We start from the raw sequence: 55294 nt of genomic DNA, 5'->3' as shown, positions 1-55294 counted from the left end.
CGGCAAAGGGCGCTTCGATCCGGACGGATTGCGCGGCCGGCGCATAGATGTCGTCGCCTCGTTCAAGCTCGATCCGCTCACGGTCAATCTGCAATACGCCAATTACGCGTCGCAGGCGGTCATCGGCTTCGACCAGCGCCGGCAGGGCATGTCGGTGAACGGCCGCTACGATATCACCAAGAATTATTTTCTCACCGGCTCCGCCACTTTCGACATGAGCCGCTATCTCTACAATTCCTTGACCGTCTCGCCGGCGACGAATATCACGCTGACGGGCAGCACCATCACGGGATCGGCTCCGCTGTTCTCGGTCGCCGCGCTAGGCCTGGGGGGCGGCTACAAGGACGAGTGCACCACCTTCTCCATCAATTATTCGTCGGTTTTCCAAGGGAACACCTCGAGCGGACTCTCGCGGAACCAGACGATCATGGTGTCGCTGCAATTGCGCACGCTGGGCGACGCCAAGTTCAACTACGGGCTCGGCTCGCTCCAGCTCAATGACGGCGTGCGCACTCAGCCCTGACGAGCGAACGTCGTGACGACGTTCCGAACCCTTCGAGGAGATTTCCCATGCCGCTGCGGCTCGCCAAAATCTTCGACCAGAGCGCTCTGGCCCGCGCCGCGGCCGCCGCGGTCATCGGCCTCGCCGCCATCGCCGCGCCGCTGCGCGCCGAGACCGCCGTTCCGCAAAAGGCCGAGATCGAGAAGATCGTCCACGACTATCTCCTCGCCAATCCGGAGGTGATTCGGGACGCCATAGACGAGCTCGACCGCCGCCAGAAGGTCGCGGAAGCCGATTCGCGGCAGAAGGCGGTGGCTCAAGGCGCGGACAAATTGTTCAACTCCGCCAGCCAGGCGGTGATCGGCAATCCGTCCGGCGACGTCACCCTGGTCGAATTCTTCGACTATAACTGCGGCTATTGCAAACGCGCGCTGGACGATGTCGCCAAGCTCATCGAGGGCGACCCCAAGCTGCGCGTCGTGCTGAAGGATTTCCCGGTGCTCGGCGCCGGCTCGGTCGAGGCGGCGGAGATCGCGACCGCGGCGCGCCTGCAGCTCAAGCCGGAGAAATTCTACGAATTCCACCGCAAGCTGCTCAATACGCGCGGCGCCGTCGGCAAGGCGCAGGCGATCGCCGTCGCCAAGGAGCTGGGCGTCGACACCGCCAAGCTCGAGAAAGATTCCAAGAGCCCCGAGGTCAAGGCCTCGATCAAAGAGGTGATGGAGCTGGCCGACAGCCTCAATCTGACCGGCACGCCCTCCTGGGTTCTGGGCAAGGAAGTGATCATTGGCGCGGTCGGCTTCCAGCCGCTCAAAGCCAAGATCGAAAATACTCGCAAATGCGGCAAGACCGTCTGCTGACGGAGGCGGGGCTTCCTTCGCGGCGGCAATGACGCTAGAAGGGGCGCGCCGGCGCGGCGCGCGCCCTTCGTCAGGACCCTTTATGCCCGCCGTCCACGTTCTAAACGGTCCAAATCTCAATCTGCTCGGGACGCGCGAGCCCGACGTCTACGGCCGCGCGACGCTCGACGATATAAAAACGCGGCTGGCCGAGATTTGCGCCGCCCGCGGGATCGAGCTTTTGTTCCGGCAGTCCAACCATGAGGGCGACCTCGTGGATTGGATACAAGAGGCGGGCAAGGCCGGCGCGCCGGTCATTCTGAACGCCGGAGCCTTCACCCATACGTCGATCGCGCTCCACGACGCCATAAAGGGCTCGGGAGCGACCGTCGTCGAGGTGCATCTCTCCAATGTGCATGCACGGGAGAGCTTTCGGCGGCACTCCTACATCGCGCCTGTGGCTCGCGGCGTCATCGCCGGTTTCGGAGCCGATTCCTATGTGTTGGCGTTGAACGCATTGTTCGATCGAGAAGAAAGAAAGACCTGAGCAATCATGGCGCGCAAAGTTCAAACTCGTCGCCCCTCCACCCCTGCCGCAAAACCCAAAGCCGCCGCCGGAGCCGCCGGCGTCGACACCGAGCTGCTGCGTGAGATCGCGCGCCTGCTCGCCGAGAGCGATCTGACCGAGATCGAGGTCGAGAAGGGCGATCTGCGCATTCGCGCCGCGCGCACGCCGGCCGCGCCCGCCCATGCGACCATCGCTCTGCCGGCCGCAGCCTATGCGCCGGCGCCGATCGCCGCTCCGGCGCCCGCAGCCCGGCCCGCTGCGCCCGCGCCGGCCGAGCACGCCGATGCGCTGAAATCGCCCATGGTCGGCACCGCCTATCTGCGGCCGAGCCCGGACGCCAAGCCTTTCATCGAGGTGGGCGCCCGCGTCACCGCCGGCGACAAGCTGCTGCTCATCGAGGCGATGAAGACCTTCAACGACATTGTCGCGCCCAAGGGCGGCGTGGTGACGGCCATATTGGTCGAAGACGGACAGCCGGTCGAATATGGCGAACCGCTCCTCGTGATCGAGTAGGGCGCCCATGTTCGACAAAATCCTCATCGCCAATCGCGGCGAGATCGCGCTTCGCATTCTGCGCGCCGCCAAGGAGCTCGGCATCGCCACAGTGGCCGTGCATTCGACGGCGGACGCCGACGCCATGCATGTGAAGCTCGCCGACGAATCGGTCTGCATCGGGCCGCCGGCGGCGCGCGAATCCTATCTCAACATTCCGGCGCTGCTCTCCGCCTGCGAGATCACCGGCGCCGACGCGGTGCATCCGGGCTATGGCTTTCTCTCGGAGAACGCCCGTTTCGCCGAGATCGTTTCCGAGCACGGCCTCACCTTCATCGGTCCCAAGGCCGAGCATATTCGCCTGATGGGCGACAAGATCGAGGCCAAGGCGACCGCGAGGCGTCTCGGCATTCCCTGCGTGCCTGGCTCCGACGGCCCCATCACCGATGGGAAAGAGGGCGCCAAGGTCGCCGCGAAGATCGGCTATCCGGTGCTGGTGAAGGCGGCCTCCGGCGGCGGCGGCCGCGGCATGAAGGTCGCCCGCAGCGAGGCCGAGCTGCATTCCGCCATCGCCACCGCGCGCGCCGAGGCCAAGGCCGCCTTCGGCGACGACACCGTCTATCTCGAGAAATATCTCGACAAGCCGCGCCATATCGAGATTCAGATTTTCGGCGACGGCAAGGGGCAGGCGATCCATCTCGGCGAGCGCGATTGCTCGCTGCAGCGCCGGCACCAAAAGGTGTGGGAGGAGAGCCCTTCGCCCGCCCTCAATGACGAGCAGCGCGGCGAGATCGGCGAGATCTGCGCCAAGGCGATGCGCGAGATGCAATACGCCGGCGCCGGCACGGTCGAGTTCCTCTACGAGAATGGCTCCTTCTATTTCATCGAGATGAACACGCGGATCCAGGTCGAGCATCCGGTGACGGAGGCCGTGACCGGCGTCGATCTCGTCAGCGAGCAGATCCGCGTCGCCGCCGGCTCGCCCTTGTCGCTGCGGCAGGAGGATATCTGGTTCTGGGGCCATGCGATCGAATGCCGCGTGAACGCCGAGCATCCGTCGAGCTTTCGGCCCTCGCCCGGGCGCATCGCCTATTACCATCCGCCGGGCGGCGTCGGCGTGCGCGTCGATTCCTCCGCCTATCAGGGCTATACGATCCCGCCCAATTATGATTCGCTGATCGGCAAGCTCATCGTCCACGGCCGCAACCGCACCGAGGCGCTGATGCGGCTGCGGCGCTCGCTGGACGAGTTCATCATCGACGGCGTGGATACGACGCTGCCGCTGTTCCGCACGCTGGTGCGCAACGCCGATGTGCAGAATGGCGTCTATGACATCCACTGGCTCGAGCATTTTCTGGCGACGGGCGGCATAGACCCGAGCTTCTGATCAGCGCGCCTTGCGGCGGCCGGGCAGAGCGCAAACGGCGGCGAGCGCGGTCTCCAGCTCCGCGCTGCCGGCGGCTTTCGCCGCCTCGCGCAGCAGGCGCCATTGGCCGGCGTCCGACCAGCGCAGAAACTGCCGGTAGACCGTGCTCCAATTGCCATAGTGCGGCGGCAGATCGCGCCAGGCGCTTCCCGTCCGCGCGATCCACAGCACGCCGTCCATGACGCGGCGGTGGTCGCGCGGCGGCCGCCCGCGCTTAGTCCCCGTCTCGATAACGAAGCCCGCGCAGAGCGCCCATTCGCCATCGTCCAGTCGGCCGTCGATCACAAGGGTCTCCGCACGCCGTCTCGTGCGCTGAAGCGCGTCGCGCGCGCTTTCTGCGAGAATGCTGCATTCTCTCCTATAGCGGTCGCGCTTTCGGCGTATCCCCCGAATGGAGGAGAAGCGATCAGGGCAGCGTCGCGCCCGACAGCAGGCGCACCAGCTCCACCTGACGCGACACGCCGGTCTTGGCGAAGATGGCGCGCAACTGCGAGCGAATGGTCTCGCCCGAGACGCCGTGCTCCCGCGCGATCTCGGATGCGGCGCGGCCTGCCGCAATGGCGCGGGCGACGCGCGCCTCCGCGGGGGTGAGGTCGAACAGCCCTTGCAGCAGGCCGGCGCTGGGCGGGGCGCAGATGGTCAGCTCGGTGACGATCAGCAGCAGCTCGCCGGCCGCGAACACATCCTGAGCGGCGCCACGGATCGGCGCGAGATGCAGGACCAGCGGCGGCCCGCCCTCGCGAGCAGGCATAGGCAGGGATTGCACCCCGGCAGGCGCGCCGACGACGCGCAGCCGGGCGAGCGCCTGCGCGAACAGCGCATCGGCGCGCGGATCGGCGATCACGGCGCGCTCGCGCCGATCCTGCACCAGCGACGGCACGAAGCGCGCGAAGAGATCATTAGCGAGCAGCAGCCGATGCGCGCGCGACAGCACGGCCGCCGGCAGGCCGAGCGCGCGCATCGTCTCCGCAGCGGCGCGCGCGCGCTCGAGGCCGAGCCGGGCGGCGATCAGCGCGGCGCGGGCGAGATGGCCGCCGATCGTGTCCAGCGCATCGAGCATGGCGCGATCGAAGGGGCCGTCGACGAAGCGCTTTTCCCAGCTGAAGATCAGCATGTCGCCCGAGGGCGGGGCGGCGATCCGGCCGGCGCACCAGCCGAGCCCGAGGCTCCGCAGATAGGCGTAGGTCGGATCGGCGTCCATTTCCTCGGGCGAGAACATCTCAGGGTCGCTGAGGAAGCCCGCGGCGCCGAAGGAGAGCCCGCGCGCCGGTCGCGGATTGCGCGCCGCCCATCCCTGCTCGATGAATTCCGCGAACATGGGCGCAATGCGCGGCGAGGCGGTCCAGCCGGAGAATTGCGAATTGGCCGCGAACAGAATACCGCCGAAAGCGCCGCTGAGAGTCGAGATGGCGTCCAGCACCTCCGGCCACAGCTCTGGAACGACAGCGGCCTCGTAAATGCGATCGGCCAGGCGTTCGAATTGCGGCGGCGCTGATCTGTGCATGGGTAAAATCCGCGGCGGAAACGACCGATGGATGCAATATATCCGCCGCGCAGCTTTGAATATGAGACGGTCTCGCGCGCATTCTCATAACGCCGGCGCGCGCGCCGAAAATCGTCGCTACTCGCCCGGCCTCGCCGTCAGAACGCGGCTCAGGCCTCGCCCAGCAGCTCGTCGAAATAAGCAATGGTGCGCAGCAGCCCCTCGCGCAATTGAATTGTCGGTCCCCAGCCGAGCAGGCGCTCCGCCGCAGAAATATCCGGCCGGCGCTGCTTGGGATCGTCCGCCGGCAGCGGCTCGAAGACGAGCTTGGAGGAGGAGCCGGTGAGGTCGATCACCTGCTCGGCGAGCTGCCGAATGGTGAATTCATTCGGATTGCCGATGTTGATGGGGCCGACGATATCGTCGGGCGAATCCATGAGCGCGGTGAAGCCGCCGATGAGATCGTCGACATAGCAGAAGGAGCGCGTCTGCTGGCCTTCGCCATAGATGGTGATGGGCTCGCCCTTGAGCGCCTGCACGATGAAATTGGAGACGACGCGCCCGTCGCGGGCGTGCATGCGCGGCCCATAGGTATTGAAGATGCGCACGACCTTGATCTTCAGCCTATGCTGCCGATGATAGTCGAAGAACAAGGTCTCGGCGCAGCGCTTTCCTTCGTCATAGCAAGCGCGCGGTCCCAGCGGATTGACATTGCCCCAATAGGATTCCGGCTGCGGATGCACGGAAGGGTCGCCGTAGACCTCCGATGTGGACGCCTGAAACACCTTGACCTTCAGCCGTTTGGCGAGGCCCAGCATGTTGATCGCGCCGATCACGCTGGTCTTGGTCGTCTGCACCGGATCGAATTGGTAATGGATCGGCGAGGCGGGGCAGGCGAGATTATAGATCTCGTCGACCTCGACGAAGAGCGGAAAGGTTATATCGTGGCGCAGCAGCTCGAAATTGTTGTGATCGAGCAGGTGATGAACGTTTCTGCGCTGGCCGGTGAAGAAATTATCGACGCAGAGGACCTCGTGTCCCGCGGCGAGCAGCCGCTCACAAAGATGCGACCCGAGAAAACCAGCGCCACCGGTGACGAGAATTCTGCGGCTTTCCATGCGAGCGCCCTGCATAGCCCCGAAAAACAGCGTGTTCTCGAATTGCGATTCGTGGCGGCGCTGCGGTTTCAGATAGCACCTCGACCCGCGCCGCGCAACGCCGCCGCTTCCCCCTCGCGACGGCCGTGAGACGCCGCCGGCGCCCGGAGTGAATTTGAGCGCTCGAGCATTTCACTCGAAACGGAAAGCCCGCCTGAGCCAGCGGCTGCGCTCTTTTCCGAAACGACACGGCAGCGTATAGAGAGGCCCGACGCCGCAACGCAAACCGTTCGGTCGAGGGGCCGGTTTAGCTCAGCTGGTAGAGCAACTGATTTGTAATCAGTAGGTCGCGGGTTCGAATCCTGCAACCGGCACCAATAAAATCAATAACTTGTGTGGCTTTGGAAGCGTCGAATAGCCAACGAGATTTATTTTTAGAAGCCGTTTAGAAGCCGGCGAGGATCGGGCCTTCCGGGGTGGTGGATGATCTGCCGAGCGGGCCTCCATCAGGCGTCTCTCCTTTTTCCAGGCGAAGCACCATGGCGTGGGCAAACGGTCGACGGAATGCAGGAGCAATCCGTCTCAAGTCGGCGCTCCTCATGCTCGAAGGCGAGGCGCTCTCCCGTTCCGTCAGCGCCAGAATCTCACTCGTGCACGATGGCTCCCGCGCTACGCGCTCCCGGTTCCTCCAACACGAGCGCGCTAGCCTTCGATGTGCAAGGACGAGCCCGCGTGCGATTGGGCGAGCGCGGCGCGGGCGGCGGCCACTGCGCGGTCCACATCGCTTTCGCTCGTGCGCCAGTTCACGACGCTGATGCGCATGGCTCGGCGACCGCGCCATGTCGTACCGGAAAAGAAGGCTTCGCCAGTGGCGTTGATTTTCTCGATGATTTCGTCCGTGAAGGCGTCGTTCTCTTCGGGCGTGTCGCCAATGCGGTTGAAACGCACGAGGCCTTGGTTCAAGCTCGCCGGAGACAGCACCTCCACACCGGCGAGGGCGCCGAGACCGTCCACGAGCGCCTCGCAATGCGCGCAGCAGCGATCGACCAGGGCTTCGACTCCCTCGCGTCCCAATTCCTTCAGCGCCGCATAGACGGGGACGCCGCGTGCGCGCCGTGACCATTCGGGATTCCAGTCGATCTGATCGCGCGCGTCCGATTGCGCCGCGATATAGGCGGCGCTGGTCGTCATCGCGGCGCGATGGGCCGCGCGATCTCTGACGATTGCGATCCCGCAGTCGAAAGGGACGTTGAGCCATTTGTGGCCGTCGGTCGCCCAGCTATCGGCCAGCTCCACGCCCGATAAGCGATGACGATGCGCGCGGCTCGCGCGTGCAAATAGCCCGAAGGCTCCGTCGATATGGACCCAGAGCCCCGCCGAATGCGCCATCGGAATGAGCTCGGCGAATTGATCGCAGGCGCCGATGTTGAGGTCGGCGGCATTCAGGACGAGGATCGCCGGACCGGCCGAGCGCGATATCGCCTGTTCCAACGCCGTCGGCGCGATCCTTCCCGCATCATCGGTCGCGAGTGGCTGGATCGCCCGGCGGCCCAAGCCGAGAAAGCGCGCTGCGCGATCGATCGAGCCATGTCTTTCCTCACTCGCCAGAATGGTCAACCGAGGCGCGCCGAAGAGTCCGTCCTGCTCCACGTCGCATTCGGCGCGCTTCAGCAGCGCATGGCGGGCGGCGGCGAGGCAGGTCGTATGCGCGAGCTGACAGCCTGTCGTGAAGGCGAAGGACGATTCGCGCGGCAGATCCAGCAATTCCTTTATCCATGCGCCGGCTACGTCCTCGATGACCGAAGCGGCCGGGCTGCAGGCATAGAGCGCCGCATTCTGATCCCATGTCGAGACCATCCAATCTGCGGCCAGCGCGGACTCTACGCCGCCCCCGATGACCCAGGCGAAAAAGCGGCCACCGGCGCTGCCGAGCAGCCCGTCGCCGGCATGGCGCGTCAACCATTCGACGACTTCTTCCGATCTGGTTCCGAGTTCCGGCAGCGGTCCGCCGAAGATCGTGGTGAGGTCGTCGCGCGTCGCGCGCGCCGCCACCGGCCGCTCGTCGAGGCCATCGATCCATGCGGTCGCGGCGCGGTAGGCGTGGTCCAGAGCTTTGCTCATTGGTTTCGGTCTCTCGTGAGCGTGTCGGTTCGCTCGCGAGCCTAGGCGCCCGACCGGAATGCGCACTCCGGAACTTGTGGTCAAATCGCGGTCGTCGTCTCGTTTAGGCGGCCGGACGGATTTGGCGGCAGGAAGCGGAGCAGCGATCCTCATCCTTCGAGGTATGTTCGCGGCGAAGACAGTTCGGACAAAAATGAAAATGGATCGACCAGCTCTCCATGCTGAAGAGATGCTTCGGGCCGTGGCGACGCGCGACAGGGCCTATGAGGGCCGGTTCCTCTATGGCGTCGAAACCACGCGAATATTCTGCCGCCCATCATGCCCATCGCGCGCCGCGAAACCGGAAAACCTCCGTTTCTTCGCGGATGTTCCAGAAGCGCAGGCGGCGGGCTATCGCGCGTGCAAACGTTGCAGGCCCGAGGAACGACCTTTCGATGTCGAGAAGGCGCAGGAAATCGCCCGCCTCATCGAAAAGCGCGCGACGGAACCCTTGCCGCTCTCCCGACTCGCAGCCGCCGTCGGTCTATCCCCGACCCATATGCAGAAGCTCTTCAAAGCGGTGTTCGGCGTCTCGCCCAAAACCTATCAGGACGGACTGAGAGCGAGACGTCTCAAGGAGCTTCTACGAGACGGCGACGGCGTAACGGGCGCCATTTACGAGGCCGGCTATGGCTCGCCGAGCCGGGTCTACGGCGAAAGGCGGCGCAATATCGGCATGGCGCCATCGGCTTATCGAGCAGGCGGCGCCGGCGAGACGATCAGCTATGCGTGCCGGCATTGCGCGCTCGGCCAGCTCATGATGGGCGCCACCGATCGCGGCGTCTGCTTCGTCATGTTCGGCGAAAGCGAAGCGGCGCTTTTGGACGCCTTGGCCGCCGAGTTCCCAAAAGCGCGGCTGCAAAAGTCGATCGAGGCCGATGGCGAACCATTGAGCCGGTGGATCGACGCGCTCGACGCGCATCTTTCGAGGCATGGACCGCGCCCCGAGCTGCCGCTCGATCTTCGGGGAACGGCCTTCCAGCTGCTGGTCTGGCGATTTCTGATCGGCATTCCGGAAGGGAATGTCGTCAGCTACGCCGATGTGGCGGCAGGAATAGGCAAGCCGAAAGCGCATCGCGCCGCGGCGTCGGCCTGCGCGGCCAATCGTCTGGCGGTGCTGGCGCCGTGCCACCGTGTGCTTCGTGGCGATGGCGGCGTCGGCGGCTATCGGTGGGGCGTCGACCGAAAGCGAGCGCTCCTCGATATGGAGCGCGCCGGCCTTCCCGAGGCGAGAAAAAGATAGGTGGATACCGGCTAGGCTGTCGTGAAAGAGATCCTTACATGTAGGCATGCTTTTGCCATTCTTGCTGTCGCAGGCATAAACTGGCCCAGCTTTATGAGCTTTTGTGAGCCCGCTGACGAGGTATCCCGATGTTCTCGCGACTGAGCTGTCGCCTAGACGGGAGCGAGCTCGTGCGGCCTGGACAGAACTCGACCGAGCGCACTCAGCACCTAAGCCAGCTAAGGGAAAGGCTTCGGCTGGACTACCTGCCGCTGATTGATATCCAGCTTTCACCATCGGTCGCGCTGACATCTCGGCGCCTAACCTCCATCGACTCCTGGTACGCACGTGAAGCATATAGTTATCAGCATCCAGCCAAAATGGGCTGGCTTGATCCGCACCGGTAGCAAGACCATCGAGCTGCGTCGGCGCTTTCCACGCCTGCCCGCAGGGGCCGTGGCCTATCTTTACGAATCGTCGCCCGTCTGCAGCCTGACGGCGCTACTGCGCATCGGTGCCGTACACGAGCTGCCTGTCGCGGAGCTCTGGAAACTCCACGGAAACGCCTCATGCGTCGACGAACTCCACTTCACAGAATATTTCGCCGATCGTGACTTCGGCTATGGCGTCCACCTTACTCAGTGTATGCCATTGGCGAGGGTCCTACCGCTGACCGAACTGCGCTCTAAATTTGCGTTCACCGCGCCCCAGTCCTGGGCTTATGCCTCCTCGAAGCTCGTAGCCAGCGTGGGGATGCCAGAATGAAGGTGTTTGTGGCCGGCTTGTCTCGAGCCGGCAAATCCAGTCGCTCTCAACACGCAGCTACCAACCTGCCTGACGTTGACTATGTCAGCGTCAGCCAACTGCTACAGGCCGCAGGAGGGGTATTTCCCGTCCGGACATTTAACGATGGCTTAGCCAACCAGCGCCGCGCCGCCGATGCCTTACGGGCGGCCCAAGTCACTCGCCCACACCGGCTCATCGACGGCCATGCTCTCATTGAGACAGGGGAAGGCCCCCTGATCGTCCCCGACTGGTTCTTCGACGAACTTGCACCAGACCTTATCGTCTACATCTATGATCGGCCAGAGGAAATCCTGTCTCGACGTCCTTCGACGACAAGCCGCAATTGTGCCGCGGAAATCGCCGGGCTCGTCACGATGGAGCGAGCTGCATGCGAACGCACAGCAGCACGCTTGGGGATCCCCCTGATCACCATGATGGCGCCGTCACTGGAAGGATTTACAGACGAGCTACGCTATCACCTGAAACAGGCTCAGTGAGCCATCCCACCAAAGCCGCCATTGAATACATACTCGAGGCGGTTTGGCCGATACAGCTCTCCATACCTGACCGGCTTGGAAAACGACCAAGAGCGTAATAGCCCGCCGAATTCGGCATAGCGTTCTTCAGGCACAGTGAACAGGGGCTTGGCGGTGCCGAGCCAGTCAAAGGCCTCGCCCGCCAGTTCGGCGGCAACGCCACGGCCGCGCACATGTGGCGACACCCAGAAGGTGCATAACTTTCTTTCGGTTTCTGTTCGCTTACAAATGGCGACGCCAGCCAGCACGCTGTCGATGACGGACGTCATGACGCACCGCTCGCCGCTGCGCATTCCGGGAACCACCTTGCCGAAGAACCAGTCCTCGAAGTCCGGGTACAGCCGAGTCACACCTGCCCGTTCCAGAGCAGTGTGTACCGCGACTGGATCGACTGGCACCAAGGCACCGTAGGCCTGGGAGAGAGCGTGCCCGCAGTCAAACTCCTCCGTCATCGTTGAGTCCCCGGTTGATTCGTCGCGCCTAACATAAATCCGACGGGCAAAAAATTCGATACTCTTCATGTTTTCCGCAACCGAAAACACACGAGCACTGCCAAGCCCAAAGCGAGCAGTACCAGCAACAGGACATTCGCGCGTAGCGATCCGTAGCTCGGCCAATTTTCTCCTATGGCCGTAGCCCAGACGCTTTGGACAGCACTGCCCATCGCTCCGAGCGCCACGATCACCGCTCCGTAGGCCAACAGGCTGCCGGTGTAGTCCGCCCGGAAGGTCGCCAACGCCGAAAAGCTCTCGACCGCCGCTGTTGCCGAGGGTGCGAACGAAGCCCAATGGTATATGATCATCTTGTCTGGATTAAAGCCTGAGCAATCCGTCAGGTAACGCTCCCATAGGCGGGGTTCAAGCCGACGCATCTTCCGGAAGGCCGTGTGCGACCGGGTCATTTCGACCCCCATATCGCGGATGAGGAAATAGTGCACGGCGGAGATGTCGATTAGGCCGCAATTCTTGGCCTGCAGCCGGTTCCGGATGGCATTTGAGAAATTCCGCCGCTCGTTAAGGCGAAACTCGACGATCTCACTGGTCGATATGGTGCTTAGGAAGGCCGAGTCTTTCGGATCATTGGACGACACAAAGCCGTTTTCCATGTCGATCGGGACCTCGATTCTCAATCTGAAATAATGGTCGCCCACGCGCGGTCGAACTTGTTCGAAAAACTGATCGCTAATGGTAATAACGGTGCTACGGTCCCGTCCCTCGCCAATGGTTGAGAACTGCAGCTCTTTGTCCGGGCAGCGCCACACGAAGAACTGAACTCCCTTACTCTCGGTGTGAGACGCTGCGAAGCAGTTCCCGCGGTCTAGCATGCTCCCTGGAGTCAGCGTGTCGTTGAAGATGGCCGACAGCGTCGAAGTGTCATGCATCACCTCGAACAGATCGCTGACGTGCTCAGGCTTAATGACGAATGGGAAGCTGATCGACAGCGAGCGCAGCGCTCGTAACTCCTCGAAGCGAAAGCCGATATCGAGGAGATCAAAATGCTTGCGCTTCTTGCGCTGGTTGTTGCGCCAGATGTTGACGTGTACCTCGACTCGAGGCGCATAGCCGTCCGCATCAATCGGAAACGTGTCGTGCCAGATGGCGATGCTGCCGCGCATGAAATTGACTGGGCTCCATCACAATGCCATGGACTGATTATTCGAGTATCGAAGAATCATCCCTAGAAAATCCTTTAGTCATGCCGGCATATCCAACCTGATGAGGGTCGCCGCTGGTGATGAAGCCCGCTCGTCCTCCCGATGGACCAATAGTTTAGGCCCGCACAGCGTCGCAATGGCCGTCGGAGGCCACTTATCCGATTCCGCCTCGACGTGGCAAGGGTTGCGCCAGCGTCCCGCACTGGATCCGGATGTTCGTCGTATGCGGCTCACATGCCGTCGCGGGGGCGGTCATGCCACCCCCGTACTTCGTCCACCACTTCTAGAGGGTGACATTCCGAGATCCCGCGCTTGCGGCACGCATCGCCTCACCGTTCGCCCCTTAGCAAGCCGATCGCCGCGCCCAAAAGGCAGAGCGCCGTCATGTAATAGAAGGGCGCCGTGGGAAGGGCGCGCTCGCCGACCAAAAGGGCCATCAAAGGCGGCGTCGTTCCGCCGATGATGGCATAGGCCGTGTTGTAGGACAAAGCGAATCCCGTGAAGCGCAGTTCGGGCGGGAAGCTGCGGATGATCAGATAGGGGGTGAGCGTGATCGTTCCGATCGCGAAACCGCCGATCGCATAGAGATGCAGACTCCATGCGCCGCCATTACCGAGGGAGAAGCCGAGCGCGGCGATGACCGCCGCCATCGCAGCACCGCCGATCGCATAGGCTTTCTCGCCACCGATGATATCCGTCATGCGGCCCACGAAGACGCTGCCGAGGATCAGTAGCGAAATGGACCAACAGTTGGCGGTGAAGACATCCGCCGCTCGATAGTCGAATTGCGACTGAAGATAAGTGGGCAGATAGAGGAAATAGGTCACGAAGACGCCGGCGAATACCCAGGTCGCGGCCATGGAGACGAGAACCTCGCTCTTGCAGCGCATGAAGACGAGCGAGATCGGCAGTCCGGCGTCAGCGACACGCCGCTCGCGAAGCGCCTCGAAGACCGGCGTCTCCCGCAAATGCTTCCTTAGATAGACCGAGATCAGGCCGAAGACGCCGCCGAGGATGAAAGGAATGCGCCAGCCCCAGGCGGTGAGATCATCGGCGGCGAGGCTTGCCGTCAGTATTTTGGCGGTGAGCGCGCCCATCAATATTCCGCAGCAAAGCCCGCCCATCAGCAGCCCGCAGGCGAAGCCCACCCGGGATTTATGGACATGCTCGGCGCAGAAGATCCATGCGCCGGGTACTTCGCCACCCACGGACAGCCCTTGCAGAAGCCGGCAGAACAGGAAGAGGAGCGGAGCGGCGAAGCCGATCGTCTGGTAATCGGGCGTCAGGCCGACCAGCAGCGTGGGAAAGGCCATCAGGAAGAGGCCGAGCGCGAACATTCTCTTGCGGCCGACGCGGTCGCCGAAATGCGCGAAGACGACGCCGCCGATCGGGCGCACGAGATAGCCGGCGGCGAAAATGCCGAAGACCTGGAGCTGCGAGAGCCATTGCGGGCTGTCATGCGGGAAGAAGACCGCGGCGAGGGTCTTGGCGAAGAAAACGCCGACGATGAAATCATAATATTCGAGCGCGCCGCCGAGAGAGGCGAGCGCCAGCGTCTTCGCCTGTTCACGAGAGAGACCGCGCAACGCAGCGATTTCGGCGGACGCCAGAGGACGGGTTTGGACTGTCATGGGTCTGTTCCGATCAATCGATGCCGCGCGCCGCGCTCGAAGGCTTCGTGGCCGTCACCAGCATATCGACCCCCTCGCGATAATTCGATCGCACATCGGCGAAGCCGAGAGCGCGCATCGTCGACAAAGTTGCCGAAGAATACATGAGGCGATCGGCGGATTCGTCGCTGAAGAGATGCACGATCCAATCCTCGAGGAGATCGTAGCGCTTCGCCTCGCCGAAGACCTTGAACATGTTGCGGACGTCCGCCTGCGTGGATGCGAGCTGAAGATCGTGATCATCCAGCGCGAAACGATCGCCATTGATGAACAGGCCGCCCGGCTCGAGAACCCGTAGGATCTCCGCGAAGAGCTCGCGCCTGTAACGATGATCGAAATTGTGGATGGCGTAATTGGAGGCGACGATGTCGACGCTCGCGGCGGGCCGCTCTTTCAGATAGAGGAGCGCATCGCTCTCGATGAATTCGACGCGGTCGGCGCGGGCATAGGAGGCGAGATTTTCGCGCGCCTGCTTCAACATCGCCGGCGAGGCGTCGACCGCGCGAAGGCTCAGATCATCACGCTGCGAGAGCAGCGAGCGCGTGCTGGTTCCCGTGCCGCAGCCGATCTCCAGTCCCCGCAAGGCGGCGCCGGGCCGCCAGGCTGCGACCGCCGCGCCGAGATTCGTCGTCACCGTCACGATGTTGGGGCAGATGAACGGAAGGAAATCATATTCCTCGCCGATAGGGCCGGTGAATAGGTTGTCGTCGCTTGCCGAAGCCATGATCTTCGCTCCCTTCGCTCGTCTGCTTTTGCCGTAGACTCCTCCCGGAGCCTCTTCCGACGCGATCTTGTCGAGCCGGAACGCTCTTTCCCGAGCCTCTCGATATCGACTCCCCGAGCGAGGCGTCGACATTCTATTCATCGGCTGATAGGATCATCCTATGTTTGCTCACGGCCGTCAAGCTCGCGGCTACTGGCGAGCGGCGTCTTCTGATATGAGGTCGAATATGTCGCCCCCGACCACGATCCCGCAGGCGCCTCGGCGCTCGCTCGTCGAGTCCACGATCGATCTGATCCGCGCTCAGGTCGAAAGCGGCGCGTGGAAAGTCGGCGCGAAAATCCCCAACGAGCAGGAGCTCGCCGACATGCTCGATGTGGGCCGGAACACGGTGCGGGAGGCGATCCGCGTTCTCTCCCACGCGCAGGTTCTCGAAGTCCGCCAGGGCGACGGCACTTATGTGCGAACGAATGTGGATGCGGCCGAGACCATGCGCCGGATCGGCCGCTCCAGCCTGCGAGAGCATTATGAGCTGCGGGCGATGCTGGAAGCCGAGGCGGCTCGTCTCGCCGCGATGCACCGCTCGGAGGCCGACGTCGCATTCTTGAGAGAGCTGCTGAGCCGGCGTGGCGAACGCAGGGACCATGCGGCGCGCGCGGATTTCGTCGACGCCGACATAGCGTTCCACGGGGCCATCGCGCGCATGTCGGGCAATGCGGCGCTCGCCGAGCTCTATCGCTATTTCGCGGGCTCCGTGCGCGTCTATATGTCGGAGGCGCTGGACGAAGGCGACCTCCCCAATCCGGGACTGGACCTCCATGCCGTCATCATCGATGCGATCGCGCGTCGCGATGGCGACGCGGCGGCCGCAGCGGCGCGCGCGGTGGCGACGCCCGTGATCGCCGCGCTTTCGAGCGGGCGGGCGGAGCCCTCGAAAGTGTGAGGGTGCTTCAGGGCGGGCAGAGATTGACGTTTCGCTGGCCTCTATACGCTATCTAGCGGCCGATGGCTGTCGAAGGGCAGGACGCGGCCCGTCAAATCTTCCGTGATCATGATGTCGATGGTGGCGGTCAGACTGTTGCGGCGCTTGCCGGCGGGAAAGATCGCCGCGCCCGTGCGCGGTTCGGCCTCGCTCACCGCGCTGAAAAACAGCTGGTCGAGTCCTGCACGGCGAACCAGTCCAAGACCGCGTGCGCGGGCTTAGTCCGGATCAGCTCAGAGACGACGTTGCTGTCGAGCAGGATGACGGCCTCGTTCATGAGAACGATGGAGGTCCACGCATCGGGCCGCGCGCGGGAAGCTCCAACTCCACGCCGCCGATGGCGGCGAAGCGGGAGTGCATAGCTTTGCCGAGATTCTTCGGCGCGATGACGCCTCTGATCGCGCGGCGGAGGATTTCCCGCGCTTCTTCTTCCATGGAGCGGCCATGTTCAGCCGCGCACATGCGTAAGCGACGCTTCAAATCGTCGTCTAGATTGCGGATTGTGATACTTGCCACGACAGCCTCCAGAATGGCGTCGTCAACAAAATGGGCAATGATTGCAGTGCAATCAAGTTTGGCGTTGCCGGATGGAACGCGCGACGTGAATTTCGCCGGACGCGCCACGTGGGCTTTTTCCGGCCTCGGCAGCAAGGGGAACGAAGCAAAAGCTCCTTCCGCCCAACGATCCTTGATAGGGAGCGTTGCGGCTGTGGCGGAATAAACGAAATTGCACGGAGGTGTTCGGCACCGCCAGCGTCAAAGACGTCTCGTCGGCGGCGATGATGTCGACTTCGAGCGCCTCTCCAGGGCGGTCTATGTCAGTGAGAGTTATTCGTCTTTCCACAACAGATGCTCCCAAAATGAATCTTTGAAATGTGATCGACGTCAATCGTGCTGCTGGTCAGGAAACGTCAGCTCCTGATGGCGCAAGTGCAATGCGCCGCCGTAGCCGGCGTACCGAAAACGCGATCGACTAATTATCCGTGCGGCGCATTCTCACGTTTTCCAACGCCTCTCGTATCATTTCGTCGACCGCGAAGCGGACATTGCTCTCGAGCGCGTCGAGCCCGTCTCTGCCGATCAGATAGAGAGCGTCGTCGACGTGCGATTCGAGGAAATAGCGGGAGATGATCGGCTGGTCGAAACCCGCACCTCTCGTTCTCGCTCTGATGCTCGCCATCGCAGCGTCACGCAGCGCGCGAGCGAACTGCTCGCGCGTGCTCAACAAAATCGTCGCCAAAGAGACGGCGTGACCCAGATGCTTCTCACGCATATTCGGACTCTCGATTGGTTACGGACTCGCCCCCTCTGCCGCGCCGGCGCTTTCCCTCCTCGAACCGAACGCTACCATTTGTAGAGTATACTCCGTAGATAAATACTCTTCAAGCTGGCTGGTTCTCGTCATGGAAATGCGAGAGACGCTGGCGCGCAATCTGAGGAAATATCGACGGGCTCAACGCCTGTCGCAGGAGGAGCTCGGCCACCGAGCCGAGCTCGACCGGACCTATATCAGCTCGATCGAACGCTGCGTCTATTCGGCGACAGTCGACGTCGTCGGCCGCCTCGCCGACGCTCTCGGCGTCCCAGCGCTCGAACTTTTGAGGCCTGCGAGCGAAAGCGCGGAGGCGAAATCGTCATCCGCGGCATCAGCTGAAGTCGCCGGTACGAAGGGGCAGCCCAAGAAAGGCGCAAAGCCGTCTCGGAAAAGTGAGGAGCCCGCGCAAAGGCGGGCAATTCGAAAGAAGCCGGGTCCATAGCCGAGCGGCCATGGACCCGAGCACGAGGATCACATCGGCGAGACTGCCGCTTCCGGGGACGCCAGTCGGGCGATATCCGCCAGCGCCGAGCGCAGTTCCGGCCAAGGAAATTCCGCATCTGTCGGGCTCGGCTCGCCGAGCTGAATGAGGATGGCGAGCTTGGCCGCGACGCCCGGCAGGCTGGAGGCTTTCGTCTTCGGGACCGAAGCCACAAAGTCGCGCTCCTTGCTGAGAGCGGCGCGGAGTTCACCGTCCACGGAGTCGAAGCCGAGCGCCGCCGCCGCCTCGTCCCATCGCTTTTGCTGCTCGTCGAACGCAGCGATCAGCGCTTCTCTCTCGATGGCCGGCTCGTTCGCGATCAGCTCCTCGATCTCGTCGACCGATTGCGCGATTCTCGGCTCCTCCTCGCCCGAAATGCGGATCGCAACCTCGGGGATGCCGACCGAGTGAATGAGCTTCTTCTCGATGCGCTGCCACTGGCGCGTCAGTGCGACGACCTGAGTGTGATTGGCTTGCCAGTTCCGCCAGAGCTGCAGCGCAGGGTCGGACGGCTCCCCTCCCGTCCTCTTCCCGGACGGCAAGGCGCCGGTTCCTCGCAAAATCGCGCGCCAGCTAACGGCGGGCGGAGTCGTGCTATCTTCAGAATCAGCCATGATCCAGGCTCCTACCAAGCGTGGGTTGTGGTCAGGCCGGGCGGGTTGTTACCAGCATCCCGTTCGGCCGCTGCTCGTGAAATTGCAGCCGGAGGAAGGTAAGCCGGCTAGAACGTTTTAGCAACGTATATTGGAAACGCAGGAGCGGTCGGACTGCGCGAGACGGCGCATCGATTACGGAGAAATCGGGTCCGTTCGCCGAAAAACCCATAGCGTGCAAAGCGATAGCCGTCCATTCGACGGCCTTGAAAAGGCCATTTATTTTCAATGAAGTAGGAAGCATTAGAACGGCCGCTGGCGGTCCCGTCGTCGGCATGTCCGATTCTGGAAATCAGCTTGTGAAACCGGGCTTTTCAGGTGAATTCGGAGCTTCGAGATCTGAAATGGGCCCTTGTCGCCTCGCGGCATCGAAGCCTTCGGCAAGCGGCGGAGACGCTGAACACGCGTCAATCCACCCTCAGCCGTCGATTGCATGATCTCGAATGTGAGCTCGGCGTGGACTTGTTCGAACGCACGACCGGCGGAACGAAGCTCACGACGGTCGGTCGTGAATTTCTGGATGCGGCGCGGCCCATTGTCGACGAAGCGGACCGTCTCTTCCTCACGTTCAAGACGCGCCGCAATGGCGGAAGCAGGCCATTGCGAATAGGGATTTGCTCGTCGCTTTCGGCCGGCAATCTGCGGGAGACGCTCGCGGAGTTGTGCCGCCAGATCGCGGATGCGGATATTCTCCTGGTCGACGGCGCCAAGGTGGGATTGCTCGGCGAACTCGCCGCCGGCGCGATCGACGTCGCCATATTGACCTCCGGCGGCGGAAGGTGGAACGACCGCGTTCTGCCGCTCTGGGGCGAACGGGTCGTCGTCGCCGTTCAGGAAAATCACCCGCTCAATAATCGGCCAGCGATCCAATGGCGGGAGCTTTGCGACAATCGGATATTGCTGACGCGGAGCGGCGTCGATTCCGAACTCGAGCAATTGCTGAGCGTGAAGGCCGGCGGCTCGGATGCTTTGCGTATCAGCTATCAGGATGTCAGCCTCGACAGGCTGCTGAGCCTCGTCGGCGCCGGCTATGGCGTCGCGCCACTGCTCGAAGGCGCCGTCGGCTTCGTCTGCCCCGGAGTGGCCCATCGCGAGCTGCATGGCGACTGTGGGCAAATGCGGCTTCAGTTCGCGGCCTATTGGAAAGAGACAAACAGCAATCCGATGCTGCAACCATTTCTCGATCTTTTACGCGCCCGCTATCCCGACCTTTCGGTTTCCGCGACATCGGATTGAGGTTTCGGACGCGTCCGAGTCTTCGCGAAGGCTCTGTCTGTCGCGATGAAGCGCTGAAGCATCGGAACGATCAGCTTGAGCGGATCGGCGATATTTTGCCCATTGGCTCGGCCGAGCGCGTCGGCATAGGCGGTGAGATCGCGATGCAGAGAGGCGGGAATCTCGACGGTGATTTTGACGGGCTTGTCGTCGGCGAGCGGACCGAGCTTCAGTTTCGTCACGGCGCCGTCCCTTCCTTGTATGGAGTCAAGACGAGGTCTCTCGTCACCAGCACACGGACGGGGAAGCCCGGTCGGATGGTGAGAGTGGGCTGGACATTTAGCTGGCGTTGAACGAGCAACTGCCCGGTCTGATTCGCGCTGTTGGAGCCGCCGCGGCGGATCGCCTGAATGAGGCTGCTCTCACTGCCTGTCGTTCCGGCTTCGGCGCCGACGCTGAGCAGCGTCGAGATCGCAGCGCCTTTGATCAGCATGTCCCAATGATTGTCGACCTCGTCCTCGAGGCCGGCATAGCCCGCCGCATCGGCGCCGGGTTGCCGCTCCAGCACGATCGAGGCTCCATTGGGCATGATGAGCCGGGTCCAGGCGAGGAGCACACGCCTTTGGCCGTAAGCGACGGAGCTGTCGTATTGGCCGATGAGCTTCGCGCCCTGAGGGATGAGCAGAAACTTCCCTGTCGGACTGTCGTAGATCGCTTCGGTCACCTGGGCGGTGATCTGTCCCGGCAGATCGGAGCGGAGGCCGGTGATGAGCGCAGCGGGGATGACGGTTCCCGCCTGAACGACGTAGGACGACGCAGGCTTGGCGAGCCGATCGGGACTGACGGTTCGCCGATCGGTTGAGGCGGTCAGAAAAGCGGTTTTGCGATCCTGCATATTCTGTGCAGAGCCGGCGTCGACAGACGGCGTCGCGACGGCGCCAGCGTCGCCCGCGGCGATTATGGTCGGAGCGATCGGGGTGACCGGCCTCTCGTGCTCACTCGTCTGAGTAAAGAGGCGGCTCACGCGCGCGGCCTCACCTTCCTGCGCGCGGCGCTGCGCTTCTGGATCGGACGCCGAGGCGCCGACGATCGTCGTATTGCCTGCCGCGCCAGCGTTCAAAATCGGCCGCCCGAGATCGCCCGGCAGAGGCGGCCCGAGCGGCGGCGCCGGGCGGGGCATTCCCGTGTAATCCTTGGGAAGGTTCGCGAGGCCGTCGGCGGCGGGACGGTTCTGCGTGTTGTAGAGTTCCTGGGCCGCGCCGTTCCTGTCGCGGGGTTGCAGAGCGTAGCCGAGCGCGCCGGCGATCGCGAGGGCCACGACGCTCGCCAAGCCGATTAGCACCTTGCGCGACAGCCGCGTCACGCGCGGGCGTTCGCCTCGGAGGCGAAGGTCCGGCGTGATCGGCGCTGACGAGCTAAATCTCTCGTCATTCCCGTCCGGCGTCATGAGCGCGGCCTTCCATCGGTGCGAACGATGCGCACGCGCCGCTCGCTATCCGCGTCGCCGAGGCGCAGTTCCGCGGCGGCGAAGAGACGGTCGACGATGTAATAATTTCGGCTGACTCGATAATTGACGAGCTCCGAGCCGCCGGCTGGACCGATGACGAACAGCGGCGGCGTCTCGCCCTGGCGAATGCCGGTGGGGAATTCGATATAGACCTTCGATCCATCATCGAAGGCGCGTAGCGGCCGCCAGGCCGGACTGTCGCCCTGGATGGCGTAGCGGAAATTCAGCGCGGAAACGTCGACGCCCGTCGCGATCGGCGCGGCAGATTCGGCGATCGCGTTCTGACGGCGCAAGGCGATGAGCTGGTCTTCTGGATACTGCCAGGAAACCGAGGCCATATAGGTCTTCTCGGTCGATCGCAGCTCGAGCAGATAGGTGCGCCGATCGGTGTTGACGACGAGATTGGTGACGAGGTCCGGCCGCGTCGGCTTGACGAGGATGTGGATCTTTTTGGTCGCGCCGGCGCCACTCTCGGTGTCGCCGATGATCCAGCGCACGGTGTCGCCGGCAGCGACCGGTCCCGAGCCGACGAGTTGCTCGCCCTCCTGCAGGGCCACGTCGGTGATCTGTCCCGGCGCGGCATAGACCTGATAGAGGGCGCCACCCGAGAAGGGATAGACGTGCACGGCGTTGATGAATCCGTCGCGCACCGGCTGCACGCGGGCGGCGGCGTTGGCCTGATTGACGCGCACGGCTGGATCGGCGGGCTCGGGCGGCGCCTTGCCGGCGTGCAGCGGCTTCAACTGGCCCGGCAAGGGAAGCGGCTTGACGAGGGTGACGATTTTCACCGGCGCCGGCGGATCGGCGGAGAGCCGCGCCGGCGCGGCGTCATCGTAATCGATGTCAGGCGGAATGAATTTCGCGCATCCGGCCAGCGAGGGCACGGAAATGAGCAGAATCGCAAAGCCGGCTTTACGGAAAGACGCGTTTCCTCTTTTGCGGAACCGCATGTTGACGGCGATGTGCGAAGCCGGATCGCCGGCTTTCAGGAAATTCGGCCGGGTCATTGTCCGAGCTCCTTGGACCAGTTGATGGCGTTGACGTAGACGCCGAGAGGATTCTTGCGGAGGCGATCGGCGTCGGTCGGTGGTTGGATGGCGATGGTGAGGATTGCGGTCCATCGCGTCGTGTCGGCGAGCGCGCCGTCCTGATAGCGGCGCTCGATCCAGGCGACGCGGAACGAGTCGGCCGAGGCGCGGATGACGCTGGAGACGTCGACGGCGATCTGCTGCTTGCCGAGCTTGGCGAAGGGATCGTTGGCGCGGGCGTAGTCGTTGAGCGCGGCGGCGCCCGCCGTCGTCGTGAAATCGTAGGCCTGCAGCCAGCTCTGTCGGACCACGACCGGATCGGCCGGTGCGGCGCGCACGTCCTTGATGAAGCGGGCGAGATACCAGGCGATTTGCGGATCGGACGGCGTGTAATCGGCGGTCGCCGGCGCGATGGCGCGCGCCTCGCCGAGCTGGTCGATTTGAACGACCCACGGGACGATGGTCCCATGCGTCGACTGCCAGACGAGGCCGGCCGCTAGACCGCAGGACAAGAGCAGAGAGCCGAAAGCCATCAGCCGCCAGTTCTTCGCCTGGACGCGTGCGGAGCCGATGCGCTCGTCCCAGACCTGCGCGGCTCTCTGATAGGGCGTCTCCGGTTCGGGCGTGCGGCCGTAGCGCACCGAGGCGCGTCGGAACATGGTCTATTCCTCTTGTGAGAGATCGACGGAATGGCCGCCGCCGTGGCTGTCGCCGGACTGAATGACATGCGCGGCGGTCGTCGCGCCGTGGCTCGCGAGTTGATTTCGCTTCATGCGCCGCGCCCAGGCGGGCGGCGCATTCTCGGGCGAAGCGCTGGTTGCGCCGTCGCCGACCGCGCCTGTGGTCGACGATCCGCCGGTCGCCGCGAAGGCGGCGCGTGCGCCGGCGGAATAGTTCTCGGTCAAGGAACTGGTCGCGCGAGCGGCCGCGCGGCGGAAGGGAGCCGCTGCGACGGCTCCCGCGGCGCGGCCGACGCCGGCAAGTCCGGCGGCGACAGCCGAAGGCCCGGACTCGCCGGCCGAGCCGAGCGCATAGGCCGACGCGGCTCCGCCGGCGAGTCTCGCGCCGCCGCGCGCGGTGGCGGCGGCTCCCGAGGCGGCGGCCGTCGCTCCCTTCCCGGCGAGGCCGAGCGCCGCGCCTCCGAGCATTCCGGCGCCCGCGACGGCGACGCCGGTTCCGACGGCAGCGCCGGCGCCGAGCTGCGGCGCGCCGGAGACGAGGCCGGTGGCAATGCCGGGACCGAATATGCCGAGGCCGAGCATGGCGAGCGCGGCGAGCACGACGGAGAGCGTCTGCTCGATCGTCGGCTGCTCGCCGCCATAGCTCGTCGTGAATTGCGAGAAGAGGCCCGAGCCGATGCCGACGATGACGGCGAGCGTCATCACCTTCACGCCTGAGGCGACGATATTGCCGAGCACTTTCTCGGCGAGAAAGGCGGTCTTGTTGAAGAGCGCGAAGGGAATGAGCACGAAGCCGGCGAGCGTCGTCAGCTTGAACTCGATCAGCGTGACGAAGAGCTGAATGGCGAGAATGAAGAAGGCGATGACGATCAGCAGCCAGGAGATCATCAGCACGGCGATCTGAACGAAATTGGCGAAGAAGGACGCAAAGCCCATCATCTGGCTCGCGGCGTCGAGCAGCGGCTGACCGGCGTCGAGGCCGACCTGAGCGAGACGGCCCGGCCGCAGGAACTCGGCGGTCGACACCGAAGAGCCGCCGGCCCTGAGGCCGACGCCGGCGAAGCTATTGAAGACGATTCCCGAGAGCTTGTTGAAGTTGGTGATGAGGAAAGCGAAGAAGCCGATGTAGAGCGTCTTCCTGACGAGCCTCTGGATCACGTCCTCGTCGGCGCCCCAGGCCCAGAACAGGCCGGCGAGCGTGATGTCGATCGCGATCAGCGTGGAGGAGAGATAGGCGACATCGCCCTTCAGCAGGCCGAAGCCGGAATCGATATAGGTCGTGAAAGTGTTCAGGAAGGAGTCGATGACGCCGACATTGTTCATCGCGCGGCGCCTTTTGATGTGGCTGCGGCCGGCGCGGCCGTGGGAGGCGTCGGCCGCGCCGGCCTGCCGAAGAAGCGGCGGCGGTTCTCCGTCCAGACCGCCTCGCAGCGCTGGTCTTCGGCATCCTGGAGACCGAGCGCGCCGCAGCGGCGCAACTCGGCGGAAAGATCGTCTGGATCGTTGACGAAGGCAGCGCCGGCGTCACGGATGATCGGCGCAGGCGCATCGAAGTCGAGCGTAGAGAGCGTCGCGATCAATGTGGCGATCAGAATGAGGATCGCACCGGCGCGCCATATGTCCCACCGCCGCATGACCGCGCCTCAATTGCTATGGAACATGGTGACATTGCCCGGCTGATAGCCGGAGCGGGTCGAAAAGCGTCGATATTGCTCCTGTCCTTGCGACTCCGTCGCCGTGATGCGCGACTGCTCCAGCGCGTCGGCGCGGCTCTTGGCTGCGACCACGGCGACGAGATCGGAGAGCTGCTGCGATTGCAGCGCGAGCAGCTGATTGCCCGCCTGCGCCGCCTGCAGCGCGCCGGTCGCCGTCTGGCTGGCGGAGGTCAGCGACGACATGGCGGAGCCGTTGCTCGAGATGTTGCCGATGACGCCGGCCTGCACCTTCAAGGAATCTTCGAAAGCCGCGACGGAATTCCGCCAGCGGGTCTGCGCCGTGGCGATCAGCCCCGAGTTGGAGGCGCTCGTCGACGCCGCACCATAGGTCGTCGTAAAGGCGGATTCGATCTGCTGGACATCGAAGGCGATGAGCTGCGCCTGGGCGAGCAGCGACTGCGTCTTCTGGATCGTCGTCTGGAGCTGGTTCAAGGTCGAGAGCGGCAGGCTTGCGAGATTGCGCGCCTGATTGGTCAGCATCTGCGCCTCATTGGCGAGGCTCTGGATTTGATTATTGATCTGCTGCAGCTCGCGCGCTGCGGTGAGCACGTTCTGTGAGAAATTGGTCGGATCGTAGACGACGATCTGCGCAGGCGTCGGATCGGCGATGATGAGAAGCGAGAGAGCCACGGCGGAGAACAGGCCCGCGCGGCGAAAAGAGCGAGCGGCCATCAGGAAAACTCCAGATTGGTGAGGTCGGGGATGAGGTCGGCTGCCCATTCGAGCCCGCGCTCGATCAGCCATCCACGCAGGAATCCATCCGGCCCGTGCTCGGCGAGGATGCGCTCGATCTCGGCGTGGTCGCTCTTGGAGGAGGCGGCGCAAAGAGCGAGGCCGATCGGTCCGAGCCCCAGTTCGAAGAGGCGATTGCCGCGCCGCGATTGGCAGTAATAGTCGCGCTTGGGCGTCGCTCGGGCGATGATCTCGATCTGGCGATCGTTGAGGCCGAAGCGGCGATAGATTGCGGTGATCTGCGGCTCGATCGCCCTTTCGTTCGGGAGGAAGATGCGGGTCGGACAGCTCTCGACGATCGCCGGCGCGATCGGGCTATTGTCGATGTCGGAGAGCGACTGCGTGGCGAAGACGACGGAGGCGTTCTTCTTTCGTAAGGTCTTCAGCCATTCGCGCAGCTGACGCGCGAAGGCGGGATCGTCGAGAACCAGCCAGCCCTCGTCGATGACGAGCAAGGTCGGACGACCGTCCAGGCGCTGCTCGAGGCGATGAAAGAGATAGGTGAGGACCGCTGCGGCGGCGCCGGCGCCGATGAGTCCTTCCGTTTCGAAGGCCTGGAAATTGGAATAGCCGAGGCGCTCCTCTTCGGCGTCGAGCAGCCGGCCGAAGGCGCCGCCGACGCAATAGGGTTGAAGCGCCTGCTTCAGGGCCGTCGATTGCAACAAGACGGCGAGACCGGTGAGCGTGCGTTCACCGGGCGGCGACGAGGCGAGCGAGGTGAGCGCCGACCAGACATGCTCCTTCGCCGTCGGATCCATGGTGGCGCCTTCCTTGGCGAGGATGGCGGCTACCCATTCCGCCGCCCAGGCGCGCTCGGCTGCATCGTCGATGTGGGCGAGCGGCTGGAGCGACACGTTGTCTTCGGTACCTGCCGACAGACCGCCTCCGAGATCGTGCCAATCGCCGCCGCAGGCGAGCGCCGCCGCGCGGATCGAGCCGCCGAAATCGAAGGCGAAGATTTGCGCGCGCACATAGCGACGAAACTGCATCGCCGTCAGCGACAGCAGCACGGATTTGCCGGCGCCGGTCGGACCGACGATCAGCGTATGACCGACGTCGCCGACGTGCAGCGAAAAGCGGAAGGGCGTCGAGCCCTCGGTCTTACCGAAGAGCAAGGGAGAGGCGCGAAGATGCTCGTCTCTGTCCGCTCCCGCCCAGACGGCGGAGAGCGGAATCATATGGGCGAGATTGAGCGTCGAGATCGGCGGCTGGCGGACATTGGCGTAGGCGTGGCCGGGAAGTGAGCCGAGCCAGGCTTCGACCGCATTCACGCCTTCGGCTATGCAGGTGAAATCGCGGCCCTGGATCGCCTTCTCGACGAGGCGGAGCCGTTCCGTCGCAATGGCAGGGTCTTCGTCCCAGACGGCGACAGTGGCGGTGACATAGGCCTCGCCGACGTCATCCGCGCCGAGCTCCTGCAGCGCGACGTCGGCGTCGGCGGCCTTGTTCGCCGCATCGGAGTCGACGAGGGTCGACGCTTCGTTGGTCATCACCTCCTTGATGATGGCGGCGACGGATTTTCGCTTGGCGAACCACTGCCGCCGAATCTTGGTCAGAAGCCGAACGGCTTCCGTCTTGTCGAGCAGTATGGCGCGCGTCGACCAGCGATAGGGGAAGGCGAGACGATTGAGCTCGTCGAGAATGCCGGGATGAGTCACGGTCGGAAAGCCGACGATGGTCAGAATCCGCAGATGCGTGTTTCCGAGCCGAGGCTCCAACCCGCCGGTGAGCGGCTGGTCAGCGAGCAGCGCGTCGAGATGCATCGGCGTTTCCGGGACGCGAACGCGCTGGCGGCGCGTCGAGATCGTCGAATGCAGGAAGGTCAGCGTCTCGCCGTCATCGAGCCATTCGGCCTCGGGCATGAAGCTCTCGATCAATTGCAGCACGCGGCTGGTGCGATCGACGAAGCTGCGCAGCAGTTCCCAAGGGTCGACGCCGTCCTGCGCGCGGCCTTCATAGAGCCATTTCTCGGCGCGCGATGCGTCCTCCTCCGGCGGCAGCCAGAGGAGCGTCAGGAAATACAGGCTCTCGAAATGCGCGCCCGCCTCCTCGAAGGCGTTCTGGCGTTCGAGGTCGACGAGCGCCGAGGCCGGATCGGGAAAGCGGTCGTGCGGATAATGCTGCGCCGGCGCCCGATCGGCTTCGACGAAGATGGCCCAACCGGAGCCGAGGCGGCGCAGCGCATTGTTGAGGTGGGCGGTCACGCCGACGAGCTCGGCCGGCGTCGCGCTGTCGAGATCTGGGCCGCGGAAGCGCGCCGTGCGCTGGAACGAGCCGTCCTTGTTGAGCACGACGCCTTCGGCGACGAGAGCGGCCCAGGGCAAGAAATCCGCGAGGCTCGTCGGTCGGGCACGATATTCGGCGAGATCGAGCATGGCAGCCTCACACGCCGAAATAGGCCGGATAGCGTAGGTGACGGCGCACGACCTCGACGAATTGCGGATCGCGCTTCGCCGCCCAGACCGCGGCGCTGTGGCTGACCAGCCAGAACAGCGCGCCGGGAAGCCAGAGGCGGAGTCCGAGCACAATAGCCGCGGCGAGCGTGCCATTGGCGATGGCGACCGCCCGCGGCGCTCCGCCGAGCAGGATCGGATCGGTCAGCGCCCGATGCACGGGGACGAAGAAGCCGGGGACGTCCTCGGCGCTGTTGAACCCGCTCATCAGATCAGCGCTCCGCCGGAGAAGGAGAAGAAGGAGAGGAAGAAGGAGCTGGCGGCGAAAGCGATCGACAGGCCGAAGACGATCTGGATCAGGCGGCGGAAACCGCCCGACGTGTCGCCGAAGGCGAGCGTGAGGCCGGTCACCGTGATGATGATGACGGAGATGATTTTGGCGACCGGGCCCTGGATGGATTCGAGAATTTGGTTGAGCGGCGTTTCCCACGGCATCGACGAGCCGGAGGCTCGGGCCGAAGATGAAGAAATCACCGTGCAGGTGACGATTGCAGCGAAAGTGACGATGCGTCGGCCAAATCGGCTATTCGGAGCAACGGGCGTCATGATTGGTCTCCTGCGACATGTGCAGCGATCGAAAGGACGCGGTAATCGCCAGTGGATGGATCGGGTCCGTCGACGGTCGCGAGCTCGGCGAGGCGGCGCTCATTGCCGCGGCCCTGCAGAACGGCGATGACATCGATGGTCTCGGCGATCAGCGTGCGCGGCACGGTGATCACGGCTTCCTGAATGAGCTGCTCGAGACGGCGCAGCGCCCCGAGCGCCGTGCCGGCGTGAATGGTGGCGATGCCGCCGGGATGTCCGGTGCCCCAAGCCTTCAGCAGGTCGAGGGCTTCCGCGCCGCGCACCTCGCCGATCGGAATGCGGTCGGGCCGCAGTCGAAGCGACGAGCGCACGAGGTCGGAAAGGGAAACGACGCCGTCCTTGGTGCGCAGAGCGACGAGGTTTGGCGCGCGGCATTGCAGCTCGCGCGTATCCTCGATCAGCACGACGCGATCGGCCGTATGCGCGATCTCGGCGAGCAGTGCATTGGCGAGTGTCGTCTTGCCGGTCGACGTGCCACCAACGACGAGTATGTTCTTCCGATCCGCGACGGCCGTTCGCAGGACGTCCGCCTGACCTGGCGTCATGATTCCGGCGCGCGCGTAGTCGTCGAGCGTGAACACTGCGACGGCAGGCTTGCGGATCGCGAAGGCGGGCGCCGCCACGACGGGCGGAAGAAGTCCTTCGAACCTCTCTCCCGTCTCGGGCAGTTCCGCCGAGACGCGCGGCGATCCGGGATGCACCTCGGCGCCGACATGATGGGCGACGAGCCGCACGATGCGCTCGCCATCGGCCGCCGACATTCTGCAGCCGCTATCCTCGAGGCCGCTCGACAATCTATCGATCCAGAGCCTTCCGTCCGGATTGAGCATGACCTCGACGACGGTAGGGTCTTCGAGAAAGCTCGCGACGGCCGGTCCGAGCGCGGTGCGGAGCATGCGTGCGCCGCGCGCATGGGCCTGCGAATGGAGAAGAGATGCTGCCAAACCCGCCCCCGCTTCGGTCGATCGCGCGAGGGCGATCCACCGTGGGGATGATTAGAAAAGGCAAGAAACCGGGCGGATCAACAAGGCTTCGGTCGTCGTAGCAGCCGGTCGTAGTCCAGCGAAAAAATACTTGTTCGTTGGGCGGGAGCGTGCGCGCGTCGATGCCTATCTCAGCTGGATCGCCACGAGATAACGACACGGCTTTAGAGTAGCGTTTCGATAGGTCACATCCCTCGGCTCGCGGAATTGAAGGCGGTCGCCGGTGGACAGGAAATGCTCTTCGTCGCCTTCCCTCAGATTCAATTCACCTGACAGCATCCAGACGACATGCTGACGGTCGATGTAAGTGCTCGCTGGAAACGACACGCTTTTGCCGGCAGGCAACATGATCTCGACCATCTCGAAAGGCACACGCGGATCGACAAAAATTTGCCGTCGCACGTAATTTGTTTCTGGATCCCGCCAAGTTGGCTGGGCGTCCGCCCGCATCAGGCGGATGGGAGGCGACGCTCGCTCGAAACTCAGGAGTTCAGCGAGAGTCAGACCAAACGCCGTGGCGATCCTGGCGAGAGTATTTGCTGTCGGGCTGGCCTCGACGCGTTCGATCTTGCTCAGCATCGCCTTGGAGACACCAGAGTGGGTCGCCAGCTCTGCGAGCGACCAGCGGCGCGCTTGGCGTTCGTTCCGGATGCGCTCTGCGAGGGCTTGATCGACATTATCCATTATATTAGACATATCGTCTCATATATCTGATCCGGTTCCCGATCAAGCCGAGGCTATTCCCAATGCCGACGATTCGACCCGCACGTCCAGAGGATGCTCCCGCCATTGCAGCCGTCTATGCTCCGTTTGTGAGCGAAACAGCGATCTCCTTCGAGATCACGCCTCCGGACGCGGAGGAAATGTCTCGGCGGATGACGGCTTGTATGGCCGTCTACCCGTGGCTCGTCGCCGAGGACGGTGGGAGGATCGCAGGTTACGCCTATGCCGGCCGCTACAGCGGCCGAGCTGCGTACGATTGGGCTGTCGAGGTGACCGTTTACTTGCATCCAGATTATCATCGCAAGCACGTCGGAAGGCATCTCTATCAAACGCTCTTCGCAATTCTGAGGCGGCAGGGCGTCCACAGCGTGTTCGCGATTATAACCTTGCCGAACGACGCCAGCGTCGGACTTCATCGCGCATCGGGCATGAGAGAAATTGGCATCTATCGAGAGGTCGGCTTCAAGTTCGGGGAGTGGCGTGACGTCCTGTCGATGGGCATGACTCTTTCGGATCGGGCTTTGCCGATAGGGCCTCTAATCCCGTTCCCCCAACTCACTCTCGACAGGCAAGATTTTGAATAGTCGGACGATCTTCAATCAAAAGTCGGGACTGCGAATTCGTCCATGCAGTCTAATCCTTCGTCTCCTTCGAGACTTCCTTTGACGGCTCTGTGTCGAGCATGTCACGCGGAATCTCGTCGAGCAATGTCCGTCCCTGATTGAGTCGTCGCCCCAGCGCCTCGATGAAGCCTTCGTAGCGCTCGCGTCCTTTCACCTGGGCGGCCGCTTGCGCCTCTGGCGGCAAGGGTGGCGTCACGGTCAGCCAGAAGCGGACGAACAGCGCGAGCGCTTCGGTCGTGAGGCCGCTGTTGCGTTCGAGGCGTTGAACCTGACGTGTCAGCCGGTCCAGCCGCCGCGTGAAAGCGGCCTCCATTCGGTCTGCGCCGTCGGGCGACAGAAAGGACACGACCGCAGCCTCGACAATAGCGGAGCGCGTGAGGCGTCTTTGCGCCGCAAGCTCGTTGATCCTCGCGATCATCTCCACGGGAAGCGAGACATTGAGGCGGTCGCGCATCATCGCCTCCTACAGATCGAGGCCGTCGGCCGGGTCCATCGCGCCTTGACGGGCGAGGCCACCCATGCGCTGGCGGACGATCTCTTGCTGGCGCGCGGCCTGCTCCGGCGTATCGTCGATGATGGCGAATTCATTTCGGTCCCGACGTGACGGTGTCGTCTCCTTCACGATCGCGACGTGGTCGGGCAGCTCCGGTTCGCGTCGTAACCCGCCATTGGCTTCGTCCTCGGCGGTCGACCGCGCGACAAGGTCGGTTGCTGGGCGTTGGACCGGGAGAGCCGACCAGTCGTCCGGCCGGGGCGCGTGAGGCGCGTCTTTCGGCACCGGGAGAATCCGCTCAGCAAAGCGGCGATCCTCATAATAGCGCGCCTTCTTCGCCCGGATCGGATGCAGGCCCGACATCATGACGATCTCGTCGGATGGCGGGAGCTGCATGATCTCGCCGGGGGTGAGCAGCGGGCGCGCCGTCTCTGAGCGCGACACCATCAAATGACCGAGCCACGGCGAAAGCCGATGCCCGGCGTAGTTCTTCATCGCCTTCATCTCGGTCGCGGCGCCGAGCGCGTCGCTCACGCGTTTCGCGGTGCGCTCGTCATTGGTGGCGAAGGACACGCGCACGTGGCAATTGTCGAGGATCGAATTATTCGCCCCATAGGCCTTTTCGATCTGGTTCAGCGATTGCGCGATCAGAAAGCTCTTCAAGCCATAGCCCGCCATGAAGGCCAGCGCGCTCTCGAAGAAGTCGAGCCGCCCGAGCGCGGGGAATTCGTCGAGCATCAGCAGCATGCGGTGACGGCGGCCAGTGGGCCGCAACTCCTCGGTCAGGCGTCGACCAATCTGATTGAGCACGAGTCGGATCAGCGGCTTGGTGCGGCTGATGTCGGAGGGCGGCACCACGAGGTAGAGCGTGGCTGGATGCGCGCCGGACACGAGATCGGCGATCCGCCAGTCGCATTGGCGGGTCACTCTCGCCACGACGGGATCGCGATAGAGGCCCAGGAACGACATGGCGGTGCTGAGGACGCCCGAACGCTCATTGTCGGATTTGTTGAGAAGCTCGCGCGCGGCCGAGGCGACGACGGGATGAGGACCGCCGTCGCCGAGATGGCGGGTGGTCATCATCGCTCGCAGCGTCGTTTCGATCGGCCGGTTCGGATCGGACAGGAAGGCGGCGACGCCGGCGAGTGTCTTGTCGGCTTCGGCGTAGAGGACATGGAGGATGGCGCCGACAAGCAGCGAGTGGCTGGTCTTCTCCCAATGGTTCCGGCGCTCGAGCGATCCTTCCGGGTCGACCAGCACGTCGGCGACATTCTGCACGTCGCGGACTTCCCACTCGCCCCTGCGCACTTCGAGCAGCGGATTATAGGCAGACGAGTCGCCGTTGGTCGGGTCGAACAGCAGGGTGCGGCCATGGCCAGCGCGAAAGCCGGCGGTGAGCTGCCAGTTCTCGCCCTTGATGTCGTGGACGATGGCCGAGCCCGGCCAGGTGAGCAGCGTCGGCACGACGAGACCCACGCCTTTTCCGGACCGGGTCGGGGCGAAGCAGAGGACATGTTCCGGTCCGTCATGCCGCAGATATGAGGTTTCGTGCCGGCCGAGCACGACGCCGTCGGGGCCGAGCAGGCCAGCGGCCTTCATCTCGTCTGGACGCGCCCAGCGGGCGGAGCCATAGGTCTCGGCGTCGTCGGCCTCGCGGGCGCGCCAGATCGACATGGCGATCGCCGTCGCGATGGAGAGTGGTCCGGCCGAGGCTGCGATATATCCGCCTTCGACGAAGATCGCTGGCGCGTAGGCGTCGAAGGAGTACCACCACCAGAAGAAGGCGGGAGGCGGATAGAAGGGGAAATGGGCGAGCTCGAACCAGGGATGTCCGAGCTGCGGCTGAAAACCGAGGCGCCAGGCGGTCCATTCGGTCGCCGCCCATATCGTCGTCAGCACGATGAGCGACACGACGAGGATCTGGCCCCAGAGAATCCTTGTAGCTGACATGGAGGCCTCCGTTCAAATCGTGGGAGGCGTCCAGTCAGAATACGCGGTCTGAGAGGGTTCAAGGGTGTTTGCGTCGCGATCGTAGCGAGGCGAGCAGCGGCGAAAAAGTAATGACGTCGCGAGTGATCGACCTTGCTGATCGCTACAAGCCCAAACCTCGTTTTCTGCCGATGCTCCATTCGATGCCGCCGTCGTCTCGCGCTGTCCCGGAGACATGCTGGCCGAGCTTTTTCTCGAGCGTCGGCGACCAGGGCACGAGCTGGAAGCCGAGGCCGTCGTCGATCATGGCGAAGCGCCCCGAGGCGAGCGTGAGGCGCCGGCGATAGACGCCAGAGACCTGATTGCCGGCCGCGGCCTGGGCGCGTGGAAGGCCGGTCTCGGCCGAGAGCTTCGCAGCGGCGTCATTCAGCTCGCGGCTGCGCAGCGTCGCGAGCAGGTCGCGCTGGAAAATGACCTGCCCGCCTCGGCGCTGAGCCAGTCCTTCGGCGATGAGATGCTCGGCGCGCGCCCTCATGGCCTCGCGGACTTCGCCGCCGAAGCCGCCCATGGCGAGCGGCGTCGGCGAGCGTTCGACGAGACGGTGATCGAGCCAGGTGGCGCCCGACGCGCCGGTCTGGCGGTCCAAATCGAAATCCGACCGCGTCGCCAGGACGAGCGTCGGCTGCGGATCGTCGGCGCCGCCGAAGCGCCGCACCTCGACGACGCCGCCGATCGGCGGAGCATGCTCGAACGCCTCGACGCCGTGGAAGCGGACATGATGGGCGCGGCCGTCGGTCCCGTCGATCACAGCATAGGCTTCTCCGTTCAGCTCGTCGTGCAGTCCTTTGTCGACGAGCCGCCCGAGGATCGGCGACTCCGAAGGCAGAGCATCGATGGCATAGTCACCGACGCCGCGATCCTGTCCGCGCTCGGCGAAGGCGCGATGCATCGTCTTTATGATGTCGCCGCGCATTCCGAGATCGCGCAGCGATCCTTCGGCTTCCAGTCCGATCATCCATCGGCCGGGACCTGCGGAAGCGGCGAGGCCCATTCGCTCGAGTTTTTGCGCGCGGCCGACCATCAGGCGGCGCAATTCGGAATCGTCGGGGCCGGGACTCGCCGGGCGCAGGTCGACCAGACCCGTCTCGTCGGCGGCATAGCGGATGGCGGCGTCGAGCCGCGTCCAGCGATCGGCGTCGACCTCGCGCTCGAGCGCCGAGCGGATCGCATGTTCGGGGCGTGGACCGAGTTCGACGGCGACGAGGTCTTCCGCGCGCGAGCGCAGGCCGTGGCTGATATAGTCGCGGGCGATGACGAGATCGCCGCCGGTCTCGTCGACGCCACGCACCAGCAGATGGACATGCGGGTTGTCGGTGTTCCAATGATCGACGGCGACCCAGTCGAGCTTCGTTCCGAGATCGACCTCCATCCGCCCGGCGAGGTCGCGGGTGAAGGCTTTGAGGTCGGTCATCTCGGCGGCGTCCTCAGGCGAGACGATGAAGCGGAAATGATGACGGTCTTCTTCGCATCGCTCGGCAAAGGCTCGATCGTCAGCGCTGTCGCTGGCCGCGTCGAACATCACGCCTTTCTCTCCGTCGCGGCTGACGCCGTCGCGCTTTAGATAGGAAAGATGCGCGGACAGCGGCGCCGATCGAAAGCTGCGGCCCTTGTGACGGACGATGCGTGCCTTGACGACGACGCGTCGACCCGGATCGAAAAGGCGGGCTCGGCCGAAGGCGGCGCGTCCGCGCCCAAAGCCGGAGCTGCCAGCGGCAGCCGATCGCCCGCCGCTATGCGGCGTCGCAGGTCCGGCTTTGCGAGCCGCTTTCAGAACCTCAGCGACGAAGCTCTTCGGCTTCGGCGCCCGGGTCGAGCGGACGCGGCCGGGCCGAACGCGGAAGTCGCTCTCCTTCCGGCTCATCAGATCGCCTCGCCATGTCGAACGGAGGCCGCGAGAGCGCAGTGTCCAAGTCGAAGCCTTGTAATTCCACGAGAACTTGTCGAAACCTGCCAACGACCGGCCGGCCTGCCAGACGAAAGACGAGTCGCGACAGCGATTTGTCTGCCGGCGTGGCAGGCGCTTTTATCTCGCCGTAGTCCGGTCGTGTTCTGCACTGAATTGCCTTCCACCGTTCTCTCTTTGCGACATTGCGCTCTGAAACGCTGGAATGCGAAGTGGTCACAAACCGCGCTCGCAATGCGTCTGCGCGCTTTGAACGCCGGGCGAAAGATGGCGATGAGACCCGTCGATGCACGAAGGTCGGCAGTCCGACTGCAACAGCGGTGCTGGCTCATTGTGCGTGCTCCGTCGACGAGAGCGCGACGAACAGGCCGTCTGAGCGAGGCGCGATGGCGGACAGATCGCGCGTGACGGCGACAGCTGTCGTGTCGGTCGCTGTCTGAATTGGCGCCGGACGATTGGCGACACGTCGGCTGACGTTCTGCTCGACGAACAGCGGCGCCTTCGTCCATGGGGAAAGACCGGAGATCGCGCGAATAGCGGGTCGAGCGCTGTCATTTCCCTCGATGAGAGGGGCGAGCGCCGCGACATAGGCGGCGGTCTCGGATGGCAATGACCGGCGCCCGTCGCGATAATCCTCGTAGCGGCGCGGTCCCGCATTATAGGCCGCGAGGAAGCCCGGCGAGCCGTAGCGCTCGTGCAGCTCGCGGAGATAGGCCGTGCCGGCGATGATGTTGTCGCGAGGATCGAAGGGATCGCCGGCAAGAGCGTAACGGGCGCGCAGCTCCGACCAAGTGTCGGGCATAATCTGCATGAGCCCGATTGCGCCTTTGGGCGAGACGGCGTCTCGCTGGCCGCGGCTTTCGATCTGCATCACGGCGCGAATCCATGCCGCGGGAATGCCGAAGCGCCGCGCCGCCTCTGCGACATGGACGGCATAGGGATCGCGATCGGTCGGGCGCTCGATCGGCGCTGCCTTTGCGGGCAGGACCCCGCCCAGTGTGCAGGCCGGAGCGAGGCCGATAAGGAGAAGGAGCGTGAATCGCGCACGCGTGCAGGCCCGGTTCAGGCGGTTCGATTTGATCATGAGCGGGAGTGCCGGACGCATGTCATCAGTCCCGCTCGTTGCGCTTCTGGAGTCGGGCCCAGTGCAGAATCCAGCTGGACTTGTCTTCGCTCGACTGGAACAGATTGGCGCGGATCGGCTGCGTCAGGGCTGGATCGTGGAGGAGCAGCGAGACATAGTCGCCGGCCTTTTCGCCGACGCGTTTCCATGCCGCCCCGATTTCTGGTCCTTCGTCATCGCCGAGCAGGATGCGATAATCCGGCGCGTTCTCCGCGCCGCCGTGGTCGGAGGGAACGAGAACGATCTGGGCGTCGAGCGACAGCGTGCGGATAGCGCCCGAATAGCCTGCCTTGGTGCGGGTGAATCGACCGATCTGCGTCATCGGAATGCTCCTTGATTGGAAGAGTCGCGCGGGCGTCAGTCGACCGCGGCGCGCCAGACAAAGCGGCCGTCGCCCTCTTCGTCGGTCCAGATCGGAACCGCGCGAGCGACGATCGACGTGACGGGGAATGGGCCGAAGTAGCGACCGTCGAGGCTGTCCTGGACGGTCGGATTCATGAGGAAGACTTCGTCCGGCCGAAGCGTGCGGCAGCCGCTCCAGTTCGGCAGCGGACGACCGAGACGATCGCGATCTCGCGCTTCGCCGACATCGACGCCATCGACCGTGACGACGGCGCCGGTGCGGCACACCGTCTGTCCAGGGAACGCCAAGAGATGCTTCAAGAGCAGCACGTTTTTCGGCAGGAAGCCGCCATCGGCGAGGAAGCTCGCAATTGGTTCCGGGGGCCGTACGGCAACCAATTGCAGGGCGTTGAGACGATCGGCAGATCGAAGCTCATAGATCCCCGTCGGCGTGCTCGCCGTCGCGTTCCAGACGAGCCATGGCGTGGCGGGACCCAAGGAGGACTGGGCGCCAATCAGCAGCACGGAGGAGAACGTCGCCGTGACATAGCCGAGGCGGATCATGGCGCCACGCTCCGGCGCTTCAGCCAGGCGTCGTGCTGCTCGCGCGTGTAGGCGCGTGGCTCGTCGCCGACGGCGAGACGGTTGTGCAAATGCCGCCAATAATCGGGCGACGCGTCGGCCGGATCGACGCCGATCGCCTCTATGGCGTCGATCGCCTGGAGCGCTCGCTCGACCCTCGGCCAGGCGTCGAGGCGCAGCAGAATCTCGCCGCCGGGCCGCACGAAAGGAAGTGTCTGATAGCGCTCGCCGGCGCCGACCGCGCGCACGATGTCCATCCGCGAAATCACCGTGCCATAGTCGTTCGACGCCCATCGGACGAAGCAGAAGATGCTGCCCGGCGCAAAGCTGACGACACGGCGGCGGCGGTCGACGATCTTTTCCTCCGCGCGATGGCCGAAGCGAATCCGGAACTCGATCTTCTTCTCGATCCATGTCAGCTCGACATGAGTGAGAGGCGCAGCGCCGCGATGCGGTGGCGCTTCGACGCGAGCGGACTGCGGCTCGTTGTCGTTCATGATGTCTCTCCGGGATCGTCAGGGAATTCGCGCATGAGCAGGTTACGCAGCATGTCGGCGACGGTGACGCCGCGCCGAAAGGCGGCGACCTTGATGCGGCTGCGGAGCGCCGGCGTGACGTCGATCGTCAGGCGCGCGGTGAATCCGCCGGCGTCGTTCGCGCGCCGGGCGGGAGCGTCAGCCGATCTGATCCAGCCCTCGGCGTCGCCGGGACGCGCCGCGAAGCCGCGCTTTGCAGGGCGCTCGTTCATGCGGCGCCTCCGTCGTGGAACGACGAGCGATCGTCCTCCACATCGGCGAAGATCGTCATGGCGCGATCCTCCCGACCTCGGCTGCGAGCGCGACAATCTCGCGCGCGGCCGGCGTATCGTCGGCGAGCTCGCAGACGAGCCTGCCGGTCTGCGCCGCGTCGGCGAAGGCGATGCGCTGACCGATGGTGGCGGAGAGCGCCGGCGGATCATGATCGGCGAGCGTCTCGACCGTCTCGCGCGCAATGACGGTGCGCGCGGCGAAGCGATTCAGGACGAAGCGGGCGGCGAGCTGCGGGCGATAGATGCGCGCCTCGCCGAGCAGAGCCAGCATCTCGGCCGACGCCCAGCCGTCGAAGGGCGACGGCTGCACCGGGATCAGCGCCAGATCGGCGGCGAGCAGCGCCGAGCGCATCAATCCGGCGACGCGCGGCGGACCGTCGATGACGAGATGGTCGACGCCGTGCGCCAGCTCGGGCGCCTCACGGTGGAGTGTGTCGCGCGGCAGGCCGACGACGGTGAACAGCCGCGAGAGGTTTTCGCGCGCTCGCTGCTGTGACCAGTCCAACGCCGAGCCCTGAGGATCGGCATCGATCAGCGTGACGCGCTTCCCCTGCCGAGCCCATTCGCCGGCGAGATGCAGGGCGAGCGTCGTTTTGCCCACGCCACCCTTCTGGTTCAGGAGCGCGACGATCATGACGTGCGTCCTTCGCTTTCGCTGAAAGGAAGAGGCGCGTCGGAAGTCGCATCGTCCGTAAAGCCGGATTTACGGAAAGTCGTATCAGGCGTATTCTTTTCAGACGGAAGTTTCGGTGTGCGCGAACGCTCCGATGAGTTTTCCACGTTCGCCGGGCGCAAACAAAAGTTAGAGTCTCTGTTAGACTCTAAGTTAGCAGCGCGGATTTTTTCTTCGGGCCAGAGGGTTAGCTGGCCTTTGCGTTCCCGAAGTCCCGATAGGGCTGCTCCCGAAGTCCCGATACTATGCGTTCCCGAAGTCCCGAGCGTTTCCACAGGCTTATCCACAGGGGCTGTGGATAAGTCGATCGGCAGGATGCGAAGCAGCTCGCGCCGACCTTCGCGCTCGATCCGTAGGCGATAACCAGGGAGCGGTTGCCGGTGGACGATGAGCCGAATGTCGAAGGCGAAACTTCTGAGCGTCGCGAGGCTGCCGGATTTTTGATGCAGGTGCGGGATGTCGAAGATCCAGCCCTGCTTCTGGTGGCCGGCATGCTTGCGGGCCACGCGATAGAGCCAGCGCTCGACGCCGCCCGTCAGCCGGAAATAGGCCGGGTCGATGGCGAGCACGAGCGAGCGGTCGACGACGCCGCGATAGAACCATTCCGGGAGAACGAATTCCATGCCTTCGACGCGGCCGTCGCGCGTCACGCACTCCTCCCATTCGTTGATCCAGGAGAATTGGCTTCGACGCCAATGCTCGCCGTTGCGAATGGTGGTGCAGATGGCGGTCGACTGCAGGCGGGTGAGCGCTCGCTTCAGCAGCTTGTAGTCACGAGCGCCGGTCGCGCGTCCGACCGCCTTGAGGAGTTGATAGGGCGTGAAGCGCAGGAATCGGGACGTGGTGAGGCCCTGGTTCTCGGCGTCCACAATCTGGCTCGCTGCCCAGATCAGCACGTCGGCGTCCCATATGGTCGCCATGCCGTGCTCGGGCATGGCGAAGACTTCGACGCGCGCGCCGGCCGCCTCGTAGAGGATCGGGGCCGTGCGCTTTGCCTTGGCGAGCGAGAAGAACGGCCGCTCCATGAGATCGCGCTGATCGCGAGGGGATGCGTCCCCCGTCGCGATGACGAAGGGGTGGAGCCGGCTTCGCTCGCTCGAGATGACGGGGAGGCGGCGCGACATGGCGGCGTCGCCTCAGCGGTGGGAGTTCAGGCGGGCGATGCGCACGCCGGTGTCGACGCGGACGGCGTCGCGCGCTTCGACATATTGCGGATCGGACGTGGAGCGGCAGGCGGCCCCATCGGCCCAGGCCTGCAGATCCTCGATCGCATAGACGACGCGCCCGCCGAGCTTGCGGAATGTCGGGCCGGCGCCGTGACAGCGGTATTTTTCGAGTGTGCGCGCGGAGAGGCTGAGCATTCGTGCGGCTTCATGCGTCCGGACGAAGCGCGTGGCGCCTTCGGGTGATTTGTCGCGCAAGAGACGCCTCCGTAGCGGTGAGGTGCGCCGCAGGGAGGTCGCGGCGTTTCGAGATCACCGTGGCGGAGAAGACAAGCGCGGGGGGAGGACGAAGTTTTGAGGCCGGTCCGTGTCCCCCCTTCCGCGAGGCGCACGCTGGGATGTGCTAAAAAACAGAGAATGCGGAAGGTCCGTCAGTCGCCGCGCAGCAGCCGCTTGTAGCCGCCGTTCATCAGCGCGACGGAATCATGGATGAGGCGGTTCGCCTTGCGGCGCGTCGCCGAACTCTTCCACTCGAGCGCGGGAAGCGCAGCGTCCTCGGCGTCGATCAGGGACGCGGCGATGTCGCGTGGCCCCGCGCCGCCTAGCCGGAAATCCAGCGCATGCAGCAACAGTATGAGACGCGCGCGGCGCTGCGCGGTCAATTGAAGCGCGCGAGGAAGCGGACCGGCGGCGCTGCCTTGAAGGAGGCGAACGAATCGCGACGCGACTTCGAGCCGGATTTCGAGTGACGCGTCCAGCGGCAAGATGATCGCGGGGCGACTCGGCGCGCCTTCGTTCATCCAGACGTGGATCTCTCCTCCGGCGTCGGCGATCATGACCCGCCTGTCGCCATCGTCGAACCTGTCGGCGACGACCTTGCCAAAGGCGGTCGGATCGAAGGTCCCATCCGCCGCGAAGCCGGGCGGCGCCGAAGCGATGATCAGCGTGCCGGGGTCGATCTCAGGGAGCCAGAGCGCTGGCTCCTTCCCTGCCGGAGTTTCCGGGTCATGAGCGAAACTGCAACCCCCAGCGACGCGCGAGGCTCGTAAACGCGGTCGCTTCGTCGACGGCGCCGCGTTCGATCCGCCTCAGCGTCTCGCGATGATCTTGGCGATATTTCGGATTCCGACGCAGAAATTCGAGCGCGAATCCAGAAGGATCCAGGTCGTCCAATTGCTTGATAGAATCGGGCGACTTCCAGAAATTCGTCGGCATGAAGCGCTCCTCGGCTTGGCCTCGTAGCTCGAGCGGCGACTTCGACGATCCCGGAATGGCAGAACCAAAACTAGCCCAAAGGGTTGCATCGCGTGCCGCGAGCGCCCGTGACCTTTTTATGGCAGGCGAGAAGAGAGACTATTGCGGGGACGTGCCCAAAAGCTGCCGATAGCCGGCTGCGGACATCCATCTCGCTCTGGCCAAATGGCTTTCATGGTTGATCTTCGCCCGTTCCGGCTCGCGTTCCGGATCGATCCCGAAAATCACCGCGACGACCTCTCGCCAATCGGCGCCTGCTTCGACGGCGTCCAGCAGCCGCAGATAGGTCGCGAGGTGACGCTCGTCGTAAGTTTTCACGCGATCGGTGAGAGGCGGACGATCTTCGAAGGCTGGCGTGCTCATTACGGATCTGCCTGTCGCTCTATGCCGGCGAATTCATGGCGAGACAGCGGGATTATATCCCAGGATTGATTGGCGTTCTATTCGGACAGTGATGCAATCGGCGCATCGCGTTGTTCGCTGGGATGGAAGACCCACCGGATCGGCGGAGGCCAAACCTAGCATGGTTGCCAACGAATCAGAACGTTCGTTCCTGGAATGAACATTCCTGACTCGGCTTCCATGCCAAAATGGAAATCGAGGAGGTCATAGCGACGAATGTGCGTCGCCTGCGTAACGCCAGGAAATGGACGCAGGAAGCGCTCGCCGAGAAGGCGCATCTGAGCTCTCGCTATGTCGGTGCGATCGAGCGCGCCAACGTGTCTGCGAGAGTGAGCATCATAGGGCGGATCGCTGACGCATTCGGCGTCGAACCCGCCGAGCTTCTCAAGCGCAGCAGACCGAAAGTTCGCGGTTAAAGTCTGCAGACGACCGAAGGCTCGGCAGAGTCGGCGCAACGTCTATTTGGCGCCACTTCCGGACATTTTTGGCGCATCTCCATTGCGGACATTCATGCTACGAACAGGAGCCGACCCCAAGGGACTTGTTCTGCGCGATCGCGCAGCTAAGCAGTCTGCTCGACATGACCTTGGGTCAGTTCCTAGTTTGACTACTGTTGTTGAATAACTGCACGAGAATTCCCGAAGAGAATGCCGCACCCAATGACGATCTCCGCGCCGCCCACGACAAAGCTGAAAGAAAGCCTAGTAAAACAGGCGCTGAAGACATTCGAATGGGAAAAGTTCGAACAACATCTCCTGACAGTCCATATGGATGAGGACTGTGTGTCCGAACTCTTGCGCCATATCCGCCATAGCACCGATTTCCTACTCAGGAGACCCGATCAGGCTCGTGAGGAAGTCCGTGCTGAGTTCATCGAGGAACTCAGGAGTTATCTTGCCGCTCACGTCGGATTAGATGCGGCGGCGCGACTCGACGACCAAATCTCCGTCATTCAACAGATAGAGGCCGGCTACAGGGAAATCCTTCGAACTCAAGAGGCAACCGTCGCAGCCAAGCTTCTGCCTGAAACGCAAGCGTCAGCCGCGCTCTCGCGGTCGGCCTATTCGTATCACGAGTTGAGCGAGGCAATTCAGTTATCAAGCAAGGGGCGCAAGGAGCTGATGTTGCAGTCGTTTCGGATCAAGCGGCTCGACGGGTCGTCCTATTCGCCGGATGGTGTTTTGGCCGACATCGTCAACGTGACGACCGCGACGCTTTTCCTGCACGGGCACCAAAACAAGTGGTTCGATTCTCAGAAATTCTTGGTGTTGCCAAAGCCGCCAGACGCGACGGAGGAGGAGGTCTATAAGGCGGGCCTAACCGAAGTTCTTGCCGCATCTTGGCGTCGCTGGGAGCGGCTGGAGCAGCGCTGCCGCTATTTCGACGGGGAAATCAAAAAATATACCGGAAGCGACTCGCCGTCATGGGCACCCGAAGGTGCAGAGGCCGCCATCGAATACGACCACATCAGCCAAGTGGAGTTCTTCGATTACTTGGCAAACCGCCGGCTCAACGATCGGATGATACAGACATTTCAGGAAATGTTGCTGCAGACCAACATGCAGACCAAAGCGTCAGGAATCGCCGCGCCTCTCAGCCTTCCCCCGGGCGTGTTTGTTTCGGCTCGGGAAGCACATTCTGACGTGTCCTTGAGCGAGATACTTGGTTATTCGATCGTAGACGATCTCGAGCGACCGTGCGGCCTAAGGCTCCTGGAATGGATCCGCGGCTATGCTGTGTTACAGTGTCTGGCCGACGAACGATACTCGCAGCATGGCAAGACCGGCCTTTACTTCAGTGTGCCCCGCGAGAGCCTTGTCGCTCTCCTCGATCGTGTCGGCATGAAGGATGGAGCGGCGGAGAAATTCATCGACCAAGCGTCGCTTCGAGCCACGAGCCGTGATCTGTTCGACCAACCACTCATTCGAATGCAGGACGGATCACTCCTGCTCTTTGGGCCGGGGATTCTGAATTCCGATCCGACGCGCATCACACTGTCCGCGATCGGCAACCAGAGCGAACAACTCAGCCGCAAGGGCAAAGCTTTTGAAGGCGAGACACTTCGCTTCTTCGAGAAGCAAGGATTTGAGGCCAAGGCGTTCAAATTCAAGCACGACGGAGAGGAATTCGAGTATGACGTGGTCGTCCCTTGGAACGATCATATCTTCGTCTTAGAGTGCAAGAACCGAACGCTGTCGGGGCACAATCCAGTCGCGGCATACTATTTTGCGCTGGAGATCGCATCAGCGGTTGAGCAGGTGCGTCGCCTGGCCGATGCGTTGGTCGAGCATGCCGACATCGTCCTCGAACGGACCGGTATCGACGTTTCAAACAAGATTATAATCCCCTGCGTGGTCAATTCTTTGCCTTACGCCATGAAAGGCGACCGAGATGGCGTCTACGTTACAGACGCCTCCGGCCTGAAGCGCTTTTTCCAGGAGCGCAATTTCAATATCGTTCGTCCGCACTACCTGAAGCAAAAGCATGCCGCGGTCCTGCATCGGATCGCGATGAAAAGCCTGTGGGTGGGGGACAAACCCACGCCCGCCGAGCTGGTGGCGTATCTCGCCGATCCGCTTCAGTTGCAGCTGATGATCGCTCACACTCGAAATGCCAAACACGGCTTCGGTCTGGGGGAACGAACGGTCGTGTCTGTGACCGACTTGGCCCACGAAGAGATAACGACAAGCAGCATCGCGAAGCTCTTCAGCATTGACGAGGAATGGATGAAGCGCGAAAGGGCGACTGTAACGCGCGCCCTGCGGGAAGCGATGAGGAAGAACGAGCAGCTTTCGGTTCGAAAGGCTGACCGGGCTTGGCGGGCCCAACAGAGGCATAGGCCAATGGAGTGAGGCCAATAGGGCCTTTGGTTGACGCTGATGGCCTCCCCGGCCCGAGGGAAAGGCCCCAATAGGTGATGACTATCCATTTCCGGCAATGGACCAAGTGTCAGGAGGAACCGATGGCGGCTTTGGGTCATTTTTCGCTTTCGTGGAGCGCAAAGCATGCTCGGTTGCAGGGCACGCGCCCCGCCGGGAAGGCGGGGCGCGATATCGGTCAGTCGCCATTCCGGCGGCTCGGGCGGGACCAGATCAGGCTGTAGCCCTCGCCGCTCTCGTCGTCGAACAGGTTGGCGAAAATCGGGGCGTTGAAGCTCGGATCGTCGAGCTTGAGGCCGAGATAATCGCGTCCCTCATTGGAGCGCTTGGACCAAGCGGCTCCGATCTCCACTCTGCCGACATACACGCGGTGGCTGGGCGCATTTTCGCCGGAGCGGCTGGTTTCGGGAACGATGCGAACGTTCTTCGCCTGGACGGAAAGGGTCACGATTTCGCCGGTGAACTCGTTGTTGCCGGTCTTCTTGAAGGTGCCGATGGTCGCCATTCTGAATTCTCCTCGATCTGAAGTTCCGAGCCCGCGCCATTGCGGCCTCGATGGCGATCGAAGGGCCGGAGGCGATCGACGCGGCATCGCTCGCGACCGCAGCGTCAGCGGAGGATGGCGCGAGAGCGACTTTGTTGTCTCGCGAGGAATGACGGCGAAGCCGTCAGGGGAAGAAAGTCGATCGGCGCCATTGCCGCATAGGCGATCGAGGCGCAGCCGGCCTTCGGCCAGATCCGCCCATCAAAGAGGCCGTTATGGAGCGCTCGGCTTGACGGCTATCGGGGACAATTCGGCGACCGCATGCGACCGCAAGGATCCGGCTGCGAGCGCCGACTACGACAACGATCCTCGTCCCGGCTGTAAAATTTCGTCGTCGAGTCCGAGCCGCTTATCGAAATCTCTCGCACCCCGCCGATTGTCGGACGCAGTGAGATCGCTCTCGCCAAAGGATTGCTCCGATGAGAATCACAATTTCGATCGCCTCGCCACGACGATTCGAACTTGCCGCCATCATTGCCGCTGTGTCACGACGATGAACTCGGAGAGTTGCAGATCGACGTGCGCCGATAGGAACTGCTGCGACGGCGTCAGGCCCGCGCGAGCCGCGTTTCGTCCCGGCCCAGCGGGATCGCTCCGGTGATGCGGATCAAAGCGCTGATGCCGACCGCGACCGCGCCGACGAGCGAAAAAATCATCTGCCATGTCGTGGAGGGCATAGCCATCTGGGCAATTCCGTGCGTGGCGTGATAGCCGGCGACCGTCGCCGGCGCAGCATAGACGATTACGATGGCGAGCCGGAGCCAAGTCCAGGGAACGAAAGCGAGCGCCAATTGCCCGACGCCGAATGTCAGGCCTGCGGCGATGACGCCGACGACTGCGCCGCCGAGCCAGCCGGCGCCAGTGTGAAAAGCCCAGGCGCCGACCGTCAGGCCGGCATAGAAAGGGAGCGCGAAGACGGCGAGCGTGAACAGCAGCCAGCAGAAGAAGCCGATGCCGGCGATGACGAGCAGAGGTCCGAAGATGATCATGGCGGTGGTCTCCATGAGGCAAAGGTCAGACGAGCGCGCCTTCCACCACCGCCGCGGCGCAGTGGCGAGTCTAGTCGGAAAGGTGAGACAGGGCGAGCGAAAATCCCTGCGGGATTTTCGCGCTCGTGGTCGCAGGTTCCTTCATGATCGGAAGGGATCGAATTCATGCACGATTGCGGCCGGATCGCCGTCGTATTCGGTCGACGGCATGACGCCGTAGTCTCCCGTGCCGTCATGGAAGACGACGACGCAGATCATGAGGGTGTTGGCGAGATCCCAACCGCGAGCGTGGGCGAATGTGAGGTTTCGAAACATCGATCGGCTCCTGTGCTGAGGCGGGGGCCATCTCCGCGCGACAGGCGCCCGATGAGTCCGGCGGATGGCCGCGATCACCGCGAAGGTGAAACCGCAGCGGCGGCACGCTCGCGTAGCCGACCCCTCGAGGGTTGATGGCGTCAGGCCATCGGTCGGATAGAGGATCAGCGCCGATCAGCGCGAGGTGGCGCTCGCCGAAAGGGGTCGATTGCTTCGAAATCATGAAGCTCGGTCGCGGACTGCTCGAACCTCCTCTATTGTCGGCGGACCAGGTGCATCTGCAGAGCGAACGACTCATGAGGTCGGCATGGCGGAGTTCACGAGACGAGATCTCCATCTCGTGAGGAAGGCGCTCGCCATCGCGGCGCTGGCGATCGACGAACAGCCGGGGCCGTTTCAGTCCGGCTCGGATTTGAGAGACGTGAAGGCGCCGCTCGATGAGATATTCGAGAGCGATACGGAAGCGTTGGCGTATTACGCGCGCGCGGCGAGGATCGCCGTGATCGGCGCGCCCGACTGAAATAAGGCTCTACGGAAAGGCGGCGACACGCTTTTGCGTTTCGGCGCATTTCCGGCTCTGTTGGTCGGCGGCGCTCACGCGCCGCCTGCACCGAATTTCCAAACTGGAATTCCGAGCTTGCGCGCCTTATCGGCGAGGTTCTCCTGGATGCCGGTTCCGGGAAAGACGATGACGCCGATCGGTAGGACGTCCAGCATCGCGTCGTTGCGCTTGAAAGGCGCCGCCTTCGCGTGCTTGGCCCAGTCTGGCTTGAAGGCGATCTGCGGAACCTTGCGGTGATCGGCCCAGCGGGCGGCGATACGTTCGGCTCCTTTCGGACTGCCGCCATGCAGCAGCACCATGTCCGGGTGCTTGGCGTGGACCTGGTCGAGCTTCGCCCAGATCAGGCGATGGTCATTGAAGTCGAGGCCTCCGGTGACGGCGATCTTCGGACCGGGGGGCAACAGCACCTCGTTTTCGGAGCGCTTCTTCGCTGCGAGGAAGTCCCGGCTGTCGATCATCGCCGAAGTGAGATTGCGGTGATTGACCATCGATCCGCCGCGCGGTCGCCAGGACGATCCGGTGTGGCGCTCGTAATGCTCGGCGGCCTGATCGCGCATCAGTTCGAAAGCGTCCCGGCGCTCGAGGAGAGTCTGCCCTTCGGCCGTGAGGCGCTCCAGCTCGACGGATTTCACCTCGCCGCCATCTTGCTCGCGCTGCGAGCGGCGTTGCGCCTGCTCATTGTCGTCGAGCTCGCGCTCGATCCGTTCCACGGCCCGGTGAAAGAGGTTGACGGTCAACCAGAGCAAGTCGCCGAGATCCGGCTCGAGGCGAGTGTCCTGCAATGCCGCGATCAGCGCGTCGAAGATGTCGGCGACGGCGCCCGAGACGATGCGCCCTTCCGGCAATGGCCTCGGATCGGGTTCGTCCTGAAAGGGGCGATAGCCGTAGAGCTGGAGTTCCTGGAGGATATGGTCGGTCGGGGATGACGCGTGCGGCTCGTGGCGGTCATCGTCGCGATCGGTGATCATGGCGCTTCCTTTCGTCGGATCGGCCGCGCCCATCGCGGCCTTCATGGCGACGAAAGCGGCGGGCGGAGCGGACCTGCACCCGCAGCGAAGTGAAGGGCCGCAGCGCAGCGGAGGACGGCGCAGGCCGGCTATTTTGTCTCGCGATGGAAAGCGGCCGCAGGCCGCGCCGGAAAATAGCCGGCCGCAGCCGTTGCCGATCCGAGCCGCCTGCCGATCGATCGCCCTCTGAAGAAGGCCGTGGGGGCGGACCTCTCCGACAATTCAGGAAGCGTCATCATCAACGTGACGTAAATCCGCTGGCAGCGAGCGTCCGCCCTTCAGCCCGAGCCTATGCCGCCAGCTCCATGAAGCGTGCGACGTCCTGCGGGGCGATCTGCACACGTATGGCCGCACGGAGCGCATCGAGCCCGAACAGCCGCAGATCTTCGTTGAAGTCGCCAAGCGCCGGAGAAAGCATGATCGCCTCGATCCCCAGCTGCTGCGCCCGGTCGATCAACGCCATCACCGCGCCGTCACCGGCCGGATCGTCGTCTCGCGCGATGTAGAGTCGGCGCAATGTGTCGGAGAAGAGGACGGCGGAGAGATGCGCCGCGGACAGAGCCGCAGCCATCGGCATGGTCGGAAGCGCCGATCGCAGCGACAGAACGGTTTCGAGGCCTTCGCCCGCCGCCATGACCTCGCCCGCCACGCCGAAGCGGACCGCATGGCCATTGAGATCGCCCATCGCCCGTCTCGGCGTTTCGATCGGCGCCTTGCCGAGCGTCGTCTCCGAGAAGCCGCGAGGATCGAGCCATGTACGATGCACGCCGGTCAGGCGCCCGTCGAGGTCCGTGACGGAGGCGATCATCGCCGGCCAGATTTCGGTCGGGGAATGCTCGTCCGGTCGGTGATAGCATTGCGGATGAAAGCGGAGTGATCCGGTTTCGTGCAAAGCCGTAATGCCGCGATTGCGCAGATACGCTTCTGCGAAAGTCCCGGAAATCGGCTGCGATATAGCGAAAAGTCGTCTGGCCGACTCCCGTGACTCGGCCGGCGCCGAACGTGTTCTTGTTTTCTTCGTCATCGGCTCCGGCTCAGGGCGCGGCAGTCTCAGGAATGAGCGCGCTTCATCGACAGTGTCCTTGAAATCGGCGAAGCTGCAACTCGCCTGGATGACGTCGAGCAGATCGCCGTGCTCGCCAGTGGCGGCGTCGGTCCATTTGCCCGCGGCGCCCTTGCCGCTCTTCGTCCCAATCAGCCGGACGAACATGGAGCGGCCCGGCGTGTTGCGAACATCGCCCACCAGCCAATATCGGCCTTCGCGATGTCCATTGTGGAGATAATGACGGCACACCGCCTCGGCCTGACGCCCTAGACGCCGCGCGAGATCGGAGGCATCGGGACGAGTCATGTCACGCCGCCTCCTTTTCGCTGACGCGCTGGAGTGGATAGCGCTCCATCAATTTCGCGAGGATTTCCGCGCCGCTCGCGTCGACGGGCACGAACATGCGCAGCTTCCAGGAGATGATCTCGTGGAACAACCCATAGGCGGAGAGGCGCTCGCGCATCGCGTCGGCGAATCCCGACAGCTCGATACGGTTCGCGCCCATGATGCGGACGCGGCGAAGCTGGAGGTCCTCGGCGAGGTGGATTACGGCGCGGCCATCCGTCAGGGCGGCGAATGCGTCCTCCGCGGAGAGATCGGCGGCGCCGCTCGCGAGAACTCCGGCGACCCAGGCGGCCGAGACCCGGCGGCCGATGACGCGCTCGCCGTCATCGGTCTGAAGGCGATAGACCCGCGTCGAATCCTTCGGCAGACGCTTCCAAATCGGCAGTAGCAGGCCGGCGACGATGTGAATCGTGCTGTCGGAAAACTCCGGCACGGCGGCGACCTCGGCGCTCCACGCGGCGGCGAAAGCGCGCCCGTCGGCCTCGGTCCAATGGCTTTCCTCCATCATCTTCAGCGACGCATAATGCTGCTCCATCGGCCGGACGACGCGCACGCGCTTTTCGATCTCGCCGTCGTCGAGCATCAGCGACGGCGCAGCAAGTTGCACCGCAGCTCGCCCCGAGCGCTCATTGACGAGCGCTACAGCGCGCCGATCGGCGAGAAGATCGAGCGCCCGGTCGAGAGTCAGAGGATGATTGCGCTCGCGCTGTGTGATCGTCAGCAGGCGGGTCTCCGCGCCTGTGCCGGGATGGACGTAAATGGTCCGGCGATCGGTGACGAGGAAACTCTCGGCCCGCAGCGTCTCGAGCCCGACGTCATAAACGCCGGCCGCGACGGCGCCTTCGACCTTCGCGTTCAGCAATTGCTCAAAGGCCGAGAAGAAGACGCCCTGCAGCTCGATGGTCAGCGCCAACAGTCGGTTGAGGAAGGTGGTGATCGGCGGCAGGTCGTCCTTGATGCCGTTCGAATCCGTCAGCGACAATCCGCTCGCCTCTTCGAAGGTCTGCAGGGAACAGCCATCAATCTTGCCGCGGACGAGCAGCAGATAGAACTGGCGCAGCGCGTCGCGCGCGTAATGACTCTCCAGATTGTCCTCGGGACGGAACAGGCCCTGTCCGCCGGTCTGACGCTGCCCTCTGGTGATCGCGCCGAGCGTGTCGAGCCGACGCGCGATGGTCGACAGAAAGCGCTTCTCCGCCTTCACATCGGTCGCAATCGGCCGAAAGAGCGGCGGCTGCGCCTGATTGGTGCGATTGGTGCGACCGAGGCCCTGGATGGCGGTGTCGGCTCTCCATCCTGGCTCGAGCAAATAATGGACGCGAAGCCGCCGGTTCCGGGCGGAGAGCTCGGCATGGTAGCTGCGTCCGGTGCCGCCGGCGTCGGAAAAGACGAGGATGCGCTTCTGATCGTCCATGAAGGCCGCGGTCTCGGCGAGATTGGCCGAGCCGGCGCGGCTCTCGACAGCGAGGCGGTCGCCCTTGCGCACGATGCGCCGCGAGCGCCCCGTTACCTCGGCGACCACATCGGTCCCGAAGCGCTGGACGATCTGGTCGAGCGCGCCGGGAACCGGCGATAGCGAGGCGAGCTTTTCGATCAGAGCAGTGCGGCGGGCGACCGCCTCGCGGCTCTCGACCGGCTGGCCGTCGCGAAAGACGGGCCGCGACGACAGATTGCCCTCGTTGTCGGTGAAGGGCTCGTAGAGCTGCACCGGGAAGGAATGGGCGAGATAGTCGAGAACATATTCGCGCGGCGTGATGTCGACCTGGACGTCGTTCCATTCCTCGGTCGGAATTTCCGAGAGGCGGCGCTCCATCAAAGCTTCGCCGGTCGAAACGATCTGGACGACGGTGGCGTGTCCTTCCTCCAGATCGCGCTCGATCGAGCGGATCAGCGTCGGCGTCTTCATGCTCGTCAGCAGATGACCGAAGAAGCGCTGCTTGGCGGATTCGAACGCCGATCGCGCGGCGGCTTTGGCCTGCCGGTTGAGAGTCCCGGTCGCGCCGGTGATGTTCGCCGCCTGCATGGCGGCGTCGAGATTATTGTGGATGACGGCGAAGGCTTCGGCGTAGGAATCATAGATGCGGATTTGCTCCGGCGTCAGCCGATGCTCGACCAGCTCATATTCGACGCCCTCATAGCTGAGAGAGCGCGCCGTATAGAGGCCGAGGGCGCGAAGGTCGCGGGCGAGCACCTCCATGGCCGCGACGCCGCCGGCTTCGATCGCCTCCACAAATTCGGCGCGCGTCGCGAAGGGGAAATCCTCGCCGCCCCAGAGGCCGAGGCGCTGGGCGTAAGCGAGATTATGGACCGTGGTGGCGCCGGTCGCCGAGACATAGACGACGCGCGCATTCGGCAGCGCGTGCTGGAGACGAAGTCCTGCGCGGCCCTGCTGCGAGGCGGCCTGGTCGCCGCGTTCGCCCTTGCCGCCGGCGGCGTTCTGCATGGCGTGGCTCTCGTCGAAAATGATCACCCCGTCGAAATCGGAGCCCAACCATTCGACGATTTGCCGCACGCGGGAAACCTTCTCGCCGCGCTCGTCGGATCGCAGCGTAGCGTAGGTCAAAAATAGGATACCTTCCTGCAGCGAGATCGGCTTGCCCTGGGGGAAGCGCGAGAGCGGCGTGACGAGCAGGCGCTCCATGCCGAGCGCCGACCAGTCGCGCTGCGCATCCTCGAGCAGCTTGTTGGATTTGGAGATCCACAGCGCCCTGCGGCGGCCCTGCATCCAATTGTCGAGGATCACGCCTGCCGATTGGCGCCCCTTGCCGGCGCCGGTCCCATCGCCGAGCATGAAGCCGCGCCGGAAGTGGACGGCGTTCTTCGCCTCGTCGCGCGCCGCCGCGACGACGTCGAAGGTCTCGTCGACCGTCCACGAGCCGGCGAGAAACGCCGAATGGGCTTCTCCGGCATAAATCACTGTTTCGAGCTGAGCGTCGGAGAGCGGGCCGTCCGAGACGATGTTCGCCGGCAAGCGTGGCCGATAGCTCGGCTTCGGCGGCGAGACCGAGGCCATCGCAGCGGATTGCACCAGCTTGGTGGGATGCGCCTGAGAGCCGGGAATGCGGATCGACTGCAATCCGTATTCTTCATAGATCGCATCCGTCAGGCGCGCGCCTTCTGGTGGCGTCCAGTTGACGGTCTCATAGACGAGCGCGGCACCATCGGGCGCGCGGGCGAGCGTCTCTCGGCGAACCGGAGCGCTTCGAACGGAAGCGGCCGGCGCCGTGAGCGGCCGCGGACCGCTGGCGGGCGCCGGCAAGGCGACCGGCAGACGCGGGGGCGCCATTTCGCCGATCCAGGCGAGGAGCGCCGCGACATCGGGCGCGATGCCGGGCGACGCCGGAAAGACGGTCGGGTCGCCCGCCGGCAGTTTGTCGATGATGGTCAGCCGCGTCTCGATCGATGTCCCGTGCTTGGCGTAGACGGCGCCATCGATCGCGGAGGAGAAGACGACGCGGCCGCGCTGCTGAAGGCGGATAAAGGTGTCTCGCCAAGCGGGCGCGTCGGGCGCGAAGTTCGCGCCCGTGATCGCGACGAGGCGTCCACCGTCGGCCAATCGCGCGAAGGCAGAGGCGATATGACGGTGGGCGGCGTCCGCCATGCGGCCGGAGACATTCGCCATGGCCGAGAACGGCGGGTTCATCAATACGACGGAAGGAACGATCGCCGGATCGAGATGATCGTCGATCTGCGCCGCATCGAAGCGGGTGACCGGAACGAAGGGAAAAAGAAGGGAGAGAATGTCCGCGCGGGTCTCGGCGAGCTCGTTGAGAATGAGGGATGCGCCGGCCATCTCCGCGAGAACGGTGAGCAATCCCGTGCCGGCCGAAGGTTCGAGAACGCGGTCGGCGGGCGAAATCGCCGCCGCGGCGAGAACCGCGTGGCCAAGCGGGATCGGCGTCGAGAATTGCTGGAAGGACTCGCTCTCCTCAGATCGGCGTGTATGCGTCGGCAAAAGGTCTACGATTTTCGACAGCATTGAAAGTGCGGCGGCCGGAGATCCGGCTTTGCGGAGAAGCGCCTTTCCATATTTGCGCAGGAACAGAACTGTCGCCGCCTCGCAGGCGTCATAGCCCATCTTCCAGTCCCAGGCGCCTGAGGCGTCCGATGCGCCGAAGGCGGTTTCCATCGCCAAGCGGAGAATGGCGGCGTCGACGCGTCGGCCATGTTCTAGATGGGGAAGCAGGCGGCGAGCGGCGTCGGCGATCGCGGAGCCGGTAGAAGAATGACGGGCGGGGGTCGACGCAGCCGCGTCGACGGCCACGGGCGCAGAGTTCTTGGACATGGAAGAGGTCTCGGGAGAGCGGGAGCGGCCGAACCGGCTGGCGCTCTCTCTGACCCGCCGGCTCGCCTTCCTCCCGGCCGGCCTCTTCCTCTCACCGCGTTTCCGACGACTCGCGTACGATCCGGTCGTTCGGAAACGCCTATTGGAGAAGTCGGAGCCGTTCCATGACGGAGCTCTCGATCGCCGGCATTAAAAATGGCGGAGCGCTTTGCAGCGCTCCGCCAAAAGATCACTCAACCGCAATCGGAATATTCGTTCTCGTCCGTTTCGTCGTTCGAGAGAAATTCGGGCAACTCTTCGGATTCGTCGGCTGCTTCGCCAGCCGCAAGCTCTGCCTGCGCCCCGTCATCGAGCCGCAAAGGCTCCGGCAGCCAGCCGGAGTCGGCGAGCAGCCGTTCGGCTTCGGCCGCCATCTCGCCCTTTTTCAAATGTTCGATGAGCTGAACCGCCCGTTCGCCCTTGGCTTCGCGGACGGCGTCGAGAATTCGTCGCTTCGGCACGCGACCGAGATAATTGTCGACGGTCGGCTTCCAACCGGCGTCGACCATGTTCAAGCCGACCGCCCGAGCGAGCCGGTCGGCATTCTTCAGGCGCTGCTGCACCGAATGCGCCGTGACCGCGCCGCCGCCATAGCGGTCCGCCTTCTCATGGAGGGCATTGACGCCATGGCTGACGCAATGGGCGAGCAGCGCCAGGCGGTGCGCGTCGTCGAGGCCGACGAGCCAATCCCATAGCTCCTGGTCGTCCCTGGGAATGCTCGATTTCCACCCATCCTGTCGCTCCGCGATCGCATGTGAGCTGGCGCTGTTCTTCAGATCCGTGGGCTGGATCGGAAAGGAGATCTGCCGCAAGAAAATTTCCAAGCCGGATGTCGAAATCGACGCATAATTGAAGCTGTCGGCGACGAGCTTATGCAGCAAGGCCGTCATGGCGACACGCGGATTATTCGCGACGGCGTTCTGCAGCGCCAATGTTCTGTGCGCCGTCAGCTCGATCATCAGCCGCTCGGGCAATGGCGCGAGCGCGTCGGTTTCATCTTCTTCCGACTCGACCGGGCGGCCTTCGACGGTGATTACGGCCTGCTGCGTCGCGGGAGCAATGGCCGGTGAGAACTCGTCTGCGCCCGCGTCATCGTTCGTGCTTTTCTCATGAGCGGGCGGCTCGTCCTCGGGCCGCACATAGCCGCGATCGACAGATAGAAGGCCATCGGCGTCGATGCTGACGAATGCTCCAGCGCGCGCGACGTCGCCGGGGTCGAAGCTCCGCGGTCGATTTTGCAGCTCGGCGAGCGCCGTTTCGATCTCGCCCAGGCGCCGGTCGACATCCTCCGGCAGTTCGTCGACTTTTTCATATTCGGTCTCCAGGCTCTCATGTTCGGCCTCGAGCGAATCGATCGTCGCCCGTTCGTCGTCGGTCAACTCGGTGTACGCGCCGACGAGTTCTCTCAGCCCATTCGTATGTCCGAATGGAAACGAGACCGCGACCTCGATCCATTTCCAGCCTTCCGCGGCGACGGATTCGGCCGCCGCCTTCAACTTCTCGATGACGAGGCTGTCGAGCAACGCGACATTTTCCAGCCAACCGCCGTCGTCGTGCTGGAACAGGTCGCGCATGACGATTCCGCCCGCCGCTTCATAGGCGGCGAGACCGACGAAAGCGGCTCGCCGGTCGGCGGCGCGCACGGCTTTTTCCGTCAGCATGCGCCGGATCTGGTAAGGTTCCTTCGACCACGACTTTTCCAGCGCCGCCCAGATCTGCTC

The 55294-nt window shown here is 63.9% G+C and carries 61 protein-coding genes and 1 tRNA gene (1 of these 62 cut by a window edge); 16 read left to right on the top strand and 46 right to left on the bottom strand.

Annotated elements, in window-relative coordinates:
- The 5 genes from A1351_RS05415 to accC all read left to right on the top strand — a co-directional run.
- Nucleotides 1-523, top strand: partial view of an LPS-assembly protein LptD gene (locus tag A1351_RS05415; protein ID WP_371441457.1) — the 3' end only. It extends 2006 nt beyond the left edge of the window; the window shows 523 of its 2529 coding nt (coding positions 2007-2529); the start codon falls outside the window, past its left edge; it ends in the stop codon at nt 521-523.
- Nucleotides 524-570: 47 nt separating this feature from the next.
- The gene (locus A1351_RS05410) at nt 571-1362 is read left to right on the top strand and encodes a DsbA family protein (protein WP_024880773.1); all 792 of its coding nucleotides are present in this window, start codon (nt 571-573) and stop codon (nt 1360-1362) included.
- Nucleotides 1363-1444: 82 nt separating this feature from the next.
- Nucleotides 1445-1888 (top strand): type II 3-dehydroquinate dehydratase, encoded by a 444-nt coding sequence (aroQ, locus tag A1351_RS05405; protein ID WP_024880772.1) that lies wholly within the window; start codon nt 1445-1447, stop codon nt 1886-1888.
- Nucleotides 1889-1894: 6 nt separating this feature from the next.
- The gene (gene accB, locus A1351_RS05400; protein WP_024880771.1) at nt 1895-2422 is read left to right on the top strand and encodes an acetyl-CoA carboxylase biotin carboxyl carrier protein; all 528 of its coding nucleotides are present in this window, start codon (nt 1895-1897) and stop codon (nt 2420-2422) included.
- Nucleotides 2423-2429: 7 nt separating this feature from the next.
- Complete coding sequence (gene accC / locus A1351_RS05395) at nt 2430-3788, top strand: acetyl-CoA carboxylase biotin carboxylase subunit (RefSeq protein WP_024880770.1); 1359 nt, start codon at nt 2430-2432, stop codon at nt 3786-3788.
- Here accC and A1351_RS26130 read toward each other — a convergent pair whose 3' ends face one another.
- From A1351_RS26130 to A1351_RS05380, 3 genes are all read right to left on the bottom strand, one after another.
- On the bottom strand, nt 3789-4112 hold the full coding sequence (locus A1351_RS26130; protein WP_064032452.1) for a transposase: 324 nt from the start codon (nt 4110-4112) through the stop codon (nt 3789-3791).
- A 121-nt stretch (nt 4113-4233) separates the two neighbouring features.
- On the bottom strand, nt 4234-5331 hold the full coding sequence (locus tag A1351_RS05385) for a helix-turn-helix transcriptional regulator (protein WP_064032451.1): 1098 nt from the start codon (nt 5329-5331) through the stop codon (nt 4234-4236).
- A gap of 149 nt (nt 5332-5480) precedes the next feature.
- Nucleotides 5481-6428: a UDP-glucuronic acid decarboxylase family protein gene (locus A1351_RS05380; protein WP_024880767.1), complete on the bottom strand. Its 948-nt coding sequence runs from the start codon at nt 6426-6428 to the stop codon at nt 5481-5483.
- A 280-nt stretch (nt 6429-6708) separates the two neighbouring features.
- Here A1351_RS05380 and A1351_RS05375 point away from each other — a divergent pair.
- A tRNA-Thr gene (locus tag A1351_RS05375) sits at nt 6709-6784 on the top strand.
- A 325-nt stretch (nt 6785-7109) separates the two neighbouring features.
- On the opposite strand, the gene A1351_RS05370 is transcribed toward A1351_RS05375, so the two are convergent.
- Nucleotides 7110-8528 carry an aminotransferase class V-fold PLP-dependent enzyme gene (locus tag A1351_RS05370; RefSeq protein ID WP_064032450.1) on the bottom strand — a complete coding sequence of 473 codons (1419 nt, stop codon included), beginning with the start codon at nt 8526-8528 and terminating at the stop codon, nt 7110-7112.
- Nucleotides 8529-8586: 58 nt separating this feature from the next.
- On the opposite strand from A1351_RS05370, the gene ada reads away from it, so the two are divergent.
- The 3 genes from ada to A1351_RS05355 all read left to right on the top strand — a co-directional run bounded on the left by ada (nt 8587) and on the right by A1351_RS05355 (nt 11072).
- Entirely contained in the window at nt 8587-9810 is a 1224-nt protein-coding gene (ada, locus tag A1351_RS05365; RefSeq protein WP_371441456.1) for a bifunctional DNA-binding transcriptional regulator/O6-methylguanine-DNA methyltransferase Ada, read from the top strand.
- Between the two features lie 369 nt (nt 9811-10179).
- A complete protein-coding gene (locus tag A1351_RS05360; protein WP_157096123.1) occupies nt 10180-10554 on the top strand; it encodes a hypothetical protein in 375 nt (124 codons plus the stop codon).
- Nucleotides 10551-11072: an AAA family ATPase gene (locus tag A1351_RS05355; protein ID WP_064032448.1), complete on the top strand. Its 522-nt coding sequence runs from the start codon at nt 10551-10553 to the stop codon at nt 11070-11072. The genes A1351_RS05360 and A1351_RS05355 overlap by 4 nt, the downstream gene beginning before the upstream one ends.
- On the opposite strand, the gene A1351_RS05350 is transcribed toward A1351_RS05355, so the two are convergent.
- The 4 genes from A1351_RS05350 to A1351_RS05335 all read right to left on the bottom strand — a co-directional run bounded on the left by A1351_RS05350 (nt 11066) and on the right by A1351_RS05335 (nt 15159).
- Entirely contained in the window at nt 11066-11632 is a 567-nt protein-coding gene (locus tag A1351_RS05350; protein ID WP_064032447.1) for a GNAT family N-acetyltransferase, read from the bottom strand. The two genes, A1351_RS05355 and A1351_RS05350, sit on opposite strands and share 7 nt — an antisense overlap.
- A complete protein-coding gene (locus tag A1351_RS05345) occupies nt 11629-12726 on the bottom strand; it encodes a hypothetical protein (protein ID WP_064032446.1) in 1098 nt (365 codons plus the stop codon). The genes A1351_RS05350 and A1351_RS05345 overlap by 4 nt, the downstream gene beginning before the upstream one ends.
- A 368-nt stretch (nt 12727-13094) precedes the next feature.
- Complete coding sequence (locus tag A1351_RS05340) at nt 13095-14396, bottom strand: MFS transporter (protein WP_064032445.1); 1302 nt, start codon at nt 14394-14396, stop codon at nt 13095-13097.
- A 13-nt stretch (nt 14397-14409) separates the two neighbouring features.
- Entirely contained in the window at nt 14410-15159 is a 750-nt protein-coding gene (locus A1351_RS05335; RefSeq protein ID WP_064032444.1) for a class I SAM-dependent methyltransferase, read from the bottom strand.
- A gap of 226 nt (nt 15160-15385) precedes the next feature.
- On the opposite strand from A1351_RS05335, the gene A1351_RS05330 reads away from it, so the two are divergent.
- Nucleotides 15386-16099 carry a FadR/GntR family transcriptional regulator gene (locus A1351_RS05330; RefSeq protein WP_064032443.1) on the top strand — a complete coding sequence of 238 codons (714 nt, stop codon included), beginning with the start codon at nt 15386-15388 and terminating at the stop codon, nt 16097-16099.
- Between the two features lie 41 nt (nt 16100-16140).
- Here the strand turns inward: A1351_RS05330 and A1351_RS24465 are convergent, their stop codons facing one another.
- From A1351_RS24465 to A1351_RS05320, 4 genes are all read right to left on the bottom strand, one after another.
- Nucleotides 16141-16293: a hypothetical protein gene (locus A1351_RS24465; protein WP_157096122.1), complete on the bottom strand. Its 153-nt coding sequence runs from the start codon at nt 16291-16293 to the stop codon at nt 16141-16143.
- Complete coding sequence (locus tag A1351_RS25985; RefSeq protein WP_256388640.1) at nt 16290-16415, bottom strand: hypothetical protein; 126 nt, start codon at nt 16413-16415, stop codon at nt 16290-16292. The genes A1351_RS24465 and A1351_RS25985 overlap by 4 nt, the downstream gene beginning before the upstream one ends.
- Nucleotides 16412-16762, bottom strand: coding sequence for a hypothetical protein (locus A1351_RS05325; RefSeq protein ID WP_371441455.1), 351 nt, complete (start codon nt 16760-16762; stop codon nt 16412-16414). The genes A1351_RS25985 and A1351_RS05325 overlap by 4 nt, the downstream gene beginning before the upstream one ends.
- A gap of 349 nt (nt 16763-17111) precedes the next feature.
- Nucleotides 17112-17411 (bottom strand): hypothetical protein, encoded by a 300-nt coding sequence (locus tag A1351_RS05320; RefSeq protein WP_064032442.1) that lies wholly within the window; start codon nt 17409-17411, stop codon nt 17112-17114.
- 130 nt (nt 17412-17541) lie between these two features.
- Here A1351_RS05320 and A1351_RS23740 point away from each other — a divergent pair, with 130 nt between their 5' ends.
- Entirely contained in the window at nt 17542-17895 is a 354-nt protein-coding gene (locus A1351_RS23740) for a helix-turn-helix transcriptional regulator (protein WP_083967157.1), read from the top strand.
- A 29-nt stretch (nt 17896-17924) separates the two neighbouring features.
- Here A1351_RS23740 and A1351_RS05310 read toward each other — a convergent pair whose 3' ends face one another.
- Nucleotides 17925-18476 carry a hypothetical protein gene (locus A1351_RS05310; RefSeq protein WP_064032441.1) on the bottom strand — a complete coding sequence of 184 codons (552 nt, stop codon included), beginning with the start codon at nt 18474-18476 and terminating at the stop codon, nt 17925-17927.
- 429 nt (nt 18477-18905) lie between these two features.
- Between A1351_RS05310 and A1351_RS05305 the strand changes: the two genes are divergently transcribed.
- Nucleotides 18906-19823, top strand: coding sequence for a LysR family transcriptional regulator (locus A1351_RS05305; RefSeq protein ID WP_064032440.1), 918 nt, complete (start codon nt 18906-18908; stop codon nt 19821-19823).
- Here A1351_RS05305 and A1351_RS05300 read toward each other — a convergent pair.
- From A1351_RS05300 to A1351_RS05245, 12 genes are all read right to left on the bottom strand, one after another.
- Entirely contained in the window at nt 19787-20044 is a 258-nt protein-coding gene (locus A1351_RS05300; protein WP_064032439.1) for a DUF2274 domain-containing protein, read from the bottom strand. The genes A1351_RS05305 and A1351_RS05300 overlap by 37 nt on opposite strands.
- Nucleotides 20041-21249: a TrbI/VirB10 family protein gene (locus tag A1351_RS05295; protein ID WP_064032438.1), complete on the bottom strand. Its 1209-nt coding sequence runs from the start codon at nt 21247-21249 to the stop codon at nt 20041-20043. Before A1351_RS05295 ends, A1351_RS05300 begins: the two co-directional genes overlap by 4 nt.
- A complete protein-coding gene (trbG, locus tag A1351_RS05290; RefSeq protein WP_064032437.1) occupies nt 21246-22316 on the bottom strand; it encodes a P-type conjugative transfer protein TrbG in 1071 nt (356 codons plus the stop codon). The genes A1351_RS05295 and trbG overlap by 4 nt, the downstream gene beginning before the upstream one ends.
- A complete protein-coding gene (gene trbF / locus A1351_RS05285; protein ID WP_064032436.1) occupies nt 22313-22996 on the bottom strand; it encodes a conjugal transfer protein TrbF in 684 nt (227 codons plus the stop codon). Before trbF ends, trbG begins: the two co-directional genes overlap by 4 nt.
- Nucleotides 22997-22999: 3 nt before the next feature.
- Nucleotides 23000-24340, bottom strand: coding sequence for a P-type conjugative transfer protein TrbL (gene trbL, locus A1351_RS05280; RefSeq protein ID WP_064032435.1), 1341 nt, complete (start codon nt 24338-24340; stop codon nt 23000-23002).
- Nucleotides 24337-24597 (bottom strand): putative entry exclusion protein TrbK-alt, encoded by a 261-nt coding sequence (gene trbK-alt / locus A1351_RS05275; protein ID WP_245291579.1) that lies wholly within the window; start codon nt 24595-24597, stop codon nt 24337-24339. Before trbK-alt ends, trbL begins: the two co-directional genes overlap by 4 nt.
- A 63-nt stretch (nt 24598-24660) precedes the next feature.
- Entirely contained in the window at nt 24661-25404 is a 744-nt protein-coding gene (gene trbJ / locus A1351_RS05270) for a P-type conjugative transfer protein TrbJ (protein ID WP_064032433.1), read from the bottom strand.
- Nucleotides 25404-27839 (bottom strand): conjugal transfer protein TrbE, encoded by a 2436-nt coding sequence (gene trbE, locus A1351_RS05265; RefSeq protein WP_064032432.1) that lies wholly within the window; start codon nt 27837-27839, stop codon nt 25404-25406. Before trbE ends, trbJ begins: the two co-directional genes overlap by 1 nt.
- Nucleotides 27840-27846: 7 nt before the next feature.
- A complete protein-coding gene (locus A1351_RS05260) occupies nt 27847-28125 on the bottom strand; it encodes a VirB3 family type IV secretion system protein (RefSeq protein WP_064032431.1) in 279 nt (92 codons plus the stop codon).
- A complete protein-coding gene (locus A1351_RS05255) occupies nt 28125-28463 on the bottom strand; it encodes a TrbC/VirB2 family protein (protein ID WP_064032430.1) in 339 nt (112 codons plus the stop codon). The genes A1351_RS05260 and A1351_RS05255 overlap by 1 nt, the downstream gene beginning before the upstream one ends.
- Nucleotides 28460-29446: a P-type conjugative transfer ATPase TrbB gene (gene trbB / locus A1351_RS05250; RefSeq protein ID WP_083967155.1), complete on the bottom strand. Its 987-nt coding sequence runs from the start codon at nt 29444-29446 to the stop codon at nt 28460-28462. The genes A1351_RS05255 and trbB overlap by 4 nt, the downstream gene beginning before the upstream one ends.
- 165 nt (nt 29447-29611) lie before the next feature.
- Entirely contained in the window at nt 29612-30169 is a 558-nt protein-coding gene (locus tag A1351_RS05245; RefSeq protein WP_244594562.1) for an XRE family transcriptional regulator, read from the bottom strand.
- A 62-nt stretch (nt 30170-30231) separates the two neighbouring features.
- Between A1351_RS05245 and A1351_RS05240 the strand changes: the two genes are divergently transcribed.
- Nucleotides 30232-30792 (top strand): GNAT family N-acetyltransferase, encoded by a 561-nt coding sequence (locus A1351_RS05240; RefSeq protein ID WP_064032427.1) that lies wholly within the window; start codon nt 30232-30234, stop codon nt 30790-30792.
- 49 nt (nt 30793-30841) lie between these two features.
- Here the strand turns inward: A1351_RS05240 and A1351_RS05235 are convergent, their stop codons facing one another.
- From A1351_RS05235 to A1351_RS05170, 14 genes are all read right to left on the bottom strand, one after another.
- A complete protein-coding gene (locus tag A1351_RS05235; RefSeq protein WP_064032469.1) occupies nt 30842-31285 on the bottom strand; it encodes a ribbon-helix-helix domain-containing protein in 444 nt (147 codons plus the stop codon).
- Nucleotides 31286-31294: 9 nt separating this feature from the next.
- A complete protein-coding gene (locus tag A1351_RS05230) occupies nt 31295-33274 on the bottom strand; it encodes a conjugal transfer protein TraG (RefSeq protein WP_064032426.1) in 1980 nt (659 codons plus the stop codon).
- Between the two features lie 142 nt (nt 33275-33416).
- Complete coding sequence (locus A1351_RS05225; RefSeq protein WP_064032425.1) at nt 33417-35174, bottom strand: VirD2 family relaxase/mobilization nuclease; 1758 nt, start codon at nt 35172-35174, stop codon at nt 33417-33419.
- A gap of 370 nt (nt 35175-35544) precedes the next feature.
- On the bottom strand, nt 35545-36321 hold the full coding sequence (locus A1351_RS05220) for a lytic transglycosylase domain-containing protein (RefSeq protein WP_083967154.1): 777 nt from the start codon (nt 36319-36321) through the stop codon (nt 35545-35547).
- Between the two features lie 4 nt (nt 36322-36325).
- Nucleotides 36326-36661 carry a DUF736 domain-containing protein gene (locus tag A1351_RS05215; protein WP_064032424.1) on the bottom strand — a complete coding sequence of 112 codons (336 nt, stop codon included), beginning with the start codon at nt 36659-36661 and terminating at the stop codon, nt 36326-36328.
- Nucleotides 36662-36696: 35 nt separating this feature from the next.
- On the bottom strand, nt 36697-37245 hold the full coding sequence (locus A1351_RS05210) for a S26 family signal peptidase (RefSeq protein WP_064032423.1): 549 nt from the start codon (nt 37243-37245) through the stop codon (nt 36697-36699).
- Nucleotides 37242-37760 carry a DUF2840 domain-containing protein gene (locus A1351_RS05205; protein WP_064032422.1) on the bottom strand — a complete coding sequence of 173 codons (519 nt, stop codon included), beginning with the start codon at nt 37758-37760 and terminating at the stop codon, nt 37242-37244. The genes A1351_RS05210 and A1351_RS05205 overlap by 4 nt, the downstream gene beginning before the upstream one ends.
- Nucleotides 37757-38011 (bottom strand): hypothetical protein, encoded by a 255-nt coding sequence (locus A1351_RS05200; protein ID WP_064032421.1) that lies wholly within the window; start codon nt 38009-38011, stop codon nt 37757-37759. The genes A1351_RS05205 and A1351_RS05200 overlap by 4 nt, the downstream gene beginning before the upstream one ends.
- A 55-nt stretch (nt 38012-38066) precedes the next feature.
- Nucleotides 38067-38705, bottom strand: coding sequence for a ParA family partition ATPase (gene parA / locus A1351_RS05195; protein ID WP_064032420.1), 639 nt, complete (start codon nt 38703-38705; stop codon nt 38067-38069).
- Entirely contained in the window at nt 38702-39868 is a 1167-nt protein-coding gene (locus A1351_RS05190; RefSeq protein ID WP_064032419.1) for a replication initiator protein A, read from the bottom strand. Before A1351_RS05190 ends, parA begins: the two co-directional genes overlap by 4 nt.
- 12 nt (nt 39869-39880) lie before the next feature.
- A complete protein-coding gene (locus A1351_RS05185; RefSeq protein WP_244441372.1) occupies nt 39881-40105 on the bottom strand; it encodes a DNA-binding protein in 225 nt (74 codons plus the stop codon).
- Between the two features lie 233 nt (nt 40106-40338).
- Entirely contained in the window at nt 40339-40845 is a 507-nt protein-coding gene (locus tag A1351_RS05180) for a DUF2285 domain-containing protein (protein ID WP_371441458.1), read from the bottom strand.
- A 67-nt stretch (nt 40846-40912) separates the two neighbouring features.
- Nucleotides 40913-41122, bottom strand: a complete 210-nt coding sequence (locus A1351_RS25770; RefSeq protein WP_064032416.1) for a transcriptional regulator domain-containing protein — start codon at nt 41120-41122, stop codon at nt 40913-40915.
- 138 nt (nt 41123-41260) lie between these two features.
- The gene (locus tag A1351_RS05170; protein WP_064032415.1) at nt 41261-41524 is read right to left on the bottom strand and encodes a DNA -binding domain-containing protein; all 264 of its coding nucleotides are present in this window, start codon (nt 41522-41524) and stop codon (nt 41261-41263) included.
- Between the two features lie 227 nt (nt 41525-41751).
- Between A1351_RS05170 and A1351_RS05165 the strand changes: the two genes are divergently transcribed.
- Nucleotides 41752-41979, top strand: a complete 228-nt coding sequence (locus tag A1351_RS05165) for a helix-turn-helix domain-containing protein (RefSeq protein WP_064032414.1) — start codon at nt 41752-41754, stop codon at nt 41977-41979.
- 243 nt (nt 41980-42222) lie between these two features.
- Nucleotides 42223-44415: a nuclease-related domain-containing protein gene (locus A1351_RS05160; protein WP_064032413.1), complete on the top strand. Its 2193-nt coding sequence runs from the start codon at nt 42223-42225 to the stop codon at nt 44413-44415.
- A 205-nt stretch (nt 44416-44620) separates the two neighbouring features.
- Here the strand turns inward: A1351_RS05160 and A1351_RS05155 are convergent, their stop codons facing one another.
- The 3 genes from A1351_RS05155 to A1351_RS25170 all read right to left on the bottom strand — a co-directional run bounded on the left by A1351_RS05155 (nt 44621) and on the right by A1351_RS25170 (nt 46290).
- Complete coding sequence (locus A1351_RS05155; RefSeq protein ID WP_064032412.1) at nt 44621-44947, bottom strand: DUF736 domain-containing protein; 327 nt, start codon at nt 44945-44947, stop codon at nt 44621-44623.
- Nucleotides 44948-45534: 587 nt separating this feature from the next.
- Nucleotides 45535-45975: a hypothetical protein gene (locus A1351_RS05150; protein ID WP_064032467.1), complete on the bottom strand. Its 441-nt coding sequence runs from the start codon at nt 45973-45975 to the stop codon at nt 45535-45537.
- Nucleotides 45976-46116: 141 nt separating this feature from the next.
- A complete protein-coding gene (locus A1351_RS25170) occupies nt 46117-46290 on the bottom strand; it encodes a hypothetical protein (RefSeq protein WP_198162231.1) in 174 nt (57 codons plus the stop codon).
- 307 nt (nt 46291-46597) lie between these two features.
- Here A1351_RS25170 and A1351_RS05145 point away from each other — a divergent pair, with 307 nt between their 5' ends.
- Nucleotides 46598-46810, top strand: a complete 213-nt coding sequence (locus A1351_RS05145; protein WP_064032411.1) for a hypothetical protein — start codon at nt 46598-46600, stop codon at nt 46808-46810.
- A 74-nt stretch (nt 46811-46884) separates the two neighbouring features.
- On the opposite strand, the gene A1351_RS05140 is transcribed toward A1351_RS05145, so the two are convergent.
- From A1351_RS05140 to A1351_RS25165, 4 genes are all read right to left on the bottom strand, one after another.
- Entirely contained in the window at nt 46885-47820 is a 936-nt protein-coding gene (locus A1351_RS05140) for a DUF2493 domain-containing protein (protein ID WP_064032466.1), read from the bottom strand.
- 328 nt (nt 47821-48148) lie between these two features.
- Nucleotides 48149-49210, bottom strand: coding sequence for a toprim domain-containing protein (locus A1351_RS05135; protein WP_064032410.1), 1062 nt, complete (start codon nt 49208-49210; stop codon nt 48149-48151).
- Between the two features lies 1 nt (nt 49211).
- Nucleotides 49212-53534: a strawberry notch family protein gene (locus tag A1351_RS05130; protein WP_064032409.1), complete on the bottom strand. Its 4323-nt coding sequence runs from the start codon at nt 53532-53534 to the stop codon at nt 49212-49214.
- A gap of 233 nt (nt 53535-53767) precedes the next feature.
- Nucleotides 53768-55294: DNA-binding protein (locus tag A1351_RS25165; RefSeq protein ID WP_083967151.1), on the bottom strand; the 1527-nt coding region annotated here is incomplete at its 5' end.

Source organism: Methylosinus sp. R-45379 (assembly GCF_001644125.1).
Classification (GTDB): Bacteria; Pseudomonadota; Alphaproteobacteria; order Rhizobiales; family Beijerinckiaceae; genus Methylosinus.
The sequence above is the reverse complement of the archived record's forward strand: the minus strand, read 5'-3'. Positions and strand labels throughout refer to the sequence as shown.

Excerpts from the sequence above, each read along its gene's own strand:
- A1351_RS05140 (WP_064032466.1), bottom strand. The coding sequence starts at position 47,820 with ATGATCACCGATCGCGACGATGACCGCCACGAGCCGCACGCGTCATCC.
- parA (WP_064032420.1), bottom strand. The coding sequence starts at position 38,705 with ATGATCGTCGCGCTCCTGAACCAGAAGGGTGGCGTGGGCAAAACGACG.
- A1351_RS05165 (WP_064032414.1), top strand. The coding sequence starts at position 41,752 with ATGGAAATCGAGGAGGTCATAGCGACGAATGTGCGTCGCCTGCGTAAC.
- A1351_RS05380 (WP_024880767.1), bottom strand. The coding sequence starts at position 6,428 with ATGGAAAGCCGCAGAATTCTCGTCACCGGTGGCGCTGGTTTTCTCGGG.
- A1351_RS05160 (WP_064032413.1), top strand. The coding sequence starts at position 42,223 with ATGACGATCTCCGCGCCGCCCACGACAAAGCTGAAAGAAAGCCTAGTA.
- trbF (WP_064032436.1), bottom strand. The coding sequence starts at position 22,996 with ATGTTCCGACGCGCCTCGGTGCGCTACGGCCGCACGCCCGAACCGGAG.
- A1351_RS05155 (WP_064032412.1), bottom strand. The coding sequence starts at position 44,947 with ATGGCGACCATCGGCACCTTCAAGAAGACCGGCAACAACGAGTTCACC.
- A1351_RS05135 (WP_064032410.1), bottom strand. The coding sequence starts at position 49,210 with ATGACTCGTCCCGATGCCTCCGATCTCGCGCGGCGTCTAGGGCGTCAG.
- A1351_RS05255 (WP_064032430.1), bottom strand. The coding sequence starts at position 28,463 with ATGACGCCCGTTGCTCCGAATAGCCGATTTGGCCGACGCATCGTCACT.
- A1351_RS05355 (WP_064032448.1), top strand. The coding sequence starts at position 10,551 with ATGAAGGTGTTTGTGGCCGGCTTGTCTCGAGCCGGCAAATCCAGTCGC.
- A1351_RS05350 (WP_064032447.1), bottom strand. The coding sequence starts at position 11,632 with ATGAAGAGTATCGAATTTTTTGCCCGTCGGATTTATGTTAGGCGCGAC.
- A1351_RS05335 (WP_064032444.1), bottom strand. The coding sequence starts at position 15,159 with ATGGCTTCGGCAAGCGACGACAACCTATTCACCGGCCCTATCGGCGAG.
- A1351_RS05225 (WP_064032425.1), bottom strand. The coding sequence starts at position 35,174 with ATGAGCCGGAAGGAGAGCGACTTCCGCGTTCGGCCCGGCCGCGTCCGC.
- A1351_RS05370 (WP_064032450.1), bottom strand. The coding sequence starts at position 8,528 with ATGAGCAAAGCTCTGGACCACGCCTACCGCGCCGCGACCGCATGGATC.
- A1351_RS05130 (WP_064032409.1), bottom strand. The coding sequence starts at position 53,534 with ATGTCCAAGAACTCTGCGCCCGTGGCCGTCGACGCGGCTGCGTCGACC.
- A1351_RS05345 (WP_064032446.1), bottom strand. The coding sequence starts at position 12,726 with ATGCGCGGCAGCATCGCCATCTGGCACGACACGTTTCCGATTGATGCG.
- A1351_RS05205 (WP_064032422.1), bottom strand. The coding sequence starts at position 37,760 with ATGAACGACAACGAGCCGCAGTCCGCTCGCGTCGAAGCGCCACCGCAT.
- A1351_RS05145 (WP_064032411.1), top strand. The coding sequence starts at position 46,598 with ATGGCGGAGTTCACGAGACGAGATCTCCATCTCGTGAGGAAGGCGCTC.
- A1351_RS05320 (WP_064032442.1), bottom strand. The coding sequence starts at position 17,411 with ATGCGTGAGAAGCATCTGGGTCACGCCGTCTCTTTGGCGACGATTTTG.
- A1351_RS05235 (WP_064032469.1), bottom strand. The coding sequence starts at position 31,285 with ATGCGCGACCGCCTCAATGTCTCGCTTCCCGTGGAGATGATCGCGAGG.
- A1351_RS05220 (WP_083967154.1), bottom strand. The coding sequence starts at position 36,321 with ATGCGTCCGGCACTCCCGCTCATGATCAAATCGAACCGCCTGAACCGG.
- A1351_RS05295 (WP_064032438.1), bottom strand. The coding sequence starts at position 21,249 with ATGACGCCGGACGGGAATGACGAGAGATTTAGCTCGTCAGCGCCGATC.
- accC (WP_024880770.1), top strand. The coding sequence starts at position 2,430 with ATGTTCGACAAAATCCTCATCGCCAATCGCGGCGAGATCGCGCTTCGC.
- accB (WP_024880771.1), top strand. The coding sequence starts at position 1,895 with ATGGCGCGCAAAGTTCAAACTCGTCGCCCCTCCACCCCTGCCGCAAAA.
- A1351_RS05340 (WP_064032445.1), bottom strand. The coding sequence starts at position 14,396 with ATGACAGTCCAAACCCGTCCTCTGGCGTCCGCCGAAATCGCTGCGTTG.
- A1351_RS05260 (WP_064032431.1), bottom strand. The coding sequence starts at position 28,125 with ATGAGCGGGTTCAACAGCGCCGAGGACGTCCCCGGCTTCTTCGTCCCC.
- A1351_RS25170 (WP_198162231.1), bottom strand. The coding sequence starts at position 46,290 with ATGTTTCGAAACCTCACATTCGCCCACGCTCGCGGTTGGGATCTCGCC.
- A1351_RS05385 (WP_064032451.1), bottom strand. The coding sequence starts at position 5,331 with ATGCACAGATCAGCGCCGCCGCAATTCGAACGCCTGGCCGATCGCATT.
- A1351_RS05170 (WP_064032415.1), bottom strand. The coding sequence starts at position 41,524 with ATGAGCACGCCAGCCTTCGAAGATCGTCCGCCTCTCACCGATCGCGTG.
- A1351_RS25985 (WP_256388640.1), bottom strand. The coding sequence starts at position 16,415 with ATGAACGAGGCCGTCATCCTGCTCGACAGCAACGTCGTCTCTGAGCTG.
- A1351_RS05330 (WP_064032443.1), top strand. The coding sequence starts at position 15,386 with ATGTCGCCCCCGACCACGATCCCGCAGGCGCCTCGGCGCTCGCTCGTC.
- A1351_RS05245 (WP_244594562.1), bottom strand. The coding sequence starts at position 30,169 with ATGGATAATGTCGATCAAGCCCTCGCAGAGCGCATCCGGAACGAACGC.
- aroQ (WP_024880772.1), top strand. The coding sequence starts at position 1,445 with ATGCCCGCCGTCCACGTTCTAAACGGTCCAAATCTCAATCTGCTCGGG.
- trbE (WP_064032432.1), bottom strand. The coding sequence starts at position 27,839 with ATGCTCGATCTCGCCGAATATCGTGCCCGACCGACGAGCCTCGCGGAT.
- trbG (WP_064032437.1), bottom strand. The coding sequence starts at position 22,316 with ATGACCCGGCCGAATTTCCTGAAAGCCGGCGATCCGGCTTCGCACATC.
- A1351_RS05150 (WP_064032467.1), bottom strand. The coding sequence starts at position 45,975 with ATGATCATCTTCGGACCTCTGCTCGTCATCGCCGGCATCGGCTTCTTC.
- A1351_RS05190 (WP_064032419.1), bottom strand. The coding sequence starts at position 39,868 with ATGTCGCGCCGCCTCCCCGTCATCTCGAGCGAGCGAAGCCGGCTCCAC.
- trbL (WP_064032435.1), bottom strand. The coding sequence starts at position 24,340 with ATGAACAATGTCGGCGTCATCGACTCCTTCCTGAACACTTTCACGACC.
- ada (WP_371441456.1), top strand. The coding sequence starts at position 8,587 with ATGCGCACTCCGGAACTTGTGGTCAAATCGCGGTCGTCGTCTCGTTTA.
- trbJ (WP_064032433.1), bottom strand. The coding sequence starts at position 25,404 with ATGGCCGCTCGCTCTTTTCGCCGCGCGGGCCTGTTCTCCGCCGTGGCT.
- A1351_RS23740 (WP_083967157.1), top strand. The coding sequence starts at position 17,542 with ATGGAAATGCGAGAGACGCTGGCGCGCAATCTGAGGAAATATCGACGG.
- A1351_RS05185 (WP_244441372.1), bottom strand. The coding sequence starts at position 40,105 with ATGCTCAGCCTCTCCGCGCGCACACTCGAAAAATACCGCTGTCACGGC.
- A1351_RS05210 (WP_064032423.1), bottom strand. The coding sequence starts at position 37,245 with ATGATCCGCCTCGGCTATGTCACGGCGACGTTCTCCTCCGTGCTGCTG.
- A1351_RS05215 (WP_064032424.1), bottom strand. The coding sequence starts at position 36,661 with ATGACGCAGATCGGTCGATTCACCCGCACCAAGGCAGGCTATTCGGGC.
- A1351_RS25770 (WP_064032416.1), bottom strand. The coding sequence starts at position 41,122 with ATGCCGACGAATTTCTGGAAGTCGCCCGATTCTATCAAGCAATTGGAC.
- A1351_RS05240 (WP_064032427.1), top strand. The coding sequence starts at position 30,232 with ATGCCGACGATTCGACCCGCACGTCCAGAGGATGCTCCCGCCATTGCA.
- A1351_RS05200 (WP_064032421.1), bottom strand. The coding sequence starts at position 38,011 with ATGAACGAGCGCCCTGCAAAGCGCGGCTTCGCGGCGCGTCCCGGCGAC.
- A1351_RS05410 (WP_024880773.1), top strand. The coding sequence starts at position 571 with ATGCCGCTGCGGCTCGCCAAAATCTTCGACCAGAGCGCTCTGGCCCGC.
- A1351_RS05230 (WP_064032426.1), bottom strand. The coding sequence starts at position 33,274 with ATGTCAGCTACAAGGATTCTCTGGGGCCAGATCCTCGTCGTGTCGCTC.